This window comes from Flavobacterium profundi, assembly GCF_006491645.1.
In the GTDB taxonomy this organism is placed as follows: Bacteria; Bacteroidota; Bacteroidia; order Flavobacteriales; family Flavobacteriaceae; genus Flavobacterium; species Flavobacterium profundi.
The window spans coordinates 1-57,671 of sequence record NZ_VDCZ01000010.1; the positions used below are offsets into that span (position 1 = coordinate 1).

The window sequence follows — 57,671 nt, forward strand, 5'->3', positions numbered from 1 at the left end:
ACAACGAAAGAATTAAATCAAATCTAAACAAAATGAGCCCGATAAAATATCGAGCTCATTATTATCAAAATTAAGTTTAAATTTGTCTAACTTTTTGGGTGCAGTCTAAAACGAACCCTTTTTTTATTTTTTAACACTTATTAAATTAAATTAACTGTTCGATTTTAATTATAAGCTTTTGATAATATCTAATTTATTTTTTTATGATAATGCTGATTTAAAAATTCAAATTTTTATCGCTTTTGCTTATACCTATCATTATTTAAATTGGTTCTCCAAAACAACTGTAATAGGTTGGCATAAAAAAATTACACAAAAAAATCAATCCTAATTGGAATGTTATGGCTCGTTTCAGTTGGTTTGTATTTTTACAATTATAGTATCGGCCTTGCGGTATTATTATTTCTGAGCTTATTGCATGTAGTAATGGAATTCCCATTAAATATCATGACCATAAAAGAAATAATAAAAAAGACTCCTTAAAAGAGGAGCCTTTAAATCAGAATGAATTATTAATACAAATTTTACTCAATAGCTGTCAAACCTTATATTGATTTTGAACTACAATTCATCTAATATCGATTCTTTATTAAAATCCATCACAAAGAATCCATGATTCACAACCAAAAGGTGGTAGTATTGAAGAGTCTTCTTTTAGACAACATAAATCCCACTCTTTTGTTTTTCCTCCGCCAATTACTTTTAATTCATCATTGGAAAGTAATTCTGTTTTTTCTATTCTTAAGATTGCTCTTTTCATAAAATTGCTTTTTATTTTTCCACACAAGGAGGATAACCTGGCTTACCACATATATCTGGATGCGGCGTCCCATTATGAGCACCTTGAATGTTTACTTGTTGTTTTTTACTAAGCGTTTGCAAACCCTCTAAATTTAAAATTGATTTCTTCATGATTATAATTATTTAAGATTAACAATAAGAAGGAACATAACCGCAACACCCAGTAGATTTGTTATAAATCCCTTGAAATTCATCCATACATTGTTCTCTTGTTATTCCACACGCTTGTAACCAACAACCGTTTGCTCCACCGTTAATTGCTTTTTGAGCAACTAAAGATAATTTTTGAACACCTTTCAAATTTAAAATTGATTTTTTCATAATTTTTGCTTTTAATCGTCTCAAACATTTTATGTCAATTGAAACTTTTGACACTATAATGGCCATTATATTTTAAGGAATTATATCATTCATTATAAGACAAATGATGCAATAACCTCAAAACAAAATTGTCAGAAAAAAATGGTTTTTAAAAGCCATTATGTATAGGATTTATAAAAAAAGGGACTGCAATTTTTAAATTATAGACTACAAAAAGTAAGCATATGACACACAATAATTTTTAATTCATTTATTGTCAAAACCTTATAATGTAAATAGAGAAATTCCAGAAACTAATACTTAAAAATTGAACACTCCTACTTAGTAAAATAGTATTGGAAATAATATATTCTATATTAGCTAGACCGCAATACAAATGATGATAAATCATTTATAAATAGCATGCCAAAAAACCTATAAAAAAGAAAAGAGACATAAATTATGTCTCTTTTCTTTTTTTTATCTTATTTATATATTGAAAAGGAGTTAATCCCGTTTTCTTTTTGAAAGAAATGGTAAAGGAATCAGCATTTTTAAAACCCGCACTTTCCGCAATAGCCTGTGTGGTATATTCTCTAAATTTTGGATTCGTCTCTATTTCATCAATAATATATTTTATTCTCAAATCATTCAAATAACTACTAAAGGATTGTTCAAAATACTTATTCACTACATAAGATAAATAAGCGGTATTCGTTTTAATTTTCTTAGCCACAAATTGTTGGGTAAAATTTGGATTTAAAAATTGTTTCTTCTCTATTAATTGTTCCAATTTTTGAATAATTTCATTTTCATTTTCTTGGCTTATGACTACTGATTCAGATTTACCAGATTTATACTTCCTAGGAGAAAAATTGCCATTATTCCTTTGTGCATCTAAAAAATAGGGAGTCATTACCAATCCATAATAACCTAATGCCATAACAAATACAGCTAAAAATGCTACGGTTATCTCAGTAACATTTAATAATATAGTACACCACGTTATTCCTATTCCAAAAATTAATAATCGAAGCCATTTTAATTTGCTTTGTTGCTTATTGTTTGAAAATTGAAGCGATTCATAGTTATTAACTAATCGCAACGAAAACCCTACACTACTAAAACCAGACAACAGAACTAACAAAAAGTAAACTACACCCCATGAAGTAACCTTATTAAACTGAAGAATTTCATTTAATTCTTCAACAACAAGTAAATAACCTAATCCTAACAAGCAAATTATAAGAGGAGCAGTCAGCAAAATTAAAACTTCTTTCCTACTAGAAATGCCTAACATATTTTTGGTATATAAAAACAATAAAGGACCATGTAGAAAAGGAAAAGGCACATTCAAAACATTCAGGAAAAAATTGTCGTGCTCTTTAAAATAGTAAAGAAATAAATCTATAGTCAAAACCAGTAACCAAACAATTAAAATATAATCTGATTTTGTTTTTTGTTTATGCCATAAAATAAACAGTAAAAAAAGAGAAAGAAAACTACCTAATATATAAATCATGTTGCTTGTTTTAAGCAAATTTATCTAGATTAGTAGTAAAAAAATTCAAAAATTATGCTAATTTTTCAAAATTAAAAAAGCTACTTATTATTGGATAAGTAGCTTCCTTTTATAAAACGAATGAAACGATTTAGCAGATATAATTGTTTTGAGCCGGAATATAACAACATACCTTCTCACCATTCACATAAATATAACTACCATCGCCTCCGCAACGTTTTGGAACTAAAGCTCCACCATTAATTTCTTTTTGTTCCTTTTTAGTTAATTCTTGAGCGCCACTTAACTTTAAGATCTTTTTTAACATAATTAAAAGTTTTAAAAATTTATACTTATTTATTTGTTTAAGACATTTAAACAATTGTCTCCTATAGTAAAGATCAATATTGATTTTTTTTTAATCAACATTGAATCACAAAGTGGTTTATAGTAGTAAAAATCTCGAGAAGTTGCTACAAAATATCTTGTAACGAGTCTAAAGTAGTATTAATTTTCGAATTATAAAAATATTTTTTATGTACAAAAAAAAGGACTACTCTTATATGTTTAAAAAATATAACATTTGTTCGTTGATTTGTTAAAAATCTTTATTTACTTTTGTTTTATTATTTTAACATAGCTGTGAGGCAAACTAGCACTTAATAACTTATATATGAAACCAGACTTATTTCAAGCTCCCGATTATTATCAATTGGATGATTTATTAAATGACGAACACAAATTGGTACGTGATTCAGCACGTGCTTGGGTAAAAAGAGAAGTTTCTCCAATTATTGAAGAATACGCTCAAAAAGCTGAATTTCCAAAACAAATTGTGAAAGGTTTAGCGGAAATAGGTGGTTTTGGACCTTATATTCCAGTAGAATATGGTGGTGCAGGTTTAGACCAAATTTCATACGGTTTAATTATGCAAGAAATTGAAAGAGGTGATAGTGGCGTACGTTCTACATCTTCTGTACAATCTTCATTAGTAATGTATCCTATATGGAAATATGGAAATGAAGAACAACGCATGAAATATTTACCAAAATTAGCTACAGGTGAATTCATTGGTTGTTTTGGTCTTACAGAACCTGATCATGGTTCAAATCCAGCAGGAATGGTAACTAATTTTAAAGATATGGGCGACCATTATCTATTAAATGGTGCTAAAATGTGGATTTCAAATGCTCCATTTGCTGACATCGCAGTGGTTTGGGCTAAAAATGAAGAAGGAAGAATACATGGTTTAATTGTAGAAAGAGGTATGGAAGGTTTTACAACTCCAGAAACGCATAATAAATGGTCACTCCGCGCTTCTGCTACAGGAGAATTGATTTTTGATAATGTTAAAGTACCAAAAGAAAACTTATTACCGAACAAATCTGGCCTAGGAGCTCCTCTTGGATGCTTGGATTCTGCTCGTTATGGAATCGCTTGGGGTGCAATTGGTGCTGCTATGGATTGTTATGACACTGCCTTACGTTATTCGAAAGAACGTATTCAATTTGACAAACCTATTGGAGCTACGCAATTACAACAGAAAAAATTAGCTGAAATGATTACTGAAATCACTAAAGCGCAATTATTAACATGGAGATTGGGTGTTTTAAGAAACGAAGGAAGAGCTACTTCTGCTCAAATTTCTATGGCAAAGAGAAACAATGTAGACATGGCGTTAACCATTGCTAGAGATGCGCGTCAAATGTTAGGCGGAATGGGAATTACAGGTGAATATTCAATCATGAGACACATGATGAATTTAGAATCTGTAGTAACGTATGAAGGCACACATGATATCCATTTATTAATCACTGGATTAGATATTACAGGATTAAATGCATTTAAATAATAGCATAATAGATAAAAAAAATCAAAAATGCTTCGCTTTTTAGTGAAGCATTTTTAATTTTGGAACATTATTTGCAATCTATTCTCTAATATGTTACGTATATAATTTTAAAAACCAGCATTATGAATACCCAAATTGTTAACCAAAAAATCTTAGCTTATAAAGAACAATTACTCCAGCATTCATTATATAATGAAATCAAAACCGTTGAAGATTTAAATTGTTTTTTAGAACATCATGTTTTTGCTGTATGGGACTTCATGTCTCTTTTAAAAGCATTACAAGCTAAATTAACCTGCACTACAACACCTTGGCTACCAGTAGGAAATCCTGAAATTCGTTATTTAATTAATGAAATTGTAGTGGCAGAAGAAACCGACGTGGATAAAAATGGCAACAGAAAAAGCCATTATGAATTATACTTAGACGCTATGGAGGCTTTAGGCGCTGATACACTTCCTATTCAAAATTTTCTAAGCGATGTAGAAACAACAAAAAATATTTTTGTTTCTATTAAACATAGTGACCTACATCCAAATGTGAAAGCTTTTTTAGATTTTACATTTCGAGTTATTGAAGAAGGAGATTCACACCAAATAGCTGCTGCTTTTACTTTCGGAAGAGAAGATTTAATTCCTGAAATGTTTACCGCCATATTAAAGAAATTTCAAGCTAACTTCCCTGATAAAGATTTATCTAAATTAATTTATTATTTCGAAAGACATATCGAATTAGATACTGATGAACACGGACCAATGGCGATGAAAATGATTGAAGAATTATGTGATAATGATGCTAAAAAATGGCAAGAAGTAGAAGAGGTTTCAATTGTTGCGCTTCAAAAAAGAATTGGCTTATGGAACGCTATTGAAGAGGCCATTACTAAAAAAATGGAATTCATTTAAAGCTTTTCGCGCTATCCGATTCAAGAAATCGTTTCCAAATTACATTACTACATAAAAAAAGGAGCTTCTTTACAGTTGCTCTTTTTTTATAAGTAAAGTTATCATTTGGAAACAATTTGCTTTCCACTGCTATCACGGCTAAATTATCTAGTATGCAAACTAGTATTTCCATTAAAATAACCTATTTTTGATAAGAATAAATACAATTAAAGCTTGAAAAAATGTCTTCTCAAGATCGATTAAATAAAGCCTATAAAGAAGCCAAACGGATTGCGTTTACCAATACTGATAAATTTATTTTATTTAGCGATTGCCACCGTGGCGACAGTAGTTTTGCAGATGACTTTGCTAATAATCGAAACATCTATTTTCATGCCATGAGTCATTATTTTAAAGAAGGTTATACCTATATCGAATTAGGAGATGGTGATGAATTATGGGAAAATATGTTTTTTAAAACGATTTTCGAAGCGAATAAAAACGTATATCAATTACTCCAACAATTCTATATGACCAATAGGTTACATCTCATTTATGGCAATCACGATATGGTGTATCGAAACCAAAATGTAGTCAAAAAAAATCTACATGAGTATTTCGACCAGAGAAAAGGTGAAAACGTGCCTTTATTTCCGGGTATTGAATTTAACGAAGCCATTGTATTAGAAAACAGAGACAATCACAATCAAGAATTGTTTTTAACACACGGTCATCAAGCTGATTTCATGAATTATGTAGGCTGGAAAATCAATCGGTTTTTGGTACGAATTTTATGGAAACCTTTACAAGTTTGGGGTATTAAAGACCCAACAAGCCCTGCAAAAAATTATGTTGAATTAATTAAAGTAGAAAGACGTATTAAAAAATGGATAGCCGATAACAACAACAAAATAACCATTACAGGTCACACGCACCGCCCTCGATTTCCAAGTCCTATTGAAAATGCACTCCATTATTTCAATGATGGCAGTTGCGTGCACCCTAGAAGCATTACAGGAATCGAAATTGTAAATGGCACTATCGCTTTAATCAAATGGTTTATAGATACTAAAGAAGATGGCACCCTACAAATTAAAAAAGAGTTTTTAGAAGGACCTTGTCGTTTAGAGGATTATAAATAAAAATACACCATTTAAAAAAGCAATACCATAAATTTTAACAATTATTACAGAAAAACTGTAATATCGTTTTAAAACTTTCATTTACATTTGGTTCGGATGCATTAACCAAAACTTCCACACAATTTATTAAAATATCTTTGGCCAAAGATGAGTTTGGTATAACTATAAAATACTATGATTAAGTCGCTCGAACGTCCAAGACTTTAATGGGACAATTAAAAAAAATCAAAAATGAGTTTTAAAAAAGTTGTATTAATAGCTTTATTAGCTACTGGTTCATTTACTTTTGCAAATGAAACAAAAGTCACCAATAAAGAAAAAACTATAGAGGTGACCGATACTATAATAAATGTTGTAGAAAACACATCTTCATCTGAAGATACATGTACAATTACTATTACAGTTTATAGAACAACACGAACTTCTACATCAACCACAGTTGAAATATTTGACGCTACAGGTACAGGGGAAACTTGTGAAGAAGCAGAAGCAGATGCTAGAGCAACATTAGCAAGTTAACGTAAAAAAAATTAATAATTTAAAAACATGAAAAAAATAATAATATGTCTGCTATTAGCCGCATCATTTCAATTACAAGCTAAAGGAAAAGACAAGAAAGAATTAAAAAAGGAAGATTCGGGAACATGTACTGTTACAATTGGTTATGCAGATAACGAAGGTAATGTATATAGCTCTTCTGCCACAGCGGAAACTTGCTCAGCAGCTAGAGCTGAAGCTCAAAAAAAATTAGATTTACAAAAAAACGCATCTATTCAATAATTTTTTTTAACTAACCCTTCAAAAAAGGGTTAGTTTTATTATGAAAAAACAAAAAGACTAACTATAATTTTAATAATGAAATTTTTATTTTTAATATTTTTTTTAAGTTATAACATATTAGTAGCACAATATAAAATTGAATATGATTATAATATTTATGTTGAATTTCCAGGTAATATTAGTTCAGTAACTACTAAAAGTTTTCTAATAACAGATGGATTTAACCAATCACGATATGTAAAGAATAGAGTTGTTAATGGAAATCTAGAAACAAATTATAAAAATTCCATTAAAGAAATGGAAGATAATGACAACAGTAAAAAAAATCATATAAAAGGTGATAGTATTGGTTATGTAATCATAAAAAAAATCCAAAAAGATTCAATTTATATGCGAATGATTGACTCAAAAGGTCATTACTGTATGATACCAAGAAAATTAGTAAAATTTGATTATACCATTTTCGATGAATATAAAGAAATTTTAGGTTATAATTGCCAAAAAGCAATTTTTTCTTATGAAGAAAGAAATTTTGAAATTTGGTTTACATCAGAAATACCAATTAATGATGGTCCATGGATTTTACAAGGTTTACCGGGCATAATTCTTCAGGCAAAAACTACTGATGGATTTCATGAATTTATTGCTACATCAATCAAAAAAATTCCTTCGATTAAAGAATCATTCTTTTCTTTTCCTTATAAATATTTAACGGATTTGACAACTTATCAAAATGAGTATATTAAAAACAAAGAAAAACAGTTTAAATACAATAAATCACAGGAAGGTGATGCAAAAATAACATTAAAAATAAACAATTTAGACATACCTTTAACCTTCTTCGAATAATGAAACAGAAAATTTTAATATTGCTCTTTATAACTAATTTTTCTTATTCTCAATATAAAATATTATATGATTATGTAAATGAAAGTTTCGACAGTTATGGCACAAGCAAAACAATATCGAAGTGTTATCTTTATACAGATAATATACAATCCAAATTTATAAAAGACCGAGTAATTAATGGAGAATTAGAACAAGAGTTTGACTACCCTAAAGAAGACTTAGAGAAAAAAATTAAAGAGCTACATAAACAAGATGTTTTTGGTGACAGTATTGGTTACGTTGTTACAAAATTCTTATTAAAAGACTCTATTTATACTAGAACTGTAGTTAATGCACTATTTAAAGAAAGATCAGAACACAAGGAATATAAAATAATTGAGGAGTATAAAACTATACTCAATTTTACTTGTCAAAAAGCAATTACTGAAATATACGGTAGAGAGTTTACTGTATGGTTCACTACGGAAATCCCTGTGAACGATGGTCCTTGGAAATTATATGGCTTGCCTGGTTTAATATTAGAAGCGCATAGTGCTGATAAATTTCATAATTTTTATGCCACATCTATAAAAAAAATTAATAATACCTCTTTTATATACAAACCTGTGCCATATGAAATCCTTGCAGATAGAGAAAAAAGCTGGAAAGAAGCCTTTGAAACATCAGAAAAGAATTTCAAATATAGAAAATCAAAAAGACCCGAAGCCAAATTAAAAGTCACAATTAACAGCTTAGACATGCCTTTAATCGTTTTTGAATAACTATGTTCTTATCCCATAAATTCTTATTATTTTTTTCTTTTTTTACAACATTCTTTTTGTGTCAGGGTCAAACTATAAAAGGAAAGATAACCTCTATAGACCATTTTCCTCTAGAAGCTGTTACGCTTATTGTTAAAGATTCAGCTAATGCAAAAGGAATTAAAGAATTTACGATAGCTAGAAACGGTTCTTATGAGATTGCTTTAAAAAAAAACTATGCTTCTATTTATATTGAAGCAAGTGCTGTTTCTTATGAAAAAAATGGTTTTTTAATTTTAAACCCAGAAAAAAATAAAACCTATATACATGATTTTGTCTTAGAAAAAGATTTAAGTTTCAATCTAAAAGAGGTAGAGGTTGTCGCCAAAAAAAAACCGTACCAACAACTTAAAGACACCGTTAACTTTAATGTGGCATCATATACCGATGGATCAGACAGAAAGATACAAGATGTAATTAAAAAACTTCCTGGCATGGAAGTAAATGACGATACTGGGGAAATTTCATATAAAGGCAAACCCGTTGAAACTGTACAACTAGACGGTGACGATTTATTTAGCGGCAATTATACCATTGGCACAAAAAACATTAATGTGGATATGATTGAACAAGTACAAGCTATAGAAAATTTTTCCAGTAATAAGCTTTTAAAAGGTTTAGAAGCTGGCGGAAAAGTTGCCTTAAATTTAAAATTAAGGAAAAATATTACCGATATTTCAGGAAGCATCAATTCGTCATTAGGTGCTTTCCAAGAAAAAGAATTAGCTACAGATTCTGATTTTAATTTTCTTACTGTTTCGTCTAAAATAAAATCATTTGGAACCTTAAGTTTTAATAATGTTGCTATAAACTATACTCCTTTTAATTATTTTGGTAGTTCAATGACAAGAAATGAATCCAATCTTAGAAAATTTAAGAACTATAAAATTATTCCAGAATTTAATTTTTTAAACACATTAGATAACAAAAGAACGGTCTTAAATAATTCTATTTTTGGCAACTATAATATTTCATTTAAGCAAAGTACCAAAACCAATCTTAAATCTAACATATATTGGGTAAAAGACGCTATTTCATCTTTAACTTCAAACGAAACTAACAATACAATAAATAATCAAAGTTTTACAACTAGCGATAATAGTGCTTCCAACAAGAAACCTAATTTATTGCGAGCGGATTTTGAAATGAAGCATTTCCTTTCAAATGTTTCATCTATTGATTACAATTTTTTAGTAAGTAATGAAAAAATCACCTCTTCTTCTACTCTGTTACAAAACAATACTCAACGTTTCGATACTCATTTACTTTCTGAAGATTTCTTTTTAAAGTCGGCTTTTTTATATACACAACGATTATCAAACAAGCAAGCCTTTCAGCTTTCTTCAAATCAAACATTTGATAATCTAAATCAAGATTTTTTAATTTATCCAAACAATAATTTAGGATCTTCATTAAATACCAATCAAATAAATCAATCTAAAAAGATAACTTTTGATCTTCACAATAGTATTATTGGGAAACTTAGTAGAATAAAATACCGAACAGATGTTGGAATGGCATTCAATACGAATTTAATGACTACAAATTGGTTTGACAACAATCAAAGCGCTTTAAATATAAGTAAAAACGATATTAACTATACGCAGTCTAAATTGTTTTTTGAAAATGATTTGGATTATGATTGGGGCAATTGGAAAATCTTTTCTTCTTTAAATTTCACTTTTTTAAATCAATATTTAAAGGATTTTGAAAATCAAAACAAAAAAAGAAGTGATGATTTTATAATTGAACCTAGCATTAATTTTATTTATAAGATTAATAGAATTACCAATTTAAGCTTAGGACTAGGTTCAAAAACATCTATTATTTCTGATAAACATTTATTATCTAATTCGATATTAATTAGCAATAGAACCTCAACAAGCAATCAACCTGATTTTAATTTACAAAAAACATCAAATTACTCTATAAACTATAACATTTATGATTTATCTAGGCAATTTCAACTCAATTTTGGTGTAAATTATAATGAAAACTTTGGGAATTTCTTTTCAGATATAACTATTAATCAAAATGCAAGTCAAATTCAATATTTCTTTTTAAATGAAAAATATTCTAGTAAAGGAGTTAATTTTCTTTTTGAAAAATACATCCATTTTATTGAATCGACTTTGCGTTTTAAAACCTATTATGGTATTTCAAACTATAAAAACTTTATAAATAGTTCAAATATTCGAAACAATGAAAGCGATTATTGTTTTTCAGAAGTATATGCAAAAACAGCTTTTGATGGGAAATTTAATTTTCAAAACATTTTAAAATATAATTACACTAAAAACAAGAGTAACAATAGTAATGGCTTTTCAAATACTCAGTATAATAATTCTTTTAAAATTCTTTGTAAGTTGAATAAAAAATGGTTTGCTGACGTTGCTTATGATTTTTATGCTACAGGAAAAAATACGGAATATAATTTTATTGATTTCTTTGTGAAATTTATTCCAAATGACAAACGTTTTATTTTTAGTCTTACTGGAAAAAATTTATTAAACAATGAAAACTTTTTAGAGATTAATACATCCGATTATTATACGAGTGTATATTCAAGTAATATTATTCCAAGAACTTTTTTAATAACATGCAACTATAGTTTTTAGTAGTACAATTATTTTAACTTTTAAAAAATTACCACTTTAAATATCATTCAAAAAATAAATACTCAATATTGTAAAATATTAAAAAAAGTAGTAGGTTTATATAGCTATAACCAAATGAAGTAAAATGCTAAGAAAAAAAGACCTCTTTTTTTTAATTACTTTTTTATGCTGTCTTTATTTATATGGACAAAAAGATTATAATGCTACCATTGACCATTATGTTTCGCGTTTTCAATATGATTCTGCCTACTATTTTACTCAAAAAGGAATCAAAGAAAATAAAGAAGATAACCATATAAAAGCGAGTTATTATATTCGATATGCTAAAATTTTAAAATCGCTTTCTAAAGCTGATAGCTGTTTTTATTTTTTAGACAAAGCCGAAAACTACTTTAAAAAAGAAAATAACACGAATGAGCTTTTTAATATTTTAACCATTCGATCTGAAATTTCAAGATATTTGGTAAAGAATAATTTAGCCAATACCTATATCTATGAAGCTGAAAAATTATTTGATAAAAATACCAACCTAGAGTACAAATACTATTACTTAAACAGAAGGATGGCAATCCTTGCAGAATATTACAATACAACACCAGATTCTCTTACTAAAGTTAAAGAAATTGGCCATCAAATTCTAGAAAATGCATCTGAAATTAAGGACAAATCTATTATCGTTTATACCTTAAATGAAATCGGATATTTGGATTTTAATAGAAATCCTGAAAATGCATTGCCTTATTTTCTAAAAGCATATGCAATTGCGAAAGAATATAATGTAAAAATTGCGTTTATTGATGTATGCATCAATTTAGGACGATTTTATCAACAAAAAAACAACGATATAACAACAGCCAAAAAGTTTTATAAAGAAGCGGTAAATCAAGCTAAAATTATAAACAACTTATGGCAAATTCAACAATGTTACAATGAATTAAAGAACATTAACACGTTAGACAACAACTTTAAAGAAGCGATGTTTTATGGTGATTCGTTAAATGAAATAAATAGTAAAATTTCCTTTTATTCCAGCAATAAAAGATATGAATTATTAGAAAATAAAATTATAATTGAATTGAATGAAAAACAATTAAAAGCCTCTAAAAAAAACATCTATTATCTAATTACAGTTTTATTTATATCCCTTTTAGGAGTTTTTATACTCATATCCTACAGCAAAAAAATTCAACAAAAAAACAAGTTGTTGGAGAAACTATCCGAGGAAAATGAATTTTTAATTAGCGAAACCAATCATCGCGTAAACAACAATTTACAATTAATTACTTTATTAATTGCCGACACACTTAGAAAAAAAGAAAATGAAGAACATCGGAATGATTTCTTACGAATATTATCCAAAATTGAAACCATAGCATCGCTTCACCGCCATTTGTATAAAAATAAAAACAAAAACGAAATCGCTTTAAAAGATTATTTGACAGAAATTAAAAACAACTTCAATGAAATTGCTGAAGATAAAAATGTAGTACTTACTTTTACTATTGATGATTTCAAAATTGAATCTGAAAACGCCATGTATCTAGGATTATTAATCACCGAACTGATAATAAATTCTATCAAATATGCCTTTACAGCAACGCAAGATAAAATAATTACTACTACTATAACCAAAGAAACTCAAGGCTATTCTTTCAATTATCAAGACAATGGAAAAACAAGTATTAACGAAAACATACAACCGAAGTTAATTCACCAACTTTGTTTACAACTAGACGTAAACTATACCATCAACACTTCTAATGGATTTCAACTCTCATTTGTAAAAAAATAAATCTATTATTACCCTATGCCTAAAATTTTAATCGTAGAAGATCAAGTACTCATTGCGAATCATATTAAAGAGATTCTTGTTGAAAATAAGTATCTCGATATCGAATTAGCCTACAAATTGAATCAAGCCTCGGAAAAATTAAATGATTTTCATCCAAACCTTATTTTATTAGACATCAATGTAGAAGGTAAAGATTCTGGAATTATTTGGTCTCAAGAAAACCTACATCAAGAAAGAGTAATTTTCATTACTGGTCAAACCGAAATTGAAACCCTAAAAAAAGCATTAACTATTAAACCAGTTGCTTATTTAACCAAGCCCATTAAACCAATTGATTTAATTGCGGCTATTGAATTAGCAAGCGAACAAACCAAACTCAATTTTATTACCATTAAAGAAGGTTATGAGGAAATCAAATTAGCTTTTGATGACATTTTATTCATTAAAAGTGATAAAAACTACATCGATATTCAAACCTCAATAAAAATTATTACCATTCGCCATTCTTTAGATCATTTTCATCAAGAACTAGATCAAAATCAATTTATTAGAGTACATCGTTCTTATGTTGTAAATAAAAATAAAATAACGAGTAAAAGCACAACTTCTCTTAAAATTAATCAATTTGAAGTACCCGTTTCCAGAACATTATCATTCAAACTCTAGTTTTATATACAAACTTTTACCATTCGTCCCAAAAAAAGATAAGAGATAGGTATTTGATTTACTTTTGTACCATAATTCTAAATCTCATTTTATGAAACAAAAATACTTTTTAACTTTCTTAGTCTCGTTTGGTTTTATTCTAACTTTTGGACAAAACAATGCGATTAATTTAACTGGAAATAATGGGTTTTCTTTTTCTGGCCCAAATGGAACTACTAATTATGCATTAAACGCAACTAATTTTACTGTAGAATATGATTTCTATTTAAACGCTCCTGCTTATCAAAATGCAAGATTTTCTTCTGTTGCAGCGGGTAATTCTTTTGTTCCAAAGCCTATAGAATTTTATATCGATGGTACAGGAAATTCTATATTAACACTAGGAGATGGTACCAATACCGAAACCATTCCTGGAACACCTTCTTTTTCGGTTGGACAATGGTATCATGTGGCATTTGCCGTAAACAATACGGCAACAAAAAATATTAAAATGTATGTGAACGGAGTTCCAGTGGTTGATTATAATTTTACTGTGTCTTTAGTTGGTAACAGTACTAGTTTCTCTATTGGCTTTGGAGCTTATCCCTCTACAATGGATTGTAAATTTGACAATTTACGCATTTGGTCAAGTCTAAGAACAGATACTGAAATTGCGACTAATTACAATAGTTGTTTAAATAATAACGAACCCAACTTGGATTATTATTTTAATTTTGAAAGAAGCAACAATGCTATAATTAAGAACCAAGTAATCAATCAAAGTTGTAAAATCGGTGTCACTAGTGCGAATTCTACCTATTCTACTGGAACAGGTTGCACGATTCCTTATGTTCATGCACCCATTACCGTAACTGGTGATTATGCAGGTATTTATTATTACGTGGATGATGTAAACGGTAAACCCCATTATACAACAGATGATTTCGAGTGTAGCTGTATAAATGCAGAGAGTCTATGTGATTTTGCTAATAGTAATAATAATAATGCTATCTATGAAATTTATTGGGATAACACCCAATGGGTTTTAGTTCCTGGAGATTGTGTTTGGCTCTTCACTTCTTGTGCAAATATTACGGACTTCGAGCCAAGTTTATTAGCTACTAATACTACCGATTCTCCTTTAGCTCCATGTACCGGATGGGTTTTTGATCAAGCAACAGCAAGTGGCACTTTTACTTCAGATGATTGTCCGGCTTTAAGTAATACCAGTTTTAATAGCGAAGGCTTTACCTTGTATCCAAATCCATCTAAAGGTATTTTCTTAATTACGAGTAATGAAGCATTAAGCCTTGAAGTTTTTGATTTAATAGGAAACACCATTTTAGATCAAAAAATGGATGCCCCAACGACTTCTTTTGATCTATCTAAAAATGCAAAAGGAGTTTACATACTAAAAGTTACTGATAAAAACGGAAATGCTAGCTTTCAAAGAATCATAAAAGAATAAGAAATTAATTTAACAGTGAAATTTGATAATATTTGCGTTAGGTATGCTTAAAAATCTATTTTTAGAATATAAGTTTGTTTTACTTTCAGCAATTCTTTCAGCTTTAGCATGTACTGAAATGAATATTCTATTAATTTTTATTGCCTGGACACCATTAATTTATAGTCTTATAAAAATTGATAACTTCAAAAAAGCATTGCTTTCTGGGTTTGTTTTTGGTTTTTTTAATGGGTTATTACTGTTTAATTGGATTTATACTTCTTTAAGTGATTACTCTACAAATGCTTTTTTAGGATTTTTTGTAATTATAGGACTTTCCATTATAAATAGTCTTCTTTTTTTAGTTTTTACTAGTTTAGTTCTTATTTACAAAAAATATTTCAATTCAAAACTTCAAATACTTAATTTAATTGCATTAGCTTCAGTTTTAACTTTGTTTGAAGAATTAGTTTCTTATATTTTTATTGGAATTCCTTTTTTAAATGTAAGAACCGGATTTACTTTAGGGAAAAGTTTGTATTTAACTCAGTTTAGTGTCTTTGGGGGAGTTGCAACACTTAGTTATATTGTTTTTTTTGTAAATATTTGTTTTGCAGAATATTTTTTTTCAAAATCAAAAATTTATTTAAAATTTTTAATTTTTACATTACCCACTATTTTTTACATAGGATATTTATTGCATTCTAAAAACCCGGTTGGTAATTCTAATGAAATAAAAGTAAGCGTAGTAACTGCAAATATTAACCCGAAAATTAGTTGGAATTCATCAAATGGAAATCAATTAGCTCAAAATTTCTTTGAACTCTGTTCTAAAGCAACAAAAAATAATCCCGATTTTATAGTTTGGCCAGAATCTACAATACCATGGGTTTTAGAAGAAAATGATGACTTTTTAAAAGAACTTAAAAAAATTAATGCAGAAAAATCTATACAAGTTATTGGGATTAATAAACCATATAATAAAGATAAAGTTTTAAACGCTGCATTATTTTTTGTTCCAAAGAATATGTCACAATATTATTCAAAAAATATCCTGTTAGAAGGATTTGAAAAACCTCTTTTAAAATCGATTCAAATACCATTTTACATTAACTTACAATATAAATATGCAACTGAAAATAAAATACAACCTGTTAAAACTAAACATGGAAAAGCTGGTGTACTTATATGTAATGAATCTATTGAAGACGTCCTTGTTAGAAACCAAGTTAACAATGGAGCAAATTTCTTTTTCATCATGAGTAACGATGGTTGGTTTAAAGATTCTTACATTAGTTTATATCATTTTTACATTGCAAGAATAATGGCTGTTGCCTACAAAAAAGATTTTGCCATTAGTAGCAATTGCGGATATTCTGGATTTATTAATAGTAATGGCGATATTCTAAAAGTTAGTCAATCAAATTCAGTATTTGAAAGTACACACAAAATATTTTCAAATGATACAAAAACATTTTATTCAAATTATCCATATGCATTCTTAATGCTACTGGTTATTATATTACTAACTAATTTATTCACCCTAAAATTTTTTAAACCATGAGTAAAAAAATTACTTTATTTTTATTATTGCTTAGCAATTATTTATGTTTTGCTTCTGCAAATCAAAACTCCTATCGTTGGCGAAATGATGATGGAACTGAAACTTCGGCTTCTTGGAAAGCAGAATTAAATACAATATCAACATCTAATTCTCAAGATCAACCGTTTAGATTAAGAATATCATTAAATGAAACGTCAGGATATTCAGAAACTTCATATGATGTTTCAAGATTAGAATATTCAAAAGATGGAAATAATTGGGTATTGATTAATAACAATACAACTAATGATTTTTATTTTATTAATAGTTCAAATGTTGTAAATCATTCAGCTACTACGCAACAAATTACTAGTGGACCCTTTTCTCCAGGAATTTTTAAATCAAATGCAGATCCTTATGAAGTTACTATTTCAACATCCACAATTACAGAAGTGGAATATAGTATAGCAAGATCTGCAAGTTACGATGAAACTGCAATTTACCAATTTAGAATTGCTTCTGTTGAGGGTTATAGTCAATATCCATTATTAAAAACACAACCTGCAACACATTTAAATTTTGATGGTAATGACGATTATATTCAATTGACTCATTTTGAAAAACCAAATGAATTTACCATTGAAGCATGGGTAAAAAACGATTATAATACTGGTAACATTATATGTTGGGGAAAAAACTCTAATGATACGAGCCATACCAAATTACGTGTAGATGATGGCGATGTAGATTTTTACATTTATGACTATGTGAATGATATTAATAATACAATTTCTTCTTCTATCAGTATTAATAGTAATTGGCATCATATAGCTGTAGTTAAAAATGCGAATGCAACTAACAATTTAGAAATTTATATTGATGGGGTTTTAGGTGCGACGGGTACTGCAACTATCAATATTACGTCAGACAATTTACTTATTGGTGGAAGATCTTATAATAATTTAGCTCCTTTTGAACTATATGAAGGAAATTTAGATGAAGTTAGAATTTGGAATACTGCAAAAACTGCTACTGAAATTAATGATTCTAAAAATTGTGAGTTACTTGGAAATGAAACTGGCTTGCTGGCTTATTATACCTTTAATCAAGGTTACGATCAAGTAAATAACGATGGAGTTACTACTCTAACGAATTCAGTTTCTGGAGGTTCAAATGGTGTGTTGAATAATTTCAATCTCTATGGAACAACCTCAAATTGGTTATCTGGCTCACCAGTGGCTTCTGGAGTTACTTGTGCAAGCTTAGCAACTAGTTCTTTTATAAACTCTGAAGACTTGTTATTATATCCAAATCCAACTTCAGGAATTTTTAACATTGGTACAGAAAAAGAAAGTATAATTACTGTTTATGATGTTTTAGGAAAAGAAATTATCTTACAAAATAACAACTCAAAAACGATTGATATTTCGCATTATCCAAATGGTATGTATTTTATTAAAATTACAACCATTAGTGGAGAAAGCAGCTTACATAAATTAGTAAAAAAATAATGAAACTATTTAATAAATATAAAGTAGAAATGCTATTAACCCTCCTATATATTGCATTAGTTTTTCTAGCAGTTTATATTTATCATATGTAAAAAAAGGGCTGTTTTTAAACAGCCCTTTTTAATTAAATAAAATTGTTTACTAAGTAAGAAACAATTTTTCAACTAAAAAAAATAACAAAAAATCTAAATGAATAAGATGCATTTTTAATGACTTTATTTTTATTAAAAATGGGTTGTATTATTCGGTTGGTATACAAATTTAAAAGTATAATAACGAGAAACAGATGTCATATCTGGATTAGCAGGAGCATCTTGATAATAACTTAAAATTTCAAACTTAGCATACTTTCCATCATGTGTTTTTACCACATATATTGTACCTGCTTTTGGAGTTATAATATGTGTAGTTCCATTATAATCATACCAAGGTTCAGCAAAAGCATAAGTTCCCGAACCATCTTGAGCAAAAGAAGCAGCATCAGGAATGGTAGTAACAGTATTAAAAGTACCTACAACTTTACTTACTGCACCATCACCTGTTCGAGTGGGTTCATCGGTTAAACCTATAGCTTCTCCTCCATTTACTATAAGCGTCGTGCCTCGAAAAGCAATGTCCCAATTGTCTGAAGCTACAATTTGATTTTCTGAAAAACTGAATTTAGTAAAAGCTCCAGCCGTTGGTTGTCCTTGTCCTCCGGTTTGCGGTGCATACAAATTAGTTACCGTTTTTGTTTCTAAACTGACTGGAGTTACTGTTACTGCATCGTCGTCATTAGTACAAGAAGTAAAAAAAATAAATAATGAAAAAATGGACAATTGAATTAATTTGGTATTCATATTATATGTATTTAAGTTAATTTGTTACAAGTTAAATTGTATTCTAGCAAATAATTGTCGGCCAGAAATAGCACTAATTTGGTCTGGGTTTTTAAAATTGAATAGATTATTACTCCCAATTTGCACACTCATTTTTTGATTAAATGTCTTGGTAATTGAAAGGTTTGTTAAAAAATAATCTTTGACAAAAACATCGTATTGATCTAGAATTTGATTGTTATTTGAATCTACAATTCCATACTTACTTCTGTAGAAAACTCTTAAATTAAAGGTGGTTTTAAGTTTTGAAATCGTATATAATACTTTAAAATTTGCAGTGTGTTTTGAGCGATTAAAAAGTCCGAAATAGTCCGTTTTTTTCAATTGAAAAGATTCCAAAGTATTCGCATCTCTTGCAAAAACAGTTCCGCTGTCTAATTCTTGTAAAACCGTTTTGTCTTTTGCAATAAGATATTGGTAACCCAAAGAAAACTTCAAATTGGAATGAAAAGAATAATGGAAGTTATTTTCAAAACCATAGGTGAAAATTTCGTCTATATTAAAATAACTGAATACATTTTGACCGTTTGTTTTCTGAGCTATTACTTTGGTATCAATTAAATTAGAAATCGCATTGTAAAACACATTGGTATCCCATTTAAAATTATGTTTCTCATAAAAACTACCCAGATTAAGATTCACTGAGCTTTCTGGTTTTAATTCACTTGAAAAATCGATTCCATTCGTTCGAAATAAAACTTGTCCTTGATTGTCTAAAGCATTCAATCTTTCTTCAGCCACATTATAACCAAAAACCGCATAACCAATAGCCGAATTGGTAAAATCGAAATACAATTGTCTGAAATCTGGAGCTTTATAACCATAACCAATTGAAGATTTTAAGGATAAATGTGTATTTAATTTATAATTTGCTGCAATTTTAGGACTCCATTGTGATTGATACTGATTGTGATTATCTAATCGAAATCCTGTCAAAATATTCCATTTTTTAGAAGGATTGTAATCGTATTGTAAATAAACATACTGGGAATTAAAAACTACTTCTGAAGCGAAATACGTTCTATCCAATGTTTCATGATTTAAACCAAGACCTGTTGTTATTTTGCTTTTTGGAAATGAAAAAGTAGTTCGTATTTCTGGTCGAAAAACCCATTGGTTATAAAAACTGTTTTCAAAAGCAAAACCCTGAGAATCATTTAAAAATTCATCCGTTTTATAATTTGTAGCATATAATTCATACTCTGAGTCAATAGACGCATTCCATTTTTGCGATACTTTTATTTGAGTATCCCATTCCATTATTTTAGAAAGTCCCTTATATCTTTCCGAATCTATTGTGGCTTTATAATCTTGCTCTTGATGGTAAAATCGCGTACCTAAAACTAATTGCAATCTTTTTGAAAAATCATAATAGAATTTAGGTTGAATCGTAACATTTTGATACGCTTCGACTGTTTTTTCTGGAGTAGCTTCATTTAAATCATAACCATCAGTTGCAAAGTAATTGGTAAAAACACTGCCTGAAAATGCTTTTTTCTTCCATACAAAATCAAGATTAGCATCTTGCGTTTCAAAAGTAGCATAGCGATAAGTACCCGTTCCAGAAAACACATCTTCTTTAGGTTTTTTAGTAATAATATTAATCACGCCAGCTAAAGCATCAGAACCATATAACGAGGATGAAGCTCCTTTTACAATTTCTATACTACTAATATTTCCCACACTAATACGAGACAGATCTAAAGTTCCAGCACTTCTCCCTATCAAAGGCACACCATCTAATAAAATAAGCGTGTAAGCAGCATCCAAACCTTGCATTTGTATTCCTTCAGCACCACCAAAATCGGGAATCGTAATTAAACCCGTTTGCTCGGCTATAATATCGCTCAAACGAGTTACTCCAGCTTTAGATATGGCGTCTGCAGTAATAATAGCACTTGGCAATGGCAACGAGGACAAACTCCTTTCTGTTCTTGTAGCGGTAACTATTACTTCTTCTAATGCTTTTGATTGTAGAGAGTCAGTCACTTTTTCTTGTGAATAAGTAACATAGATACTGTAAAAGAATAGCATGAAAAAAATTCTTTTTTTCATTATTTATATTTAGACTTAATAAAATTATTATTGCAAATATATTTCTTATTTTTATTTATTCTAAATTAATTTAATATTTTTGTGAAAGAAATTTATACTAAAAACTTATAATCATGAAAAAAACAATTTACATTTTAATTTTAAGTATTTTATATACAATCAGTTATGCACAAGAGAAAGAAAAAGACATCGCATCGATAAAAAAAATGTGTGGTTGTTATGAAGTGAAATTCAATTTTACCGAGACATTTCAAACCGTATCAGATTCAACACATAACCCTTCCCCAACAAAAAAAGATTACGGTTTAGAATGGGTAGAACTAGTAGAAGAAACACCTAACAAATTAGTTTTACAACATTTGTTACTTGTGAATAATCAAATGATTATTAAGCATTGGAGACAAGATTGGCTATATGAGAATACTGATTTCCATCAGTTTTACAAAGACAAAACATGGAAATATGTGGCTTTACAACCAAAAGAGGTAAAAGGACAGTGGACGCAAAAAGTATATCAAGTAGATGATAGTCCGCGTTATGAAGGCTCCGCATCTTGGATACATAAAGATGGTAAAGACTATTGGATGAATACAACTGATGCACCTCTACCGAGAAGAGAACATACTATTCGTAAAGATTATAATGTATTAGAGCGTAGAAACATTCATGAAATAACAGATTATGGTTGGTTACACGAACAAGACAATAGAAAACTCTTGCGCGATGACAAAGGAAATGATATTGAAATTGCGCAAGAAAAAGGCTTGGATTTATATGTTAAAGTAGACAATTCAAAATGTTTAGCAGCACAAAACTGGTGGAAAGCAAACCAAAAACTATGGAAAAATGTAAGAGAAAAATGGCAAACCATTTTTAACAAAAAACAAGATATACAATTAGAAAATACGGTAGATAACAAGCCTTTATTTTCGCATTTATTTGATTTAGAGCCAACAACTACCAAAGAAGAAACGGATAAAATTATTGATTCATTTGTAAAATAAATAATACTATGTGCCATCATTTTAAATACCTGACCAAAAATAAAAATGGTTTTTTGATTTATTGTTATAAGTCGAAAGCCTATCAGTTGTCTTATAAAAACTTAAATTTTAATCTATCAGATTATGAATTAAACAGTTTGGTTAGGTATTTAAAAGCCATCGATTGTACCTATTGGGAAAAAGAATATGAAAATTCGATTTATGAGAAAAAAATTCCTATTCCTACCTTACAAAATAATTTTATGATTCTTTTAGAACCTCATGAAGTTGCGGAATTACTATCCTTACTCGATTTTAATAGAAAATCCGGATTTCTTTCCTATAACGATATTAATTATCCCATGAATTTAAATTAAAAAAAGCGAGATTGAATCTCGCTTTTTATTTTTTATTGTTCTGGTGCAATCTCTATTTCCAAACCATCCAAATCTTCTGTGAGGTGTATTTGACAGCCCAAGCGACTATTTTCTTTTACATGATAGGCTTCTGAAAGCATTGCCTCTTCATCGTCATTGCGTTCCGTTTTTAAAACATCATTCAAAACATAACACTGACAAGAAGCGCACATGGCCATTCCTCCACAAATACCAATAGTTCCTTCTTCCGCTAATTCATAAGAACGAATTAGCTCCATAACATTCATATTCATATCAGTAGGAGCTTGTACTTCATGAAGCACTCCATTTCTATCTGTGATTTTTATGGTAATATCTGTCATTAATCTATCGATTTTACAACTGCTTTTTCAGCTTCTTTACGCGTTCCATCAAAACCATCTACACCAGAAACAGTTGTATATTTTAATACATATCTTTTCCCAGGATTTAAACGATTATATACACTTTGACACATTAAAGTCGCTTCATGAAAACCGCATAAAATCAGTTTCAACTTACCTGGATAAGTATTGACATCACCAATGGCATAAATTCCTTCAATATTCGTTTGGTAATCAAGTGCATTATTAACTTTAATGGCATTTTTTTCGATTTCCAAGCCCCAATTTGCAATAGGTCCTAATTTTGGGGTTAACCCAAATAATGGAATAAAATAATCAGTTTCAACATGCATACGCGCTCCATTGATTTCAACATCTAAAGATTCGATGCGTTCGCTTCCTTTAAAACCAACAACCTCAGCAGGAGTTATTAATTTAATTTTTCCTTCCGATTTTAATTCCTGTACCTTTTCAACTGAGTCTAAAGCGCCTCTAAATTCATTTCTCCGGTGTACCAAAGTAACAGATTTAGCAACATTAGAAAGAAAAATACTCCAATCTAAAGCAGAATCTCCTCCACCAGCAATTACAATGTTTTTATCGCGATATTTTTCAGGATCTTTTACAAAATAATCGACACCTCTATTTTCTTGCTCATAAAACTCAATGTCTTTTAAAAGTGGTTTTCTAGGTTCAAAAGTACCTAATCCACCCGCAATTGCAATGGCTTTGGCTTTATGCTGTGTACCTTCTTTTGTGGTAACAATAAAAGTTCCGTCTTCTTGCTTTTCAATTGTTTCAGCAGTTTCCCCTAAAGTAAAACCAGGTTGAAACTGTTTGATTTGTTCCATTAAATTGGTTACCAAATCTCCAGCCAATACTTCTGGATAACCTGGAATATCGAAAATTGGTTTTTTAGGATATAATTCTGCCAATTGTCCTCCTGGTTGAGGCAAAGCATCAATAATATGACATTTTAATTTAAGTAATCCTGCTTCAAAGACCGCAAAAAGTCCTGTAGGACCAGCTCCTATGATTAATATATCTGTTTCTATCATGTATTCAAAAGTTTAAAATCAAACAATAAATAAGTCCAAATTTCTATGATTTAAACTACTTATTCTATGATTTTTATCATCTTATTAAGCAATATTTTCTACTGTTTCAATTTGAGGAACATACTTTTTAATCGTAGTTTCTACACCTGCTTTCATGGTACTAATACTTAAACTACAACTGGTACAAGCTCCTTCTAAACGAACTTTAACATGCTTATCATCAACAATATCCACTAATGAAATATCTCCTCCATCTGAATTCAAAAAAGGGCGAATTTCATTTAATGCTTTTTCGATGTTTTCTATGATTTCTTCTTTATTCATCTTATTTTCCTTTAACAGCAGCACAACCTGCCATTGTCGTTATTTTTATTGCTTCAGTTGCTGGTAAATTTTCATTTCTGTTCACCGTTTCCTGAACCACATTTCTTGCCAATTCTTCAAAAGCTTTTTCTAATGGGGTTGCCGTTTGTAAAGCCGCAGGACGACCATAATCTCCTGCCTCTCTAATACTTTGCACCAAAGGAATCTCACCTAAGAAAGGTACATTTAAGTCTTCTGCTAAATTTCTAGCACCTTCTTTACCAAAGATATAATATTTATTATTTGGCAACTCTTCCGGAGTAAAGTAAGACATATTTTCAATAATTCCTAAAACAGGAACATTAATGCTTTCATTGGTAAACATAGAAACACCTTTTTTAGCATCTGCAAGAGCAACTGCTTGAGGTGTACTAACGACTACTGCGCCAGTAATAGGTAAGGACTGCATGATAGACAAATGAATATCTCCTGTACCAGGTGGTAAATCGATTAACATAAAATCGATTTCCCCCCAATTGGCATCAAAAATCATTTGATTTAAAGCTTTAGCAGCCATAGGTCCTCGCCATATCACCGCTTGATCTGGTTTCGTAAAGAAGCCTATCGAAAGTAACTCCACACCATAACTTTGTACGGGTTGCATTTTGGATTTACCATCTACTTCTATTGAAATAGGTTTAGCACTTTCAACATCAAACATGATGGGCATAGAAGGTCCGTAAATATCTGCATCTAAAACACCAACTTTAAAGCCCATATTCGCTAAGGTAACCGCTAAATTAGCTGTAATTGTAGACTTTCCTACACCACCTTTACCTGATGATACCGCAATAATATTACTGATACCTGGTATGGCTTTCCCTTTTATTTCATTCGGCTGATCTTCTTTTTTAGAAGCTTCTACTTTAATGTTTACTTTTACTTTCGCTTTTTCATATACCTTATCATGAATAACCTTCATAATATCTACTTCCGCTCTTTTCTTAATATGTAATGCGGGCGTGCTTAACAATACGTCCACTACAACTTCATCTCCAAAAGTGATTACATTTTGAATGGCTCCACTTTCAACCATATTCTTACCTTCACCTGCAACCGTAATGCTTTCAAGAGCCTTTAGAATTTCTTTTCTATCTAATTTCATCTCGTTAAGAGTTTATTTTTGGTATTCCAAAGCATTACAAATAAGACTACTTTGAAACAAAATGTTATTATAATTATAAAAATCAAATTCTTATTAAGACTGAATTTGAATTGCAAAGATAGTCAGAAGTTTAAAAGTGTAAAAATATTACAGATTAAAGTTTTCTTATAATTGTATCAGAAAAAACTATAGGTTCGTTTGAGTAGAAAACATCAAAAATTGGGTTCCCAAAAATACTTCTCAAAATCAACTATTTGATTGTCTTTCACTTTTATGCCTTCATTTTCTAAAAGTTGTTGCATAAGATTGGTTCCTTCAAAATGATGTTTTCCAGAAAGCAATCCTTTTCTATTGACCACTCTATGAGCAGGAACATCTTCCATATTGTGACTTGCGTTCATTGCCCAACCTACCATTCTTGCTGACCGAGCAGCCCCAAGTGCTTTTGCAATGGCACCATAGGAAGTAACTTTCCCTTCAGGAATTAAACGAACAATTTCATATACACGTTCAAAAAAATTATCGGTATGGGTTTCTTTTTTACTCAATTTTAAGAAGCAACTAATTTATATAAAGAAGAAATCGCTACAATACCTGTTATTGCAGCAATTATAAAATTAATGTTTTTTATTAAAAACCCAACTTTATCTTCTATTTTTCTAAAAACAGCTGCATAAATATAAAAAACCAATAAAGTTCCTAATCCAGCTCCAATCACAAAACAGAAATTCGCAAGAGGAGAAAAATCAAAAATATTTTTAGAGGATAATGTTAAACTAGCAAAAACATAATATGGAATGGCAAACATATTAAAAGAAGACAGTACTACACCATATAAAAATCTATTTTTTTTGCTCTTTATAGTTACTTCTTCTTTGGGAGGTTTTGGTTTTTTTAAGCCATTATAAATAAAAACAACGGTTAAAATGATAAAGATAAATACTGCAAACTTTTTAAGATTCTCACTTACTACAGGGTGACTTTCTAAAAACTTTGCAAAATACAAGCCCACAAAACATTGTACCATTACAATAAATGCAGCACCATATCCAAATAAGAGCCCTGCTTTTTTGGTTTCATTTACACTAAGCTTTGCAACCATCATGTTCAACATTCCAGGTGGAATAATTCCAATGAAAGCAATAAAAAAGCCTAATAATAAAGAGATCAAATATTCCATTTATGGTTTAATCTTGAATTGAATATAGGTAATGGGTTTGTTTTGTTCTAAATACTGACTCTCATAAAAGGTTTGAATTTTTGTAACTTCGTGAGGAGCTCCTTCATTTTTGTACACATTATGATTGGCATACAACACATCATGACCTTCTCCATGCAATAATCCTAAAGTATATCCATGCATAAACTCACTATCTGTTTTAAGGTGCATTATGCCATTCGGTTTTAAAATCTTTTTATATCGTTTTAAAAACTCAGAATTGGTCATTCTATGCTTGGTCCGTTTATATTTGATTTGCGGATCTGGAAACGTTATCCAAATTTCATCCACTTCATTTTCATTGAAACAATGTTCAATTAATTCAATTTGTGTTCTTAAAAAACAAACATTATTCATTCCTGATTCTACCGCAGTTTTTGCACCTCTCCAAAAACGTGCTCCTTTAATATCGATACCAATAAAATTCTTATTCGGGTATTGTTCTGCCAAACCTACAGAATATTCACCTTTACCACAACCTAATTCTAAAACTATTGGATTTGTATTTTTAAAAAAATCAGTATTCCATTTTCCTTTTAAAGCAAAGCTATTAGAAACCACTTCCTCTCTTGTTGGCTGAAAAACATTTGCAAAAGTTTCATTCTCTTTAAATCGCTTCAGTTTATTTTTACTTCCCACTTTATAATTTAATTTATTGGCAAAATTAATGAAATAAAGTTTTGATAATGATTGATTAACTTTAATTAAAGTTAAAATTTCTTCTTTTGTAGGATATAATCTGTATTGAAATAAAAAGTAAATCACTTTTATTCAGCAATATAGATACTATTTATTGTGAAAATATGAAGAAGCGAAAAGTAGAACTTGTTGTCATTTCTGATGTTCATCTTGGCACCTATGGCTGTCATGCTAAAGAACTATTAGAATATTTAGGCTCCATTAAACCTAAAACATTAATTTTAAATGGAGATATTATTGATATTTGGCAATTTAGAAAATCCTATTTTCCGGCAAGTCATCTTAAAGTCATCAAAAAAATTATTTCTTTAAGTTCCAATGGTACAAAAGTGTATTACTTAACCGGGAATCATGATGAATTTTTAAGAAAATTTACAGATTTGCATCTAGGAAATCTTCATTTATTAAATAAATTAGTTCTTGAGTTGGATGGTGAAAAAGCATGGATTTTTCATGGCGATGTTTTCGACTCATCCATTACTCATGCCAAATGGTTAGCTAAATTAGGTGGTTGGGGTTACGATTTATTAATCTTAATTAATCGTTTTTTAAATTGGATTTTAGTAAAATTAAATCGCGAACCTTATTCGCTTTCAAAAAAAATCAAAAACAATGTAAAATCGGCTGTAAAGTTTATTACTAATTTTGAAAACGTCTGTACCGAATTAGCCATTGAAAACCAATATAAATATGTAATTTGCGGTCACATTCATGAACCAAAGATTGAAACAATTGCGAATGCAAAAGGTTCCACTACCTATCTTAATTCAGGAGATTGGATAGAAAACCTGACTGCTTTAGAATACAATAAGAAAAAGTGGAAACTGTATAAATACAAACCTCAATATGAATATCTCACAGATGATGTTTATTTTGATTATGAAAATCAATTGGCCGAACAATTTATTTCGGTTTTAAAAAAATAATACAACAAATAAATGCCTAAAAGAATTCTTATCGCTCCGCTCAATTGGGGTCTCGGCCATGCAACGAGATGCATCCCTATTATAAGAGCCTTAGAAAAGAATAATTTTGAACCTATTATTGCTTCAGATGGTGTTTCTCTTGAATTATTAAGAAAAGAGTTTCCTCATTTGAACAGCATCCCACTTCCATCTTACAACATTACCTATGCTGAAAAAGGGAAAAATTTTAAATTAAAATTAATTTCCCAGCTACCTCATATTTTTAAAGCGATTAAGGAAGAAAGAAAAATTACTCAAAAAATAGTTGAAAAATATGATATTGAAGGAATTATCTCTGACAATCGTTTAGGTGTTTATGCTACAAAAATACCTTCTGTTTTTATCACACACCAACTGAATGTTTTAACAGGAAACACTACTTGGTTAACTACTAAATTGCATCATTATTTTGTAAAAAAATTTAATGAATGTTGGGTTCCTGATAAAGAAAAAGGACCTAATTTATCTGGAGATTTAGGACATTTAGAAGAACCTTTTAAAAACATCAAATACATTGGACCCCTAAGTCGATTGTATAAAAAAAACACGCCAAACAAATACGATTTGATGATTATACTCTCTGGGCCTGAACCTCAAAGAACGTTACTGGAAGAAAAGTTAATCCTAGAATTAAAAAAATCTAAAGACAAGATTCTTTTTATTAAGGGAATTGTTGAATCAGAACAAAAAATAGAAGAAGTAAAAAACATTACGTACTATAATTTTATGACAAGCGAACAAATTGAAACTGCTTTTAATGAAAGTGATAAAATTTTAGCGCGATCTGGATATACTACTGTAATGGATTTAGCGCAATTAGAAAAGAAAGCTTTTTTTATTCCTACTCCAGGACAATATGAGCAAGAATATTTAGCTAAAAAATTTAAAAAAGAAGGCATTGCACCCAGTTGTAAACAAGAAAATTTTGATCTTTCCAAACTAAACAAAATCGACTTGTATAGAGGATTTAGCAATTATACCACAGATGTTAGTTGGAAGAAATTATTTCGTCTTTTCTAGAGTAAATGAAAATTCGGAACCAATTCCGTACTGACTTTCAACATAAATTTTTTCTTTATGTCCCTCAATAATGTGCTTTACGATTGCTAAGCCTAGACCAGAACCTCCTTCACTTCGTGCACCACTTTTATCCACTCTATAAAATCTTTCAAACAGTCTTGGAATATGTTGTTTTTCAATTCCTTCGCCATTATCTGTAATTCGCACTATTACTTTGTTATTTACTAAATCTTCAATACTCACTTCAGTAGTTCCTCCTTGTTTTCCATACTTAATAGAGTTCATTACAAGGTTAGTAACCACTTGTTGTATTTTTTCTTGATCTGCAATTACTTTAACAGGTTTGTAAAGGGCGTCAAAAGTGAGTGATATATTCTTTTTAGAAGCCCGCATTTCTAATAATTCAAATACATTTTGAATTACTTCTACAATATTGAATTCTGTAAGTTCTAAATTTAAATCACCTGTTTCTAATTTGGTAATCATATCCAAATCTTTCACAATGTAAATTAATCGTTCTACACCTTTTTCGGCTCTTTGCAAATATTTTTTACGAATATTTTTATCGTCCATTGCGCCATCTAGCAAAGTAAGTAAATAACCTTGAACAGTAAAAAGAGGTGTTTTCAATTCATGAGACACATTTCCTAAAAATTCTCTTCGGTATTCTTCCCTAATTTTTAAAGTTTCAATTTCTAATTTTTTGTCTCTAGCAAATTTCTGAACTTCTCTGGTTAGTGTTGCCATATCTGTAGTTACAGGCTGATTTCTAAACGAAGCATTCTCAAGAAGCGACACATCATCGTATATTTTTTTTACTCTTCTATAAATAAAACGTTCTACACGATACTGTAATACAAAAAAGGAGAAAAAGAATAGTATAATAGCGAAAAACAGTACAAATAACGGATTGCTTTTTAATAAAAAATGATTAAAAAGAAATAAGATTCCAGATGAAAAGAGTGTGATATAAGTCGAAGACTTAATCGCAAATTTGTATGATTTTTTAAAATTTATAACCATTAAAATTCTACCTTATACCCAACACCTTTGATTGTTTTGAAAAAATCATCACCAATTTTTTCTCTTAATTTACGAATATGTACATCTATCGTTCTACCACCCACAACCACTTCATTACCCCAAACCTTATCCAAAATCTCTTCTCTTGTAAAGACTTTTCCAGGTTTTGTAGCTAATAAATAAAAAAGTTCAAATTCTTTTCTTGGCAATACAATCTCTTCATCCTGACGGATAATTTTATATTCTTCACGATTAATCTCTATATTCCCTAAACGTAACGTATCTGTAGCATTAGAATCGTCTTTTAATCTTCTTAAAAGTGCTTTTACTTTGCTTACTAAAATTTTTGGTTTGATAGGTTTTGCAATATAATCATCCGCACCTGCATCGAAACCCGCTACTTGAGAATAATCTTCTGAACGAGCCGTTAAAAATGTGATGATGGTATGCTCTAATTCTGGAAATTTTCGGATGTTCTCACAAGCTTCAATTCCATCCATTTCTGGCATCATGACATCCATTATAATCAAATGAGGTAATTCTTTTTTTGCCTTGGTTATAGCTTCTTTACCATTGGTAGCTGTAACAATTTGATAGCCTTCTTGGGACAAGTTGTAACCCACTATCTCTAAGATATCTGGTTCATCATCAACTAATAATATCTTAATTTCCTTTTTTTTCATAAAAAATTTGCTTGTTTCGTAGTCGTAAAGGTAAAGATAATATAAAAAGATTCAAGCGCTTAACAATAATTTAATGAGTTAACAATTTCCTAACTCTTAAAAAACAAATTGATAACACCCGAATAACACTAAAGTAATCTACTTGGGGTTTATTTGCACCAAAATTCAACAACACAATGAGAAATTACTTTTTATTAACTTTTTTAATAATAACATCTTTAGCATTTAGTCAGAACGGAACAGTCTCTGGAGTTATATCTGACAAAGAATACAACAACGAACCTTTACCTTATGCAAACGTATTAATCAAAGACACTAAAACAGGAACATCAACAGATTTTGACGGAAAATATTCATTAAGTTTAGAAGCTGGAAATTACACTTTAATTATCGGCTATTTAGGTTATGAGACAGTTGAAATTCCTTTCACTTTATCACCTGGTGAAAAAAAGGTTATTAATTACACATTAGCAGCTAGTGGAGTACAACTTCAAGATGTAGTTGTAGAAACAACTGTAAGTAAAGAAAAAGAATCAGCGTTATTACAAGAACAACAAAAAGCTGTAGAAATCAAACAAGCTATTGGAGCGCAAGAATTATCTAGAAAGGGTATTAGTGATGCGGCTACTGCTGTAACGAAAACTTCTGGTGTAACAAAACAAGAAGGAGTGAAAAATGTATTTGTTAGAGGTTTAGGAGATCGTTATAATTCGACTTCTCTTAACGGATTACCACTACCTTCTGAAGACCCAGAATATAAAAACATCTCTTTAAAGTTCTTCCCTACTAATATTATCAAGAACATTAACATTAATAAAACATTTTCATCTAATGTATATGGTGATGTAGCTGGAGCCAACATTGATATCGCATCAAAAGAACTAGAGAAGAAGAAATATTTAAATATTTCTTTAGGAACCGGTTATAACTCAACTGCAATAAATTCTAATTTTCAAATTGCAGATGGTTATAATTATTTTGGATTCTTAGAAAATGGAGATAACGTATTACCAAATAGAAGTTTAACCACATATGATTTTGATACTAGTTTTAAAACTAACACTAAAAACAATATTGTAAACAGTAATTTTTCTATTGCTGCTGGAAGAAAATTTGATTTAAAAGACAACCAATCCTTAAGTGTTTTTGGTGTAGTTCAATCAAGCAGTGAATATACCTATAAAGAAGGAAAAGTTGGTCAAGTTAATGCAACTGGTGGAAATATTCAAGATTTAGATTTCAATAAATCAGAATATAATTCAGGCCAGTCTATTTTAGGAAATGTGAAGTACAAAATGGATTACGGGAAAAGCATCTCTTTTAATACGCTTTACATTCACGATAATGTACAATCAGTGGGTGACTATAATGGTTTTACTAGAAGTGTAAACGATAACCCTGAAGCTGACAACTCTTTTATCAGAAGACAACAAACTAATAATAATAATTTATTTACGAATCAACTTATTTTTGATTACCAGTTTTCTGAAAAAATAAAGACAAACATTAGCCTAGGATATAACTTAATTAATGGCTCTGAACCTGACAGAAGAACAAATTCATATGATTTCAGCACAAGCTTAAATAGTTATGTAATTGCCACAAATAGCTCTTCACTTAACAACCGTTTCTTTTCTAAATTAAAAGAAGATGATTTTGTAGGAAAGGCAGAAGTAACATATTCATTTAACAAAGAAGAAGACGAATTGCTTAAAAAGATTACTGTAGGTGTTGATGCTAGAAAAACGGACAGAAGATTTGATTTCACGCAATATAATTTCCGTTTTGGGTCTAATGATAATGTTATCGAAATTGACAATCCAGATGCAGTATTCAATCAACAAAATTTAGATAACGGAGTTTTCTTTATAGAAACAAGTAGAGGGTTTAATCCAAGTACAGCTTTTAATCCTTATTTTTATACAGGTGAGAAAAAATTAATTGCTGGTTATTTACAAGGAACCTACTCTGTTAATGAAAAATTAATTGTACAACCAGGTATTCGATTTGAAAAAATTGATCAAATTGTAGAATGGGATACAAACTTATCAAGTAGTGTAAATAATTTAACAATAGACCCATCTAAAATTAACAACAACTACTTCCTTCCAAGTTTAAATGTTAAGTATACTCTTTCTGAAAAAAATGCAATCCGTTTATCAGCAGGTCAAACTTATACTTATCCTCAATTTAAAGAAACTGCAGTTTTCGTATATGAAGGCATCAACTATACAAGTTATGGAAATCCATACTTAACTGCTTCAAAAAACACAAACTTTGATATTAAATACGATTGGTATATTTCAAATAAAGAAATATTATCTGTTACAGGTTTTTACAAAAACATTCAAGACCCAATCAACAGAGTAAAAGTAGCGTCAGCAGGTAATGATTTTTCATATGCAAATACTGATAAAGCATTTGTAACTGGAATTGAAATAGAAGCTAGAAAATATTTATTACAAATTGAAAGTGATTCAAGATCTAAAGATGTTTCTATTGGAGTAAATGCTTCTTACTTATATTCAGAACAAGAATTAAAAGACAATCCAAACGATAAGCTAACGATTTTATTTACAAATAAAAAAGACAAATTAGAAGGTGCAACTCCATTAGTTATAAATTCTGATATCAGTTACAATTTCGACAATGCTGAAAATGCTTTAACATCTACTGTAGTTTTCAATTACTTCTATGATAAAATATTTTCTTTAGGTACTTCTGACAATCAAAACATTGTTGAAAAAAGTATTCCTACTTTAGATTTTGTAAACAAATTCGAAATAAAAAAATACAATTTAAATCTTAATTTATCATTAAAAAACCTTCTTAATCCAAATATTAAATTAACACAAGAGTCTACAGATAATGGTATAACAACAGAAAATGTTGTTAGCAGTTACAAAAAAGGAGTCTTTGTTAGTTTTGGAGCAAGTTTGAATTTTTAATTCCTATTAATATTACTAACTATTAAATAAATTTTAAAACGATGAACACAATTAAAAAATTTCTTTTCTTGAGCGCTTTATCAGCTGCAATAATTAGCTGCAGTAAAGACGACAACAACAATTCAGGTTCAGACAAAGACGGAATTATTACTTCTTTAACAGATTCAGATTATAATGCAAATGCGTTAAAAGGAAAAATTGGCGCTAATATTACGTTACCAGTTGGAGAATACATCTTAGACGGTGCTTTAGTAGTAAGTAGCCCTTATACATTAACAATTATGCCTGGTACAACTTTCAAAGCTAGACCTGGTGGAACTGATGTTTATGTTGCTGTTGAGCAAGGTGCAAAAATTAATGCTGCAGGTACTGCTGCTGCTCCAATTAAATTTACTTCAAATTCAGGAAATCCAAGATCAGGTGACTGGGGTGGTATTTTAATTATGGGTAAAGCTCCAATAAGTGGAGGTGGTTCAGCTACTACAGAAGTTGTAGACTTTACATTTGGCGGTAGTGATGCTGCTGACAACTCTGGAACACTTACTTATGTAGTTGTAGAATATACTGGAGCAAGAATTAACAGTGACAAAGAATTTAATGGGTTTACTTTTTATGGTGTAGGCTCAGGCACTACAGTAAATAACATTGTTTCTAAATATGGAGATGATGATGCTATCGAGTTTTTTGGTGGAACTGTAAATGTTACAAACTTATTAGTAGTAAATGCTAAAGATGACATGTTTGATTATACTCAAGGTTATTCTGGAACAATCGATAATGCATATGGAATAAGAGAATTTGGATACAATGATGCATCAAATGACCCAAGAGGAATTGAAGGAGATGGAAATTTTGATGGATTATCTCCAACTCAATCAGGTCAATCAAACCCTACAATGACAAATATCACTATTGTATCTAACTCAGTAGTTTCATTATCTGATGTTGTAAAAGTAAGAAGAAACAGTAAAGGTACTTTTACAAATATTTTTGTTTCATTGGGTGCTAGTGCTCCTGCTCCTAATGATTTTGTAGATTGTACAGACGGTGCTGGTGATGCAGACGGTGCTACAACAATCACAATTATTGGTACTGGAACAAATTTAGATATCAATGACAACAAAGCTGGTGTAAACAATGCAACTATCAACGCTTCATCTGGAACAAGTGGTGGTGCAAACATTACAGCTTTTGGATGGACTGGTTATTTTATATAATAATTTTTCTATAATAAAAGTTAAAAATCCCTCAATTGAGGGATTTTTTTTGCTTTTTTTAATCCAACACAACCTTACATAAAATTAAAGATTTAGAGTTTAATTGAATTAATAAAAAGAAGTTTAATCACAATTTATCAGTATAAACAACTTTTATATTATTTAATTTTAAAAATTAAAATCATTTAATAACGCAAAATTAACCCCGTAAAAACATTGCTTAATTAATTAAGATTTACTTTTAAACAACATAAATAACCAAAATATCATGAAAAAAATTATTTTATTTGTACTTCTTAATTTCAGCTTTTCTGTATGGTCTCAAACCTCAAGCTATAGATATCATGAACTAGAAGATTTAGGAATCTATATAGAAAATGCAATTTCAATTCATTGTGCCCAAACATATGCCCCCTATCGTATTTTGGAAGTAAATTTTAGGCAAAATTATACACTAGAGGTCGGAAAAATTTATAAAGCTGACTTAGGCTTAAGCTATGGAAATTTTGGAACACGATATTACAGAGTAAAATATGCAGCTGGTTACGGTGTTGATAGAGGTGATGAAGTTGATACCCCTGTGAATTTTGGTAATCCAATAGATGTATGTAATGCCTTATCATGGAAATACATAAGACCTATATTATTAGGTTCTACATTACAAGAAGCTAAGGATAACTATTGCTCTGGACAAACTGCAAATACAGTTAGAGAAAAGGTTAATATCAAAATAGATATTCCATTGACAATAGGTGACGTGTATTTAATGGATTTTGGTTTAGGAAGCAATTATTATATTATTGATGGTTCAAATGTTGAAAAAGGAGATTCAGATTATGATTTAGACACTACAAGTAGCACAGCTGTTTTTTCATACATTTCTGAAGCAACAATTGATTGCCCAAAACCAGATTTACAAGCAAATTATGTTTCACTAAGTGGCAGTACAAATGTCCCTGCTGGCTCTTCTAAAACAGCAAATTATCAAATCACAAATATTGGCGGTTATGCAGATGCTTCACAATGCCAATTTTACCTTTCCAAAGACGATAATGTTTTAAGTTCAAATGATGTTTTAATAAAACAAATAAATATTACAGCATTAAACACCAATGAAATTAGAACTGGTTCAACTACATTAACTATTCCATCAAATACTGGAATCGGGAATTACTATATTATTATGAAAGTAAATAATAATTTAGAAATAAATCTAAATAATAATATCTCAACATTTTCATTTTCAGTTACTGCTCCAACAGGTTTTGCAGATTTAATTTTAGACATAAATAATTCGACTGCTAAATCTTCAGGATCAATTTTATCTCCACAAGCCCTATCTAGTAACGCTTCACATACTCTTTATAATAATGATTCAGAATTAGAATTATTATTAAATGTAAAAAATATTGGACAAGCAAATTCTGGAGTAATGAAAGTTGGTTTTTATTATACTCAAGGAACTGCATATACTAATCCAATACTCTTAAAACAAATTGATTTTACTGAAATATCTAGTAATAACTTTCAATCACAAGGTGAACATATTGAAAGAAACATTATTAGCGGATACATCGCCCCAGAAACTTCAGGTTACATACATATAGTTCTTGATATAAATAATAATGTTAATGAAGGCACAACAGGAGGTGAAAATAATAATATTTATTCGTCTATATTAGTTTATGTTTCAAGCAGTAATAGACCTAATGGAAGCAAGATGAGTATTGAAAAAAAACAACTTGTACTTCAAGATAATTTTATTACAAAATCATATAATATGAACATCTATGATTTTTCAGGAACTTTAATTAAATCATCTACAGTAAATTCCCTTAAACATGAAGATGAAATTATAGCTACACTTCCAACTGGTTTATATATTATAAAGACTCCAACAGAAACTAGAAAAATATCAAGATAGCTTATAAAGATTAGAATTTTTCTATAATAAAAGTTAAAAATCCCTCAATTGAGGGATTTTTTATTTGGCATTGTTATTGCATTAAAAAAAATGTTTATATTTACTTTTTTAAAATAATGCGAGTGATAAAAAAATACTTTTATATAATTCTTTTTAGTACCCTTTTATTTTCTGTAGATAGTATCTCACAGAACAACAAACCTTCTGCTTCAAGTACTACTTCAACTCAAGACCCAAATATTGAGGGACTTACTATTTATCCTAATCCAGTGAATAATGGAAAAATTTACATTACTTCTAAATTAGGTTTAGAAAAGAAAGTCGAAATTTTTGACGTATTAGGTAAAAAAGTGTTTGAAGCCGTTGTAACTACAAAAGAAGTAAATATTAGCGCGCTAAATACGGGTGTGTATATCGTAAAAGTCAAAGAAGGCGAAGCTTCTGCTACTCGAAAGTTAATTATCAACTAATTAACAAAAATTCTCTCTTTTTATTTAACTGTAATTTTACATTGGCTATTTTCATAAAACAGAAAATACTTGCTATATTTGTAAACATTTAAAAACTTAAAAAATGAAAAAACTTTACTTTTTATTTACTTTATTTATTGGTATTTCTTCGTACAGTCAAGTGCTTCTACAAGACGACTTTAATTATACCGATAATGCTTTGTTAACAGATAATGCATGGGCAGCAGTTAGTGGTGCAGGAACTAATCCAATCACTGTAGGAGCAGCTAATGGATTAACTTATTCAGGATATTCTGGAACAACAGGTATTCTTGCTGTAACTGAAGGTAATGCAGCAATGATAGACAACAATGGTGAAGACATTATTAAAACTTTCAACCCAACAACAGGTGATATTTACATGTCATTTATGTTAAATGTAGCAAACTCCGCTACAGGTTATTTCATGGGACTAGGAAATGGAAGTACAACTTATACCGCAAGAGTTTTTGTTCAAAATGGCTCTACTGCTGGGACTTTCAAAATAGGTTTATCTAATAGTAGTACAGCGACATACGGAACAACAGATTTTAACTTAAACCAAACTTATTTAGTAATCGTAAAATACAACACTACTTCTCAAGCAGCAAGTTTATGGTGTATTGGTTCTGGTGTACCAGCAAATGAAGTTGCTGCAGGAACTGCTGAAGTAACAGCTAGCGGTTCGGGACAGTCAACAGTACAAAATGTATTTTTAAGACAATACAATGCATCTCAAAATCAAACAGTAGATGGTTTATTAGTAGCTCAAAATTGGCCAGGTGCTACTGCATGTAGCTTATCTTTCACAAGTTCAAATGCTGTTTGTGATGCCGTTACTTTGAGTTTAGATACTTACACTGCATCTATTGATTTTACTGGTGGAGGTTCAGGAACTTATAATTTATCTACTTCATCTGGATCAATTAGTGGCGACGATCCCTCATCTGTTGCAACTGGTACGATTGTAATTTCTGGTGTTACTGAAGGAGTTAATGTTACTTTAACTGTAACAGGAACTTGTAATATTAACAATGTTGTTACAGCTCCAGAGTGTAAACCAATCAATTCACTTCCTTTTGTAGAGCCTTTTAACTATACAGTTGGTAATTCTTTAGGATTAGAACAAACTTGGGCAAATGTAAATACAGGTGATGACATCTTAGTTACTGCTGGCAACTTAACATATGGTACTTACACAGGTACAGGAAACTCAATTAGTTTTGATGGAGCTGGTATTGATTGTTTCACACCTTTCACAACTACTACAAGCGGAACTCTTTATGCTGGTTTTATGTTCAATGTAACAGATTTATCAGTAATGACTGATAACAATGAAACATATTTTGCAGTTTTAACAGATGCTACTCAATCCTTTTTAATTAGACTTTTCCTTAAAAAAGTTGGTTCACAATACCAAATTGGATTTGACTCTGCATCAACAACCACTAACTATGACGCTACTTTAAGAAACACAGGAGAAGTTGTTTATGTAGTTATGGGATATGATTTCGGAGGAACAGATATTAAAGCTTGGATAAACCCTGATTTATCAACTTTCAGCTCAGCAACTCCTGCAACTTTAACAAACACTCCAGCTGCTCCAATTACTGAATTAGCAGGGCTTTTATTAAGACAACAATCTGATACAAATACACCTTCAATCACAATTGATGAATTAAAAATATCTACAGCAACTATTGACTTCTTAGGCACTAAATCTTTCAATGCTATTGATGGTTTAAAAATGTATCCAAACCCATTAACAGGTAACATCTTAAACTTCTCATCAAATACTAACACCGCAATGACTGTTCAAGTATATGATGTATTAGGTAAAGAAGTAGTAAAAGGAAACGTTACAAATAACACTTTTAATACAGGTAACCTAAAAGCTGGTATTTATATTGTAAAAATTACAGAAGAAGGAAAAACAGCTACTAGAAAATTAGTTGTTAAATAATTCCTTAAAAAATATTTTTTTAAAAGCACTAACATAATGTTGGTGCTTTTTTTATTTTATACTTTTGCATGTATTCGAAACAGAAATAGTTTCAGCAATTCATTATGATTCATACAGAAGATATATTTACCATTTCAAGCAAGAGAGACTTTGAAAAACTTACCTTAAAAGTTTTTCGTTACCAATATGACAACAATAAAGTTTATCAAGAATTTTGTAATTATCTCAATAAGGACAAGTCTAATGTAAAAACAATTCTAGACATTCCTTTTTTACCCATACAGTTTTTTAAAAGTCATGAAATTGTCAGTACAACAAACCCTGTTCAAGAAACTTTTACCAGTAGCGGAACAACTGGTTTGCAAACTAGCAAGCATTTAGTAACCGATATTTCGTTATACGAACAAAGTTACCGTAAGGGTTTTTCAGAATTTTATGGCAATATTGAAGATTATTGCATTTTAGCTTTACTTCCTTCTTATTTAGAACGCGAAGGGTCTTCCTTAATTTATATGGTTCAGGATTTAATCCAAAGTAGCAACCACCCAGATTCTGGATTTTACTTGAATAATTATGATGATTTGATTACCAAATTGATTGCCTTAGATCAATCGGGTCAAAATGTAATTTTAATTGGAGTGACTTACGCTTTATTAGATTTAATAGAAAGACATACTTTTCAATTGAAAAACACCATCATTATGGAAACGGGTGGTATGAAAGGAAAACGAAAAGAAATGATTCGAGAAGAATTACACGCTATTTTAAGCCACGGTTTTGGTGTACCTGTTATACATTCCGAATACGGCATGACCGAGTTGCTATCGCAAGCCTATTCACTTGGAAATGGCGTTTTCGAATGTCCTCCTTGGATGCAAATCCTAACCAGAGACACAGAAGATGCTTTGTCCTATGTTTCAAATGGAAAAACAGGAGGAATTAACGTTATTGATTTAGCCAATGTAAATTCGTGTTCGTTTATTGCCACACAAGATTTGGGAAAAAAATATCCCAACCATTCTTTCGAAGTGCTGGGACGTTTTGATCATTCTGATATTAGAGGTTGTAATTTAATGATAGATAACACACTATTTTAATTGATAATATAACCTTTGTCTTTCTACCAAAAAATAGACCTTACTACAAATTTCACTTTGGTTTTAAACCTTAGAATTTTAAAATATGAAGAATATTGATTTAAAACAAAAAACAAGAACTTTAATCGATAAGAACGAAGTCTTTTAAAATAAAAATTCAGGTTCTCATTAATCGTATTTTGGATTAAAGCATCCTCAAAAAAATGCGATTCCTTTTGAAAAAGTTCAAATTTATGAAGTGCTACTATAATTTTTTTCAATTCATTGTGCCTTTCAACTTGCTCTACTCGCAACCCTTTTTTTAGATATTTCAATTCTTCTTCATCACAAACCAAACCAAAAGTATTCACATATTTTAACTGTATGGATTGTTTCACTTTTTCATAATCCACAGCAATAGTATGACTAATATTGTTATCGTGTAATCTATACTTTATTAAAGGTTTTTGAATATTATAAAGTTTATGCTTCATAATGATTCTAGTCCATAATTCGTAGTCTTCCATAGGTACAAAATCAGGATTAAAAACAGCAGTAGAAAAAACTTTTTTTCGCGCTAAAACGGTGGAATTTCCTATATAATTTTCGTAAATGAACGCTAATTTCAGTTCTTCATTTGTTTCTTTAATATAAGCTTGTTCATAATCAACATTTTTTCCAAATCGCAACCAAAATCCGCCACATAAATCCACATTAGAATTTGTCTTAAAAAAATTAACTTGAACTTCTAGTCGGTCGTGAAAACAAATATCATCTGCATCGATGAAACCAATGAAATCTCCTGTTGCTTTGGAAATACCAAAATTCCTAACAATAGCTGGTTTTTGATTTTGGTCAAAACTAAAAACTTTTATCCTAGCATCTCTTTTTTGATAGGTTTCTAAAATAGCTAAACTACCGTCATTGGAATTGTCATTTATGGCAAGTAATTCCCAGTTTGTATAGGTTTGATTTAGAATGCTATCTATAGTTTCTTCTAAAAAATTTTCAGCATTATAAATGGGCATTATCAATGTTACCAACTCACTCATTTTACTTCATTTAACCCAATTATACTATTGAATTTTTTATTTACAGTTTACAACAAAATAGTTTTTCTTCCCTTTTTGCACCAATACAAATTGATTGCCAATTAAATCACTCTTTTGCAAAACAAAGGCTTCCGTAACTTTTTCTTTATTAATTGAAATAGAATTTTCTTTCAATGACCTTCTTGCTTCTCCATTCGAAGACAAAAAACCTGTTTTTTCATTTAATAAGGATACAATATCAATTCCTTCTTCTAATTCTGAAAGGGCAACTTCAGCCATTGGAATCCCTTCAAAAACTTCTAATAAGGCTTTTTCAGAAAGTGTTTTCAAATCGGTCATGTCTTTACTAAAGAATGCTCCCGAGGCAAAAATGGCACTCTCTAAATCCTCTTTGGAATGCACTAACAACATCAATTCTTCAGCCAAACGCTTTTGTAGCACTCTTAAATGGGGAGCCTCATGATGTTCAGCAATTAATTTTTCAACTGTTTCTTGATCTAGAAACGTAAAAATTTTGATATATTTTTCTGCATCAATATCTGTTGTGTTTAACCAAAATTGGTAAAATTTATATGGTGATGTTTTATCCGCGTCCAACCACACATTCCCTCCTTCAGATTTTCCAAATTTAGAACCATCAGCTTTGGTGATTAAAGGACAGGTCATGGCATACGCTTTGGAACGCTCCTCATTATCCACGTTCATTCTACGTACCAATTCGGTACCTGTAGTAATATTTCCCCATTGATCGCTTCCTCCCATTTGTAACAAACAATTGTATTCTTTATTCAAATGATAAAAATCGTAGCCTTGAATCAATTGGTAGGTAAACTCTGTAAAACTCATTCCTTCACTACCTTCGTCACCACTTAAACGTTTCTTTACAGAATCTTTAGCCATCATGTAGTTAACCGTAATACGTTTCCCCACATCTCGTGCGAAATTAATGAATGAAAAATCTTTCATCCAATCATAGTTATTGACTAATATAGGAGCAGCAGCATCAGTTGCATTGAAATCTAAAAAGCGAGACAAAACACGTTTAATACCTTCTACATTATGATTTAATGTAGCTTCATCTAACAAATTGCGCTCATTTGATTTTCCAGAAGGATCACCAATCATCCCTGTGGCACCACCTACTAAAGCAATAGGCTTATGACCAAAATTTCTCAAATGCATTAGTAAAATGATAGGCACTAAACTCCCTATGTGTAAAGAATCTGAGGTAGGATCAAAGCCAATATAAACAGTGGTAGACTCTTTAACCAGTTGTTCTTCAGTTCCAGGCATCATATCATGAATAAGGCCTCTCCATCTTAATTCTTCTACTAAATTCTTCATTTTTGTAATTAATTTTCGCAAATATATCAATTTTAGAAACCAAACTTCCTATTCCAAATTCCAAATTTTAGCAATTTTTAAAAAAATATTCTGAAAGTCATCCTATCAAAAGTCAAACAATCTCTTTATATTTACCCTATGATTCTAGTTACAGGTGCAACGGGCTTAGTAGGCTCTCATTTATTACTTCAACTGCTTTCAAAAAATGAAACAGTAAAAGCGTTATACCGAGATAAAAGTAAAATTGAAACGGTTAAACAACTCTTTCTATCCAAAAACCAAATAGTACTCTTCGAACAAATTAATTGGATTAAGGGTGATATAACTGATATTCCATCTCTTGAAAAAGCTTTTGAAAATATAACTTCAGTTTATCATTGTGCCGCATTAATATCGTTTGACCCAAAAGATGAAGAAGATCTTCGTAAAATTAATATTGAGGGTACTGCCAATGTAATTAACTGTTGTATTGACAAAAAAGTAAACCAACTTTGTTACGTAAGTTCGATAGCCGCGTTAGGAGATGCAAAAGAAAATGAATTCCTCATTACTGAAGAAACCGAGTGGAATCCAGAAAAACTGCATAGTGATTACGCTATTTCCAAATATGGTGCTGAAATGGAAGTTTGGAGAGGACAACAAGAAGGCTTAAATTGTATCGTGGTAAATCCGGGAATTATTTTTGGTAGCGGTTTTCCAGAACAAGAAAGCAATCGTTTTTTTGCTGCAGTAAAAAAAGGCATTTCTTTTTTTACAAAAGGAAAAATCGGAATAATTGCTGTTGAAGATGTGGTTTCAATTATGTATTCGTTAATGATGCAAAAACAATTTAACCAACGTTTTATTCTTGTAGCAGAAAATACAACCTTTGAACAACTTTTGTTTTGGATTGCAGATGCGATGCAAGTAAAAAAACCATTTATTCACGCTAATAAAACTCTTACAAACTTAGCTTGGAAAATGGATTGGTTGATTTCAAAACTAACCGGAAGAAAAAGAAAGTTTACAAAACTTACAGCTATTGCTTCTCATAATAAAAAAGAATACAGCAATGCTAAAATTAATTCGGTTTTGAACTATTCTTTTATTGAGATGAAAGACTATCTAATTCCTTTATCGAAGGCTTATTAAATTCTCTTTTTTTATCGGTTGATTTTTCAGGTACATTACGATTTTCTTGAGCAATTAAAGTATCCAATTCGGTTTTTCTTTGCTGTAAACGATCGGATACCTTTTTATACATCCTTTTATATTTTTTAAAATCTGCAGCATAATACCTTTGATTTTGATAATACGTTGTACTGTCTAAATCGTACTTTGTATAAATATAATTTTTAATTCGTATTTTGTTTTCTGTTAGTTTATTTGGCAAATAAGCTTCAGAAGCCTGTAATAATGCTGTATCATATAAAATATCCACCATTGTTTCTTCAGACAACAAACGGTCTGGTTTAGGCACAGGATTTTCTGCACATGAAAACAAAACTAAAAAAGCTAATACCACTATTCTTTTCATTTTACTTCTCTTTCAAATAACAATCTTTTCCCCACTTTAATTTCCTTATTCCGTCCATTTGCATAAACCAATCGCCCATTTACAAAAGTATGTGTAACTCTAGATTTAAAAGTAGCACCCTCAAATGGAGACCAACCACAATGGTATAAAATATTTTCTTTTTTTACATTCCAAGGCAAGTGCGGATTAACAATTGCTAAATCTGCATAATACCCTTCTTTAATAAAACCTCTTTTTTCAATCTTGAAAATTTTAGCAGGATTATGACACATTTTCTCTACAATTTTTTCTACTGAAATTTTACCTTTATGAAAAGCTTCAAACATAGCAACGACAGCATGTTGCACTAAAGGTCCTCCTGAAGGACAAGTCGTGTAAGGATTGATTTTTTCTTCTAAAGTATGTGGCGCATGATCCGTAGCTATTACATCAATTTTATCATCCAATAAAGCATACCATAAAGCTTCTCTATCTTCTTTTGTTTTTACCGCTGGATTCCATTTAATCAAGGAACCCTTTGTCTCATAATCTTCATCACTAAACCATAAATGATGCACACAAACTTCAGCAGTAATTTGTTTTTGTTCTAATGGAATTTTATTTGTAAATAATTCCATTTCTTTTGCGGTTGACAAATGAAAAACATGCAATCTTGCACCTGTTTTTTTTGCCAACTCAATCGCTTTTGAAGAAGAAATATAACACGCTTCTGCACTTCTTATTAATGGATGATATTGCATTGGAATATCCTCTCCAAATTCTTCTTTATATTTTTCTAAATTAGCTTTAATTGTTCCTTCATCTTCACAATGAACCGCAATTAGCATTTTTGTAGAAGAAAAAATCTTTTCTAACACATCTTGTTTATCAACCAACATATTTCCGGTAGAAGAACCTAAAAACAGCTTAATTCCAGCCACATTTCTAGGATTGGTTTTTAATACTTCTTCTAAATTATCATTGGTACCACCCATCATAAAAGAATAGTTCGCATAAGAAGTAGCTGCAGCTATTTCATATTTTTGTTCTAAGAGTTCTTGAGTAACTGCATTGGGTACAGTATTTGGCTGTTCGATAAAAGACGTTATTCCTCCTGCAACAGCTGCTCTACTCTCCGATTCAATATTTCCTTTGTGGGTTAATCCTGGCTCTCTAAAATGCACTTGATCATCTATAGCTCCAGGTATTAAATAACTTCCTTCAGCATCAATAATAATACAATCTGAAGATTTTAAACTGATTTGTTCTGCAATTTCTTTGATGAATTCATTTTCAATTAATACATCTCCTTCAAAGACCACACCTTCATTTACAATTTTAGCATTTTTAATTAAAAAGGTACTCATTATAGTTGGTTAAAAATTTTTCTTATTCGTAATAAAACAACTCCAAAAACAGCTTCTCTTATAATAGATCCGCTCATTTTAGATTGCCCTTTAGTTCTATCAGTAAAAATAATAGGTACTTCTACTATTTTAAATTTTTGGACATAAGCCCTGTATTTCATTTCTATTTGAAACGCATAACCTATGAATTTTATTCTATCTAAATTAATTTTTTCCAAAACATTTTTTTTGTAACAAATAAAACCCGCCGTAGCATCATGAATTTTCATTCCTGTAATTAATTTCACATATACAGAAGCAAAATAAGACATTAGTACTCGATTTAATGGCCAATTTACCACATTAACACCAGTTGAATAACGAGACCCAATGGCAACATCAGCCTGTTGCTTCTCACAAGCAAATAATAAACGTTCTAAATCTTGAGGGTTATGAGAAAAATCGGCATCCATTTCAAAAATATATTCATACCCTTGTAATAAAGCCCATTTAAAACCATGAACATAAGCCGTTCCTAAACCCGATTTCTTAGTTCTTACGGATAGAAAAAGCTTATCTTTATATTGATGTTGTAATTCTTCAACTCTTTTTGATGTTCCATCTGGTGAATTATCGTCTACAATTAAAATATGAAATTCAGTTTGCAAAGAAAATACTGCCTGTATGATTTGATCAATATTTTCTATTTCATTGTATGTTGGTATTACTACTATTGCCTTCAACATCCCTTAAATTAATTTTCGATTACAAAAATAAACTATTTATTAAGTTTATCTCTTAATAAATTTATAATAATTATTTGTAGTTAATTTTTGTAAATTTGCCACAAATGATAGCAATTCAATTTCACGAAAGAGTGATTCACTTTAAGGACTGGGCAACAATTTTATTTGTCCTAAGCTTTCTTGTTATTGGTGTAAACAAAAATGTTTTTCAAGCTCGTTTTACCGAGTTTATCAAATTAGCAGTTTCTGACAAGTATACTAAAATTTATAAAGATACCAGTAATTTAAGAAGTGGTTTTACGATTTCTATGTTTTTTATTCAACTGGTTTCTTTAACTTTTTTCATCCTTTTATATTTGAAACAATTTCAATATTCCAAAGCTCCTGAAGGTATCCTTTTTTTACAAATTTTTACTTTTCTAGCCGTTTTTATTTTATCGAAATATTTAATTGAAAAAATTATCGCTACCACATTTAAAATTGAAGAATTTAACGAACAATTCAATTTATTAAAAGTAAGTTACAGAACCTATTTTGGTTTTTTACTTTTACCTGTAAACATTATTCTTTTTTACAATCCTGAATGGAATAAAAACTGGTTATATTACATCATTATTATTATTCTCTTTTTAGCCAATTTAACGACCTACATTGTTGCTTTAAAAATCTATCAAAATTTAGTATTACGTAAAATATTTTATTTTATTTTATATCTTTGCACCCTTGAAATAGCACCTTACTATTTTATCTATTATTTTATTACAAAAAATTAGAACAAAGCGTATGTCAAATTTAAAAGTGAAAACAATTTTGGTTTCACAACCAGAGCCTAAAGTAGAGAATTCTCCCTATTTTGAGTTACAAAACAAACTTAAAGTTAAAGTTGACTTCAGACCTTTTATCCACGTAGAAGGAGTTCCTGCCAAAGAAATAAGAGCACAAAAAATAGATTTAAACAATTTTACTGCGATTATTTTAACAAGTAGAAATTCTGTTGATCATTTTTTTAGAGTTGCTGAAGAAATGCGCTTTAAAGTTCCTGAAGATATGAGGTACTTTTGTCAATCGGAAGCAGTCGCTTTTTACTTACAACGTTATGTAGTGTATCGAAAAAGGAAAATTTATGTGGGACAAAAAGATTTTGTCGATTTAGCACCACTAATTAAAAAATACAAAGACGAAAAGTTTTTATTACCTGCTTCTGATCAATTAAATTATGACATCCCTCAAACTTTAGATAGTTTGAAAATATCATGGACACCAGCTATTTTTTACAGAACAGTTATGAGTGACTTATCTGATTTGAAAGATGTATATTATGATGTTTTGGCTTTTTTTAGTCCAACAGGAATTAAGTCTCTTTTTAAAAATTTTCCAGATTTCAAACAAAACAACACTAGAATTGCAGTTTTTGGAACAACCACACAAAAAGAAGCAATTGATAGCGGTTTACGAGTTGATATTATGGCTCCATCACCAGGAACACCTTCAATGACTGGAGCATTAGAAAAATATATAATTGAAGCAAACAAAGGAAAATAATAATAAACATTTTTATTATAAAAACATAAAAAAGGGTTCTAAAATAATTTAGAACCCTTTTTAGTTAGTATTTGATATTTTCTATAAAGTAGGGCCTGCATTTACTAATTGCTTTCCTTCCTCATTATCTGTATATTGCTCAAAGTTTTTAACAAATCTAGAAGCTAAATCCTTAGCTTTCACTTCCCATTTAGAAACATCTTCATACGTTTCTCTTGGATCTAAAATAGACGAATCTACATCATGCAAAGCAACAGGAACGTTAAAATTGAATACTGGAATAACTTTAGTTTCCGCTTTTTCGATTGAACCGTCTAAAATAGCATCTATAATCGCACGAGTATCTTTTATAGAAATCCTTTTACCAGTTCCATTCCATCCTGTGTTAACCATATAAGCAGTAGCATTGTGCTCCTCCATTTTCTTAACCAATTCTTCACCATATTTAGTAGGGTGCAAAGATAAAAATGCTTTCCCAAAACAAGCTGAAAAAGTAGGTTGTGGTTCTGTAACTCCTCTCTCAGTTCCTGCTAATTTAGCCGTAAAACCAGATAAGAAGTAATACTTTGTTTGTTCAGGTGTTAATTTAGATACTGGAGGCATTACCCCAAAAGCATCAGCCGTAAGAAAAATTACCTTTGTAGCATGACCCGCTTTAGACACTGGTTTAACTATATTCTCTATATGTTCAATTGGATAAGATACGCGCGTATTTTGAGTTACTGATCCATCAGCAAAATCAATTTTACCATTTGCATCTAAGGTTACATTCTCTAATAAAGCATTTTTCTTAATCGCTTTAAAAATATCTGGTTCGTTTGCTGCACTTAAATCAATGGTTTTTGCATAACAACCTCCTTCAAAATTAAAGACACCATCATTATCCCACCCATGCTCATCATCACCAATTAATTCTCTCTTAGGATCTGTTGAAAGTGTCGTTTTACCTGTTCCAGACAAACCAAAGAAAACAGCTACATCACCATCTTTCCCTTTATTTGCAGAACAGTGCATGGAAGCAATTCCTTGAAGTGGCAAATAGTAATTCATCATGGAGAACATTCCTTTCTTCATTTCTCCACCATACCATGTACCTCCAATTAACTGAATTTTTTCAGTTAGATTAAAAGCCACGTATACTTCAGAATTTAAATTATGTTGTTCAAAATCTTTAAAAGAAGCTTTTGACGCATTCATTACAATAAAATCGGGCTCACCAAAATTTTCTAATTCAGCTTCTGTAGGTCGGATAAACATATTTTTAACAAAATGTGCTTGCCAAGCCACTTCCATGATAAAACGCACTTTTAAACGCGTATCTTCATTAGCACCACAAAATGCATCAACTACATATAATTTTTTTCCTGATAACTGATTTACTGTGGTCTCTTTAAGCGCATTCCAAGTCTCAGTAGAAATAGGCTTATTATCATTTACCGCTTTATCGGAAGTCCACCAAATAGAATCTTTGGTTACCTCATCTTTTACAATATACTTGTCTTTTGGAGATCGGCCTGTAAATTCTCCTGTCATAACATTCACTGCTCCAAGTTCTGACAATTGACCTCTTTCAAATCCTTTTAAATCTTCACTTAATTCTTCTTGGTATAAAAACTCATACGAAGGATTGTAAATAATTTGTGAAGCGTTTCTAATTCCATATTTTTCCAACGAAATCGTTTTCGTAATTTGGGCGTAGCTATTCATAAAAAATGAGTTATGTTGTATGTTTTTAAAGTGCAAAATTATAAATTTAATTTTAGAAAGAAGAACGAATTGTTATTTTTTAGCGAAAACACAATAAAAAACATATAACCATGAAGCAATTAGCAACAAACCTCCTATAGGTGTTAAGGGGCCAATAAGCTTTGTTTTTAATGCCGTTAAACTAGCCGTCGAGAGCAGGTAAATTGACCCAGAAAATAAAGTTATTCCTATTACAACTAAATACAAAACTATTCCTTTTTCTTTTGACGTTACAATCGCATTGTTTGCTACAAACAGTAAAAATAAGGCATGGTAAATTTGATATCGCACGCCTACTTCAAAAGTATTCAATTGATCTACAGTGAGCACTTTCTTTAAACCATGAGCACCAAAAGCACCTAACATGATTGCTATTGCGCCCATTATTAGCGCAATTAAAAGAATTTTTTTATCCATATCTTTTTTTAGTAAAAATAGTAACTAATACAGAAATTACAATTTAAAAAAAAATTAAATAAAATAAATAGACAATTAAAACTAAACTCATCAAATTAGAATTCAATTTTATTTATTCTCATCTTAAAACTTAAAATGTTAAATCTTATCTATTTTTAAATATATTTGAAACTAAAATTTTTATAAATATAACATTTTGCTATCTTCGTGTGATATTTTTGTAAAATTAGTCATGAGAAACATATTAGTTATTGGTGCGGGAAGAAGTGCATCGTCACTTATTAAATATTTATTAGAAAAGTCTGAACAAGAGAAATTACACATAACTATTGCTGATTTATCTCTTGAATTAGCACAAAGAAAAACCCAGAATCATCCTAATGCAAGACCTATTGCTTTTGACATATTGGATGCGGAACAACGAAAAACTGAAATTCAAAAATCCGATATTGTAGTATCAATGCTTCCCGCTTTCATGCATATAGAGGTTGCCAAAGACTGCTTATTCTACAACAAACATATGGTTACTGCGTCTTACATTAGTCCTGCTATGCAAGAATTAGACAAAGAAGCTAAAGAAAAAGGATTGGTTTTCATGAATGAAATTGGACTTGATCCTGGAATTGATCATATGAGTGCCATGAAAGTGATTGATCAAATTAGAGAAAGAGGCGGAAAAATAATTTTATTTGAGTCTTTTTGTGGTGGATTAGTAGCCCCAGAAAGCGATACCAATTTATGGAATTACAAATTTACTTGGAATCCGAGAAATGTAGTATTAGCTGGTCAAGGTGGTGCTGCCAAATTTATTCAAGAAGGCACCTATAAATACATTCCATATAATAAATTATTTAGAAGAACTGAATTTCTAGAAGTAGAAGGTTTTGGAAGATTTGAGGCTTATGCGAACCGAGATTCATTAAAATATAGAGAAGTATATGGTTTAGAAAACGCATTAACTGTCTATAGAGGTACCATTCGAAGAGTAGGCTATTCTCGAGCATGGGATATTTTAGTGCAATTAGGGATGACTGATGATTCCTATACTATTGATAATTCCGAAGAAATGACCTATAGAGAATTTACAAATTCCTTCCTTCCCTATCATCCAACAGATACTGTTGAAATTAAATTGAGACATGCACAAAAAATAGATCAAGATGATATTATTTGGGATAAATTACTTGAATTGGATTTGTTCAATGGGACTAAAAAAGTGGGTTTAAAAAATGCTACTCCTGCTCAAATACTTGAGAAAATACTTTCTGAAAAATGGACCTTAGAACCTCAAGACAAAGATATGATAGTTATGTATCATAAATTTGGATACGAATTAAACGGAAATCAACATCAAATTGACGCAACGATGGTTTGCATAGGAGATGATCAAACCTATACGGCTATGGCTAAAACAGTAGGTTTACCTGTAGCCATTGCAACAGTAAAAATATTAAATGGCGAAATTACTACAGCTGGTGTACAACTGCCTATTTCTAAAGAAATTTACACTCCTATTCTTAACGAATTAGAAGAGTATGGAGTGATTTTCAAAGAAATTGAAGTAGATTACTTGGGTTACAATCCATTAAATGTGAGCAGCTAATAAAAGTAACGATTTAAAATAAAAATCTACATTTTATTTACTAAATTAGTGCATTTACAAACTATTACTTACAAACAAAACAAACATGAAGATTAATCAATTACAAATTGAAATTGATGGTATTGACAAAGAGATTTTACGCGATTTAATGGAAGACGCCAGAAAACCTATTTTACAAATTGCAAAAAAAATTGGTATATCTGGAGCAGCCATCCATCAAAGACTTAGAAAACTAGAACAAGCTGGTGTGATATCAGGATCCAAATTCACAGTAGATATTAAGGTGTTAGGCTATTCTACAATGGCTTTTGTAGGTGTTTATTTAGAAAAAGCTTCTAGCAATTCTGACGCAGTAAGAGAATTGAGAAAAATACCTGAAGTTCTAGAATGTCATTATACAACAGGAAACTGGAGTATTTTAATTAAAATTATTTGTAAAGATAACGAACACCTAATGCAGTTATTAAATAAAAAAATTCAGGCAATTAAAGGAGTTTCTAGAACTGAAACTTTTATTTCTCTAGAACAACAAATAGACCGACAAATACAGCTTTAAATCCGCATAATTAAGAAAATAAAAACCCTATTTCAATACTGATTTAGGGTTTTTACTTTTATAAATATTTTTCTTTTTTAGTCTCTAGAGCCCAATATTCTATACGCCCAATATAAAAGCGACGCTAACGCTCCAAGTGCAGCTACCACATAAGTTCTTGCTGCCCACTTTAAAGAATCTTCTGCGCCAGCATATTCTTGTTGGGTTAACATATTCTTATTTTTTAACCAACTTAAAGCTCTGTTACTTGCGTCGTATTCAACAGGCAATGTAATAAAACTGAACGTAGTTGCTATTGCCATTAAAATTAAACCGGCCACAGCTACATAAAAACCTATACTTGTTTTCGAAGCAAATCCTAAAATCAACCCTCCCATAATTAACCATTGCGATAAACTAGAAGAGACATTTACGACAGGAACCATTTTAGAACGCATGGTTAACCAACTGTAAGCTTGAGCATGTTGAACAGCATGACCACATTCATGAGCAGCCACGGCTGCAGCCGCAGCATTTCTTTGGTTATAAACTGCTTCACTTAAATTCACCGTTTTATTCATAGGATTATAGTGATCAGTTAACTGACCTGGTGTTGAAATTACTTTTACATCATAAATTCCATTATCAGACAACATTTTTTCAGCAATTTCAGCTCCACTCATCCCATTACGTAAATGCACCTTAGAATAGTAGGCAAATTTGCTTTTTAATCGCGCACTAACCAACCAACTAAAAAGGGCAATTCCTCCAATTAATATTAAATAAGTAAAATCCATATTTCAATCTTTTTTAAACTTTAAAACATGGATTAAACAGCAAAATACATTCCATTTTTAAAAAATGACACTTTGACATTATTGGCTCTCATAATCAACGCATTCGTTTTGATTAATCTTACTATAATTTAAAAATTAAAGGACTGCATTTTATAAAAGCTATGGGAATTCATTTTTTAGACATAAAAAAACAATTGAATTTTACAACGTCATAAGCATCAAAAATAATTCAAATTTAAAATCAAATCATCATGAAACATTTATTCTTTATAAGTATCGTATTTTGCTTTTTGAATTGCAATCCAATAAAAAATGCAGATCGATTAGCCGAAAAAAATAAAAAAACAATAATATATCCCGAATTCAATTTCAGCACTGAAGTTGCAAAAAAACAATTGGAAAAAGGAGATGGATTAATTAAAGGCTTATTATATAAATCTACCAATAAGTTATCTGTTACTGGAGCAAAATCTTTTGGAAGAGGGATAAAAGTAGATTTATATCCTGTTACGGATTATTTTATGGCTTGGTATCAATTAAGAGAAAAGAAGGAAAACAAAAAAACGGTTGTTTACTTATCTGATGAAGCCTATGCCATGCGATTGGAAACCTATACAGATGATTACGGCCGTTTTGAATTCAAGGAAATGAAACCAGGGAAATATTTCTTACAAGCCTTCATGTCTACTTCCAAAACCTATTCTAGAGATGTAGTCGTTGGAACAAACTCCTATGGAACTCAATTTTACCAAAAAGAAAATTACAATGTGGTAGACCATCATCGCGTTGAAAAATTTGTAGAAATTTCCAAATCAGGTGACATTATTGAAGTAAAATTAAATTAAACTAATCTAAAACTATAAAAATGAACAAAATCCTAAGAAACTTTATCTTTCTTTTTAGCTTCATCACTATTTCGTGTAGTAAAGATGATTCGCCATCTTCGAGTTCAAAAAGTATAAAATATGAACTTAGCGGCACTTATTCAGGCACCTTAATCGTAGTATATACAAATCCAGATGGTATTAACCAAATTGAAGACAACATCAGCTTACCTTGGTTAAAAGAAATTACACTTACTAATCCAAGCGCTACAACTGCGATAGTTTTAACCGCAGGCTCGGAAGTAAGTGGAGCTGGACAGGCTAATGAAATAGTCACTGGAAAAATCTTTATTGGTTCATATCTTAAAAAAACAGCTACTGTCAATACCACTAGCATTGGCTATGCCAGTTTAGACATTGCTACTTTATACGAATAAAAAACTCCAATAAATTATAAACAAAAGTCAAAAACGCAATTGACTAAAATGGTTTGCGTACCTAAATTTTAAAACAAATAATCATGGAAAATTTCAAAAAATTCGCATTAACAAATGAAGAAGGCTCAACAATTAAAGGTTCTGGAAGAGTATCATACAGTACTTCTGTAGATAATGGTGATGGTACCACCACAATAACCTATGTAAGTTTTGTTGATACAAATGGGAATTACACTTGGGACGCAGGTGAAGATGGAAGTACTGCTGTAGTAATTTGCCCAAAAGGAACAAGACAAATCACGAACCAACAACTTTAAAAAAAATAATAGTTCATAATTGAAACTATTATAATTTGTTTTGTTAAAAATGGGGCTTTTGGCCCCATTTTTCATATTCTTAATTCGTTGGTGATTGTGTTTTATTCACGTCCATTACAGGTAATAATCCATTAGACGGCACATAAATAATTTGTGGCAAATCGCCTTTATCAGCTAATTTTTCCAAGGTACGAATGAACAAATATTGATTGTAGGTTTCACTCAACGTTCCATTTTCTACGCGCATCGCTTCTGCCATCCCTTTTGCTCTTTCAATTTCTGCTTGCGCATTCAATTTCTCCGCTTCTAATTTGGCTTTCGCTTCTTCCACCAAAATTCTTCGGTTTTGTTCTGCTTTTGCCATTTCCGCTTTTCCAGCCATTTCTTGTTGCCAAACGTTATATCTTGGTAAACCAAACATTAATAAGGCTACGAAAAGAAGTATAAAAAATAAAGCTCCGACAATTACTTTTCCTGCATTTCTTTTTTCCATTTTTTTAAAGTTTTTAGTTACTTATTATACGCAAAAAATGAAAAATGTTACAAAAAAAGGATGAAAGCAACTTCGGAAATTTTAAGAAACGTTTTTTAGTTCTTTGTTTTTCTTGGCTTCTTCAAATAATTGTCTTCGTAAACTTTGTTCTCTTTCGATACAAACTCTTCGGTAGGATTCATATTCTTCTTCTAAATCCTTTAATACTGTTTTAGAATGACTGGTTACTGCATTAGCCGTTTTAAATTTGTAAAATAAAATACCCGCCACTGCAAGTGTACCTAAAAATAAGGTCCACATCGTAACCGAATAACTATCTTTACTAACTAACATTCCTAAAAAAGAAATGCTTGCCTTCTCTTCTGTCAAAACGGCATTATTCTGCTTTAATTCCTGAATTTCATTTTGAAGCAACAAAATACTTTTTTTATTTTCAGCAATTTCTTTATTTAATGTATTTTGAATTTGCTCTTGTTCTTTAATAAAAGCGTTTAAACTGTTTTGAAAACCATAAATAGCATTTTTTTCGATTACTTTGTAGTTTTGGTAACTGGAAGATTTAGTAATTAAAGTGTTTAAATCAGTTGCAATTTTTGGTTCGTTTTCCTGTGCAACAGACACAGACAAGGAAGCACTAAAACACAATAGTGCTACCATCATTTTTTTAGATAGTTTAGTCATGATAGATTGGTTTGATAATTTAAAAAGGGCATATTTCTACTTCAAGAAATAAATCCTTTATTGTTTGTTTATTACAATAAATGAAAAAAAAATGAATTTATTGTGTAAAAATCTAATTTTAAGGTTTTTTTTAGATATTTCATGCCTTTTTATAAGAATTTTCAATAAAAAAATCCCAAACAGACATTTTTTGTCTATTTGGGATGTACTATAAAAGATAAAAAATCTATCCTACTAAATTGATAATTTTTCCTGGAACGATAATTACTTTATTAGGTGTTCTTCCTTGTAATTGATTTTGCGTTCTTTCATCTGCCATTACAATTTCTTCAATTTGTTCCTTGGTTAAATCCAATGGCAATTTCATCGTAAAACGCATTTTTCCATTAAAAGAAACCGGATATTCTTTTTCGCTTTCCACCAAATATTTTTCTTCAAAAATTGGAAACGGTACTTTCGCAATCGAACCAGCATAACCTAAAGCGCTCCATAATTCTTCTGCAATATGAGGTGCATAAGGAGACAACACAACTGCTAATGGTTCTAAAATAGCACGATGGTGACATTTTTGTTGGGCCAACTCATTCACGCATATCATAAATTGGGAAACCGAAGTATTGAAAGAAAAGTTCTCGATATCTTCTGTGGCTTTTTTAATCGTTTTATGCAGCGATTTGTACATTTCTGCTGTGGGTTCGTCATTGGTAACTATTAAACCATTGTCATCAAAATACAAACGCCATAATTTTTTAAGGAAACCATATACCCCTGTAATTCCGGCTGTATTCCATGGTTTTGCTTGTTCCAATGGTCCTAAGAACATTTCATACAAACGTAAGGTATCGGCACCATATTCTTCACAAATATCATCTGGATTGACAACGTTGTACCATCTTTTAGACATTTTTTCTACTTCTCGGCCAACAATATATCTACCATTTTCAGTTATGAATTCAGCAGTTTTAAATTCTGGAATCCAATTTCTTAGTTTGTCCAAATCAATCTCATCAGAAGCATTTACAATATTTACATCAACTCTAATTTCTTCTACTTCATAATCCGATTTTAGGTTTTTTGAGACATATTTATTTGTTCCTGATATACGATAAACAATTGCACTCATTCCCAAAATCATTCCTTGATTGATTAATTTTTTGAACGGTTCTTCAGTTGGTGCGAAACCTCTATCTTTTAAGAATTTGTTCCAAAAACGAGAATACAATAAATGTCCGGTTGCGTGCTCACTTCCTCCTATATATAAATCTACATTTTCCCAATACGCTAATGCTTCCTTACTTGCAAATTCATTTTCATTGTGTGCATCCATATAACGCATCCAATACCAAGACGAACCGGCCCAACCTGGCATGGTATTTAATTCTAGAGGGAAAACAGTTTTGTTCTCGTCTCTCGACTCCGCTCGAG

Annotated in this window: 58 protein-coding genes (1 of these 58 running past the window's edge); 31 read left to right on the top strand and 27 right to left on the bottom strand. The window is 30.3% G+C overall.

The features are described from left to right. Nucleotides 1–589 precede the first annotated feature (589 nt). The 5 genes from FHG05_RS18425 to FHG05_RS18435 all read right to left on the bottom strand — a co-directional run bounded on the left by FHG05_RS18425 (nt 590) and on the right by FHG05_RS18435 (nt 2,930). Nucleotides 590–760, bottom strand: coding sequence for a hypothetical protein (locus FHG05_RS18425; protein WP_157504256.1), 171 nt, complete (start codon nt 758–760; stop codon nt 590–592). 11 nt (nt 761–771) lie between these two features. After that, on the bottom strand, nt 772–912 hold the full coding sequence (locus tag FHG05_RS18430; RefSeq protein WP_157504258.1) for a hypothetical protein: 141 nt from the start codon (nt 910–912) through the stop codon (nt 772–774). Nucleotides 913–930: 18 nt separating this feature from the next. Continuing rightward, nucleotides 931–1,122, bottom strand: a complete 192-nt coding sequence (locus FHG05_RS12710) for a hypothetical protein (protein ID WP_140998413.1) — start codon at nt 1,120–1,122, stop codon at nt 931–933. Nucleotides 1,123–1,561: 439 nt separating this feature from the next. Beyond that, entirely contained in the window at nt 1,562–2,623 is a 1,062-nt protein-coding gene (locus FHG05_RS12715) for a helix-turn-helix domain-containing protein (protein WP_140998414.1), read from the bottom strand. A 130-nt stretch (nt 2,624–2,753) separates the two neighbouring features. Beyond that, nucleotides 2,754–2,930: a hypothetical protein gene (locus tag FHG05_RS18435; protein WP_157504260.1), complete on the bottom strand. Its 177-nt coding sequence runs from the start codon at nt 2,928–2,930 to the stop codon at nt 2,754–2,756. Between the two features lie 345 nt (nt 2,931–3,275). On the opposite strand from FHG05_RS18435, the gene FHG05_RS12720 reads away from it, so the two are divergent. From FHG05_RS12720 to FHG05_RS12780, 13 genes are all read left to right on the top strand, one after another. Further along, the gene (locus tag FHG05_RS12720; protein ID WP_140998415.1) at nt 3,276–4,454 is read left to right on the top strand and encodes an acyl-CoA dehydrogenase family protein; all 1,179 of its coding nucleotides are present in this window, start codon (nt 3,276–3,278) and stop codon (nt 4,452–4,454) included. Between the two features lie 122 nt (nt 4,455–4,576). Then, nucleotides 4,577–5,359 carry a DUF3050 domain-containing protein gene (locus FHG05_RS12725; protein ID WP_140998416.1) on the top strand — a complete coding sequence of 261 codons (783 nt, stop codon included), beginning with the start codon at nt 4,577–4,579 and terminating at the stop codon, nt 5,357–5,359. 221 nt (nt 5,360–5,580) lie between these two features. Further along, on the top strand, nt 5,581–6,480 hold the full coding sequence (locus tag FHG05_RS12730; RefSeq protein ID WP_140998417.1) for a metallophosphoesterase: 900 nt from the start codon (nt 5,581–5,583) through the stop codon (nt 6,478–6,480). 231 nt (nt 6,481–6,711) lie between these two features. Next, entirely contained in the window at nt 6,712–6,999 is a 288-nt protein-coding gene (locus tag FHG05_RS12735; protein ID WP_140998418.1) for a hypothetical protein, read from the top strand. A gap of 27 nt (nt 7,000–7,026) precedes the next feature. Beyond that, the gene (locus FHG05_RS12740; protein ID WP_140998419.1) at nt 7,027–7,260 is read left to right on the top strand and encodes a hypothetical protein; all 234 of its coding nucleotides are present in this window, start codon (nt 7,027–7,029) and stop codon (nt 7,258–7,260) included. Nucleotides 7,261–7,335: 75 nt separating this feature from the next. After that, nucleotides 7,336–8,109 carry a GLPGLI family protein gene (locus FHG05_RS12745; protein ID WP_140998420.1) on the top strand — a complete coding sequence of 258 codons (774 nt, stop codon included), beginning with the start codon at nt 7,336–7,338 and terminating at the stop codon, nt 8,107–8,109. Further along, a complete protein-coding gene (locus FHG05_RS12750) occupies nt 8,109–8,870 on the top strand; it encodes a GLPGLI family protein (RefSeq protein ID WP_140998421.1) in 762 nt (253 codons plus the stop codon). Before FHG05_RS12745 ends, FHG05_RS12750 begins: the two co-directional genes overlap by 1 nt. Before the next feature lie 56 nt (nt 8,871–8,926). Continuing rightward, nucleotides 8,927–11,527 carry a hypothetical protein gene (locus FHG05_RS12755; protein ID WP_140998422.1) on the top strand — a complete coding sequence of 867 codons (2,601 nt, stop codon included), beginning with the start codon at nt 8,927–8,929 and terminating at the stop codon, nt 11,525–11,527. Between the two features lie 124 nt (nt 11,528–11,651). Then, entirely contained in the window at nt 11,652–13,319 is a 1,668-nt protein-coding gene (locus FHG05_RS12760) for a sensor histidine kinase (RefSeq protein ID WP_140998423.1), read from the top strand. Nucleotides 13,320–13,334: 15 nt separating this feature from the next. Continuing rightward, nucleotides 13,335–13,985 (top strand): LytR/AlgR family response regulator transcription factor, encoded by a 651-nt coding sequence (locus tag FHG05_RS12765; RefSeq protein WP_140998424.1) that lies wholly within the window; start codon nt 13,335–13,337, stop codon nt 13,983–13,985. 91 nt (nt 13,986–14,076) lie between these two features. Beyond that, a complete protein-coding gene (locus FHG05_RS12770; protein ID WP_140998425.1) occupies nt 14,077–15,432 on the top strand; it encodes a LamG-like jellyroll fold domain-containing protein in 1,356 nt (451 codons plus the stop codon). Between the two features lie 43 nt (nt 15,433–15,475). After that, nucleotides 15,476–16,975: an apolipoprotein N-acyltransferase gene (lnt, locus tag FHG05_RS12775; protein ID WP_140998426.1), complete on the top strand. Its 1,500-nt coding sequence runs from the start codon at nt 15,476–15,478 to the stop codon at nt 16,973–16,975. Further along, entirely contained in the window at nt 16,972–18,465 is a 1,494-nt protein-coding gene (locus FHG05_RS12780; RefSeq protein ID WP_140998427.1) for a LamG-like jellyroll fold domain-containing protein, read from the top strand. The genes lnt and FHG05_RS12780 overlap by 4 nt, the downstream gene beginning before the upstream one ends. 224 nt (nt 18,466–18,689) lie before the next feature. Here FHG05_RS12780 and FHG05_RS12785 read toward each other — a convergent pair whose 3' ends face one another. Then, a complete protein-coding gene (locus FHG05_RS12785; protein WP_140998428.1) occupies nt 18,690–19,304 on the bottom strand; it encodes an HmuY family protein in 615 nt (204 codons plus the stop codon). A gap of 24 nt (nt 19,305–19,328) precedes the next feature. After that, on the bottom strand, nt 19,329–21,398 hold the full coding sequence (locus FHG05_RS12790) for a TonB-dependent receptor plug domain-containing protein (RefSeq protein WP_140998429.1): 2,070 nt from the start codon (nt 21,396–21,398) through the stop codon (nt 19,329–19,331). Between the two features lie 113 nt (nt 21,399–21,511). Here FHG05_RS12790 and FHG05_RS12795 point away from each other — a divergent pair, with 113 nt between their 5' ends. Together FHG05_RS12795 and FHG05_RS12800 are read left to right on the top strand one after the other, a co-directional pair. Further along, on the top strand, nt 21,512–22,402 hold the full coding sequence (locus tag FHG05_RS12795) for a DUF6607 family protein (RefSeq protein ID WP_140998430.1): 891 nt from the start codon (nt 21,512–21,514) through the stop codon (nt 22,400–22,402). Between the two features lie 8 nt (nt 22,403–22,410). Continuing rightward, the gene (locus tag FHG05_RS12800; protein WP_140998431.1) at nt 22,411–22,758 is read left to right on the top strand and encodes a DUF6686 family protein; all 348 of its coding nucleotides are present in this window, start codon (nt 22,411–22,413) and stop codon (nt 22,756–22,758) included. Nucleotides 22,759–22,790: 32 nt separating this feature from the next. Here FHG05_RS12800 and FHG05_RS12805 read toward each other — a convergent pair whose 3' ends face one another. From FHG05_RS12805 to trmB, 7 genes are all read right to left on the bottom strand, one after another. After that, the gene (locus FHG05_RS12805) at nt 22,791–23,120 is read right to left on the bottom strand and encodes a 2Fe-2S iron-sulfur cluster-binding family protein (RefSeq protein ID WP_140998432.1); all 330 of its coding nucleotides are present in this window, start codon (nt 23,118–23,120) and stop codon (nt 22,791–22,793) included. Next, nucleotides 23,120–24,178, bottom strand: coding sequence for an NAD(P)/FAD-dependent oxidoreductase (locus FHG05_RS12810; protein WP_140998433.1), 1,059 nt, complete (start codon nt 24,176–24,178; stop codon nt 23,120–23,122). Before FHG05_RS12810 ends, FHG05_RS12805 begins: the two co-directional genes overlap by 1 nt. An 84-nt stretch (nt 24,179–24,262) precedes the next feature. Next, nucleotides 24,263–24,502, bottom strand: coding sequence for a NifU family protein (locus FHG05_RS12815; protein ID WP_130733409.1), 240 nt, complete (start codon nt 24,500–24,502; stop codon nt 24,263–24,265). Between the two features lies 1 nt (nt 24,503). Further along, nucleotides 24,504–25,646 carry an Mrp/NBP35 family ATP-binding protein gene (locus FHG05_RS12820; RefSeq protein WP_140998434.1) on the bottom strand — a complete coding sequence of 381 codons (1,143 nt, stop codon included), beginning with the start codon at nt 25,644–25,646 and terminating at the stop codon, nt 24,504–24,506. Nucleotides 25,647–25,858: 212 nt separating this feature from the next. Beyond that, nucleotides 25,859–26,194 carry an MGMT family protein gene (locus FHG05_RS12825; protein ID WP_140998436.1) on the bottom strand — a complete coding sequence of 112 codons (336 nt, stop codon included), beginning with the start codon at nt 26,192–26,194 and terminating at the stop codon, nt 25,859–25,861. A gap of 2 nt (nt 26,195–26,196) precedes the next feature. Continuing rightward, on the bottom strand, nt 26,197–26,826 hold the full coding sequence (locus FHG05_RS12830) for a LysE family transporter (RefSeq protein WP_140998437.1): 630 nt from the start codon (nt 26,824–26,826) through the stop codon (nt 26,197–26,199). Further along, nucleotides 26,827–27,504, bottom strand: a complete 678-nt coding sequence (gene trmB, locus FHG05_RS12835) for a tRNA (guanosine(46)-N7)-methyltransferase TrmB (RefSeq protein WP_140998633.1) — start codon at nt 27,502–27,504, stop codon at nt 26,827–26,829. 164 nt (nt 27,505–27,668) lie between these two features. Between trmB and FHG05_RS12840 the strand changes: the two genes are divergently transcribed. Together FHG05_RS12840 and FHG05_RS12845 are read left to right on the top strand one after the other, a co-directional pair. Beyond that, complete coding sequence (locus FHG05_RS12840; protein WP_140998438.1) at nt 27,669–28,490, top strand: UDP-2,3-diacylglucosamine diphosphatase; 822 nt, start codon at nt 27,669–27,671, stop codon at nt 28,488–28,490. A gap of 12 nt (nt 28,491–28,502) precedes the next feature. Further along, a complete protein-coding gene (locus FHG05_RS12845) occupies nt 28,503–29,549 on the top strand; it encodes a glycosyltransferase (protein ID WP_140998439.1) in 1,047 nt (348 codons plus the stop codon). Here FHG05_RS12845 and FHG05_RS12850 read toward each other — a convergent pair. Both FHG05_RS12850 and FHG05_RS12855 read right to left on the bottom strand, forming a co-directional pair. Then, nucleotides 29,532–30,572: a sensor histidine kinase gene (locus FHG05_RS12850; RefSeq protein WP_140998440.1), complete on the bottom strand. Its 1,041-nt coding sequence runs from the start codon at nt 30,570–30,572 to the stop codon at nt 29,532–29,534. The two genes, FHG05_RS12845 and FHG05_RS12850, sit on opposite strands and share 18 nt — an antisense overlap. Continuing rightward, nucleotides 30,572–31,255: a response regulator transcription factor gene (locus FHG05_RS12855; protein ID WP_140998441.1), complete on the bottom strand. Its 684-nt coding sequence runs from the start codon at nt 31,253–31,255 to the stop codon at nt 30,572–30,574. The genes FHG05_RS12850 and FHG05_RS12855 overlap by 1 nt, the downstream gene beginning before the upstream one ends. A 176-nt stretch (nt 31,256–31,431) precedes the next feature. Between FHG05_RS12855 and FHG05_RS12860 the strand changes: the two genes are divergently transcribed. From FHG05_RS12860 to FHG05_RS12885, 6 genes are all read left to right on the top strand, one after another. Beyond that, nucleotides 31,432–34,203 (top strand): TonB-dependent receptor, encoded by a 2,772-nt coding sequence (locus FHG05_RS12860; RefSeq protein ID WP_140998442.1) that lies wholly within the window; start codon nt 31,432–31,434, stop codon nt 34,201–34,203. A 41-nt stretch (nt 34,204–34,244) separates the two neighbouring features. Continuing rightward, entirely contained in the window at nt 34,245–35,420 is a 1,176-nt protein-coding gene (locus tag FHG05_RS12865; RefSeq protein ID WP_157504262.1) for a hypothetical protein, read from the top strand. Nucleotides 35,421–35,688: 268 nt separating this feature from the next. Further along, a complete protein-coding gene (locus tag FHG05_RS12870) occupies nt 35,689–37,344 on the top strand; it encodes a CARDB domain-containing protein (protein WP_140998444.1) in 1,656 nt (551 codons plus the stop codon). Between the two features lie 116 nt (nt 37,345–37,460). Beyond that, nucleotides 37,461–37,814 (top strand): T9SS type A sorting domain-containing protein, encoded by a 354-nt coding sequence (locus FHG05_RS12875; protein WP_140998446.1) that lies wholly within the window; start codon nt 37,461–37,463, stop codon nt 37,812–37,814. Between the two features lie 103 nt (nt 37,815–37,917). Further along, a complete protein-coding gene (locus FHG05_RS12880; RefSeq protein ID WP_140998447.1) occupies nt 37,918–39,795 on the top strand; it encodes a T9SS type A sorting domain-containing protein in 1,878 nt (625 codons plus the stop codon). Nucleotides 39,796–39,899: 104 nt separating this feature from the next. Continuing rightward, nucleotides 39,900–40,892, top strand: coding sequence for a LuxE/PaaK family acyltransferase (locus tag FHG05_RS12885; protein WP_140998448.1), 993 nt, complete (start codon nt 39,900–39,902; stop codon nt 40,890–40,892). 23 nt (nt 40,893–40,915) lie between these two features. Here the strand turns inward: FHG05_RS12885 and FHG05_RS12890 are convergent, their stop codons facing one another. Together FHG05_RS12890 and tyrS are read right to left on the bottom strand one after the other, a co-directional pair. Next, nucleotides 40,916–41,923 (bottom strand): glycosyltransferase family 2 protein, encoded by a 1,008-nt coding sequence (locus FHG05_RS12890; RefSeq protein WP_140998450.1) that lies wholly within the window; start codon nt 41,921–41,923, stop codon nt 40,916–40,918. Nucleotides 41,924–41,959: 36 nt separating this feature from the next. Then, nucleotides 41,960–43,267: a tyrosine--tRNA ligase gene (gene tyrS / locus FHG05_RS12895; RefSeq protein WP_140998451.1), complete on the bottom strand. Its 1,308-nt coding sequence runs from the start codon at nt 43,265–43,267 to the stop codon at nt 41,960–41,962. Nucleotides 43,268–43,405: 138 nt separating this feature from the next. Between tyrS and FHG05_RS12900 the strand changes: the two genes are divergently transcribed. Continuing rightward, nucleotides 43,406–44,398, top strand: coding sequence for an NAD-dependent epimerase/dehydratase family protein (locus FHG05_RS12900; protein WP_140998452.1), 993 nt, complete (start codon nt 43,406–43,408; stop codon nt 44,396–44,398). On the opposite strand, the gene FHG05_RS12905 is transcribed toward FHG05_RS12900, so the two are convergent. The 3 genes from FHG05_RS12905 to FHG05_RS12915 are packed head-to-tail and all read right to left on the bottom strand — an operon-like array spanning nt 44,352 to nt 46,854. Continuing rightward, nucleotides 44,352–44,783: a DUF4296 domain-containing protein gene (locus tag FHG05_RS12905; RefSeq protein ID WP_140998454.1), complete on the bottom strand. Its 432-nt coding sequence runs from the start codon at nt 44,781–44,783 to the stop codon at nt 44,352–44,354. The genes FHG05_RS12900 and FHG05_RS12905 overlap by 47 nt on opposite strands. Beyond that, nucleotides 44,780–46,129: a dihydroorotase gene (locus tag FHG05_RS12910; RefSeq protein WP_140998456.1), complete on the bottom strand. Its 1,350-nt coding sequence runs from the start codon at nt 46,127–46,129 to the stop codon at nt 44,780–44,782. The genes FHG05_RS12905 and FHG05_RS12910 overlap by 4 nt, the downstream gene beginning before the upstream one ends. Next, nucleotides 46,129–46,854, bottom strand: coding sequence for a polyprenol monophosphomannose synthase (locus FHG05_RS12915; protein ID WP_140998457.1), 726 nt, complete (start codon nt 46,852–46,854; stop codon nt 46,129–46,131). Before FHG05_RS12915 ends, FHG05_RS12910 begins: the two co-directional genes overlap by 1 nt. Nucleotides 46,855–46,958: 104 nt before the next feature. Between FHG05_RS12915 and FHG05_RS12920 the strand changes: the two genes are divergently transcribed. Continuing rightward, on the top strand, nt 46,959–47,627 hold the full coding sequence (locus tag FHG05_RS12920; protein WP_140998459.1) for a DUF4271 domain-containing protein: 669 nt from the start codon (nt 46,959–46,961) through the stop codon (nt 47,625–47,627). 10 nt (nt 47,628–47,637) lie between these two features. Next, entirely contained in the window at nt 47,638–48,396 is a 759-nt protein-coding gene (locus FHG05_RS12925) for a uroporphyrinogen-III synthase (protein WP_140998460.1), read from the top strand. Between the two features lie 81 nt (nt 48,397–48,477). Here the strand turns inward: FHG05_RS12925 and pckA are convergent, their stop codons facing one another. Both pckA and FHG05_RS12935 read right to left on the bottom strand, forming a co-directional pair. Next, on the bottom strand, nt 48,478–50,103 hold the full coding sequence (pckA, locus tag FHG05_RS12930; RefSeq protein ID WP_140998462.1) for a phosphoenolpyruvate carboxykinase (ATP): 1,626 nt from the start codon (nt 50,101–50,103) through the stop codon (nt 48,478–48,480). Nucleotides 50,104–50,175: 72 nt separating this feature from the next. Further along, nucleotides 50,176–50,559: a DUF423 domain-containing protein gene (locus FHG05_RS12935; RefSeq protein ID WP_140998463.1), complete on the bottom strand. Its 384-nt coding sequence runs from the start codon at nt 50,557–50,559 to the stop codon at nt 50,176–50,178. Nucleotides 50,560–50,791: 232 nt separating this feature from the next. Here FHG05_RS12935 and FHG05_RS12940 point away from each other — a divergent pair, with 232 nt between their 5' ends. Continuing rightward, nucleotides 50,792–52,162 carry a saccharopine dehydrogenase family protein gene (locus FHG05_RS12940; RefSeq protein ID WP_140998465.1) on the top strand — a complete coding sequence of 457 codons (1,371 nt, stop codon included), beginning with the start codon at nt 50,792–50,794 and terminating at the stop codon, nt 52,160–52,162. Between the two features lie 85 nt (nt 52,163–52,247). Further along, a complete protein-coding gene (locus FHG05_RS12945; RefSeq protein WP_140998466.1) occupies nt 52,248–52,718 on the top strand; it encodes an Lrp/AsnC family transcriptional regulator in 471 nt (156 codons plus the stop codon). A 77-nt stretch (nt 52,719–52,795) separates the two neighbouring features. Here the strand turns inward: FHG05_RS12945 and FHG05_RS12950 are convergent, their stop codons facing one another. Continuing rightward, nucleotides 52,796–53,494 (bottom strand): zinc metallopeptidase, encoded by a 699-nt coding sequence (locus tag FHG05_RS12950; RefSeq protein WP_140998468.1) that lies wholly within the window; start codon nt 53,492–53,494, stop codon nt 52,796–52,798. Between the two features lie 251 nt (nt 53,495–53,745). Here FHG05_RS12950 and FHG05_RS12955 point away from each other — a divergent pair, with 251 nt between their 5' ends. From FHG05_RS12955 to FHG05_RS12965, 3 genes are all read left to right on the top strand, one after another. Then, a complete protein-coding gene (locus FHG05_RS12955; protein ID WP_140998469.1) occupies nt 53,746–54,339 on the top strand; it encodes a hypothetical protein in 594 nt (197 codons plus the stop codon). A 20-nt stretch (nt 54,340–54,359) separates the two neighbouring features. Further along, complete coding sequence (locus FHG05_RS12960; protein ID WP_140998471.1) at nt 54,360–54,755, top strand: MmpS family transport accessory protein; 396 nt, start codon at nt 54,360–54,362, stop codon at nt 54,753–54,755. An 83-nt stretch (nt 54,756–54,838) separates the two neighbouring features. Then, nucleotides 54,839–55,072: a hypothetical protein gene (locus FHG05_RS12965; RefSeq protein ID WP_140998473.1), complete on the top strand. Its 234-nt coding sequence runs from the start codon at nt 54,839–54,841 to the stop codon at nt 55,070–55,072. 79 nt (nt 55,073–55,151) lie between these two features. Here the strand turns inward: FHG05_RS12965 and FHG05_RS12970 are convergent, their stop codons facing one another. The 3 genes from FHG05_RS12970 to leuS all read right to left on the bottom strand — a co-directional run. Beyond that, on the bottom strand, nt 55,152–55,565 hold the full coding sequence (locus FHG05_RS12970; protein WP_140998474.1) for a hypothetical protein: 414 nt from the start codon (nt 55,563–55,565) through the stop codon (nt 55,152–55,154). An 81-nt stretch (nt 55,566–55,646) separates the two neighbouring features. Continuing rightward, nucleotides 55,647–56,246, bottom strand: coding sequence for a hypothetical protein (locus FHG05_RS12975; RefSeq protein ID WP_140998475.1), 600 nt, complete (start codon nt 56,244–56,246; stop codon nt 55,647–55,649). Nucleotides 56,247–56,472: 226 nt separating this feature from the next. Then, nucleotides 56,473–57,671, bottom strand: partial view of a leucine--tRNA ligase gene (gene leuS / locus FHG05_RS12980; protein ID WP_140998477.1) — the 3' end only. It continues 1,672 nt past the right edge of the window; the window shows 1,199 of its 2,871 coding nt (coding positions 1,673–2,871); its start codon lies beyond the right edge, outside the window — the gene reads right to left on this strand; its stop codon occupies nt 56,473–56,475.

Coding starts and splice junctions, on each gene's coding strand:
- FHG05_RS12890 (WP_140998450.1), bottom strand. CDS start 41,923: ATGAGTGAGTTGGTAACATTGATAATGCCCATTTATAATGCTGAAAAT.
- FHG05_RS12915 (WP_140998457.1), bottom strand. CDS start 46,854: ATGTTGAAGGCAATAGTAGTAATACCAACATACAATGAAATAGAAAAT.
- FHG05_RS12780 (WP_140998427.1), top strand. CDS start 16,972: ATGAGTAAAAAAATTACTTTATTTTTATTATTGCTTAGCAATTATTTA.
- FHG05_RS12965 (WP_140998473.1), top strand. CDS start 54,839: ATGGAAAATTTCAAAAAATTCGCATTAACAAATGAAGAAGGCTCAACA.
- FHG05_RS12815 (WP_130733409.1), bottom strand. CDS start 24,502: ATGAATAAAGAAGAAATCATAGAAAACATCGAAAAAGCATTAAATGAA.
- FHG05_RS12975 (WP_140998475.1), bottom strand. CDS start 56,246: ATGACTAAACTATCTAAAAAAATGATGGTAGCACTATTGTGTTTTAGT.
- FHG05_RS12805 (WP_140998432.1), bottom strand. CDS start 23,120: ATGACAGATATTACCATAAAAATCACAGATAGAAATGGAGTGCTTCAT.
- FHG05_RS12955 (WP_140998469.1), top strand. CDS start 53,746: ATGAAACATTTATTCTTTATAAGTATCGTATTTTGCTTTTTGAATTGC.
- FHG05_RS12970 (WP_140998474.1), bottom strand. CDS start 55,565: ATGGAAAAAAGAAATGCAGGAAAAGTAATTGTCGGAGCTTTATTTTTT.
- FHG05_RS12945 (WP_140998466.1), top strand. CDS start 52,248: ATGAAGATTAATCAATTACAAATTGAAATTGATGGTATTGACAAAGAG.
- lnt (WP_140998426.1), top strand. CDS start 15,476: ATGCTTAAAAATCTATTTTTAGAATATAAGTTTGTTTTACTTTCAGCA.
- FHG05_RS12710 (WP_140998413.1), bottom strand. CDS start 1,122: ATGAAAAAATCAATTTTAAATTTGAAAGGTGTTCAAAAATTATCTTTA.
- FHG05_RS12875 (WP_140998446.1), top strand. CDS start 37,461: ATGCGAGTGATAAAAAAATACTTTTATATAATTCTTTTTAGTACCCTT.
- FHG05_RS12790 (WP_140998429.1), bottom strand. CDS start 21,398: ATGAAAAAAAGAATTTTTTTCATGCTATTCTTTTACAGTATCTATGTT.
- FHG05_RS12850 (WP_140998440.1), bottom strand. CDS start 30,572: ATGGTTATAAATTTTAAAAAATCATACAAATTTGCGATTAAGTCTTCG.
- FHG05_RS12795 (WP_140998430.1), top strand. CDS start 21,512: ATGAAAAAAACAATTTACATTTTAATTTTAAGTATTTTATATACAATC.
- FHG05_RS12730 (WP_140998417.1), top strand. CDS start 5,581: ATGTCTTCTCAAGATCGATTAAATAAAGCCTATAAAGAAGCCAAACGG.
- tyrS (WP_140998451.1), bottom strand. CDS start 43,267: ATGAAGAATTTAGTAGAAGAATTAAGATGGAGAGGCCTTATTCATGAT.
- FHG05_RS12720 (WP_140998415.1), top strand. CDS start 3,276: ATGAAACCAGACTTATTTCAAGCTCCCGATTATTATCAATTGGATGAT.
- FHG05_RS12735 (WP_140998418.1), top strand. CDS start 6,712: ATGAGTTTTAAAAAAGTTGTATTAATAGCTTTATTAGCTACTGGTTCA.
- FHG05_RS12925 (WP_140998460.1), top strand. CDS start 47,638: ATGTCAAATTTAAAAGTGAAAACAATTTTGGTTTCACAACCAGAGCCT.
- FHG05_RS12830 (WP_140998437.1), bottom strand. CDS start 26,826: ATGGAATATTTGATCTCTTTATTATTAGGCTTTTTTATTGCTTTCATT.
- FHG05_RS12745 (WP_140998420.1), top strand. CDS start 7,336: ATGAAATTTTTATTTTTAATATTTTTTTTAAGTTATAACATATTAGTA.
- FHG05_RS12920 (WP_140998459.1), top strand. CDS start 46,959: ATGATAGCAATTCAATTTCACGAAAGAGTGATTCACTTTAAGGACTGG.
- FHG05_RS12885 (WP_140998448.1), top strand. CDS start 39,900: ATGATTCATACAGAAGATATATTTACCATTTCAAGCAAGAGAGACTTT.
- FHG05_RS12960 (WP_140998471.1), top strand. CDS start 54,360: ATGAACAAAATCCTAAGAAACTTTATCTTTCTTTTTAGCTTCATCACT.
- FHG05_RS12765 (WP_140998424.1), top strand. CDS start 13,335: ATGCCTAAAATTTTAATCGTAGAAGATCAAGTACTCATTGCGAATCAT.
- FHG05_RS12870 (WP_140998444.1), top strand. CDS start 35,689: ATGAAAAAAATTATTTTATTTGTACTTCTTAATTTCAGCTTTTCTGTA.
- FHG05_RS12905 (WP_140998454.1), bottom strand. CDS start 44,783: ATGAAAAGAATAGTGGTATTAGCTTTTTTAGTTTTGTTTTCATGTGCA.
- FHG05_RS12935 (WP_140998463.1), bottom strand. CDS start 50,559: ATGGATAAAAAAATTCTTTTAATTGCGCTAATAATGGGCGCAATAGCA.
- FHG05_RS12845 (WP_140998439.1), top strand. CDS start 28,503: ATGCCTAAAAGAATTCTTATCGCTCCGCTCAATTGGGGTCTCGGCCAT.
- FHG05_RS18430 (WP_157504258.1), bottom strand. CDS start 912: ATGAAGAAATCAATTTTAAATTTAGAGGGTTTGCAAACGCTTAGTAAA.
- FHG05_RS12715 (WP_140998414.1), bottom strand. CDS start 2,623: ATGATTTATATATTAGGTAGTTTTCTTTCTCTTTTTTTACTGTTTATT.
- FHG05_RS12740 (WP_140998419.1), top strand. CDS start 7,027: ATGAAAAAAATAATAATATGTCTGCTATTAGCCGCATCATTTCAATTA.
- FHG05_RS12785 (WP_140998428.1), bottom strand. CDS start 19,304: ATGAATACCAAATTAATTCAATTGTCCATTTTTTCATTATTTATTTTT.
- FHG05_RS12760 (WP_140998423.1), top strand. CDS start 11,652: ATGCTAAGAAAAAAAGACCTCTTTTTTTTAATTACTTTTTTATGCTGT.
- FHG05_RS12770 (WP_140998425.1), top strand. CDS start 14,077: ATGAAACAAAAATACTTTTTAACTTTCTTAGTCTCGTTTGGTTTTATT.
- FHG05_RS12810 (WP_140998433.1), bottom strand. CDS start 24,178: ATGATAGAAACAGATATATTAATCATAGGAGCTGGTCCTACAGGACTT.
- FHG05_RS12860 (WP_140998442.1), top strand. CDS start 31,432: ATGAGAAATTACTTTTTATTAACTTTTTTAATAATAACATCTTTAGCA.
- FHG05_RS12855 (WP_140998441.1), bottom strand. CDS start 31,255: ATGAAAAAAAAGGAAATTAAGATATTATTAGTTGATGATGAACCAGAT.
- FHG05_RS18435 (WP_157504260.1), bottom strand. CDS start 2,930: ATGTTAAAAAAGATCTTAAAGTTAAGTGGCGCTCAAGAATTAACTAAA.
- FHG05_RS12940 (WP_140998465.1), top strand. CDS start 50,792: ATGAGAAACATATTAGTTATTGGTGCGGGAAGAAGTGCATCGTCACTT.
- FHG05_RS12820 (WP_140998434.1), bottom strand. CDS start 25,646: ATGAAATTAGATAGAAAAGAAATTCTAAAGGCTCTTGAAAGCATTACG.
- FHG05_RS12750 (WP_140998421.1), top strand. CDS start 8,109: ATGAAACAGAAAATTTTAATATTGCTCTTTATAACTAATTTTTCTTAT.
- FHG05_RS12900 (WP_140998452.1), top strand. CDS start 43,406: ATGATTCTAGTTACAGGTGCAACGGGCTTAGTAGGCTCTCATTTATTA.
- FHG05_RS12950 (WP_140998468.1), bottom strand. CDS start 53,494: ATGGATTTTACTTATTTAATATTAATTGGAGGAATTGCCCTTTTTAGT.
- FHG05_RS12865 (WP_157504262.1), top strand. CDS start 34,245: ATGAACACAATTAAAAAATTTCTTTTCTTGAGCGCTTTATCAGCTGCA.
- FHG05_RS12880 (WP_140998447.1), top strand. CDS start 37,918: ATGAAAAAACTTTACTTTTTATTTACTTTATTTATTGGTATTTCTTCG.
- FHG05_RS12840 (WP_140998438.1), top strand. CDS start 27,669: ATGAAGAAGCGAAAAGTAGAACTTGTTGTCATTTCTGATGTTCATCTT.
- pckA (WP_140998462.1), bottom strand. CDS start 50,103: ATGAATAGCTACGCCCAAATTACGAAAACGATTTCGTTGGAAAAATAT.
- FHG05_RS12800 (WP_140998431.1), top strand. CDS start 22,411: ATGTGCCATCATTTTAAATACCTGACCAAAAATAAAAATGGTTTTTTG.
- FHG05_RS12725 (WP_140998416.1), top strand. CDS start 4,577: ATGAATACCCAAATTGTTAACCAAAAAATCTTAGCTTATAAAGAACAA.
- FHG05_RS18425 (WP_157504256.1), bottom strand. CDS start 760: ATGAAAAGAGCAATCTTAAGAATAGAAAAAACAGAATTACTTTCCAAT.
- FHG05_RS12910 (WP_140998456.1), bottom strand. CDS start 46,129: ATGAGTACCTTTTTAATTAAAAATGCTAAAATTGTAAATGAAGGTGTG.